The organism is Amycolatopsis eburnea (genome assembly GCF_003937945.1).
GTDB lineage: Bacteria > Actinomycetota > Actinomycetes > Mycobacteriales > Pseudonocardiaceae > Amycolatopsis > Amycolatopsis eburnea.
In genome coordinates this window covers 56,472-114,142 of the sequence record NZ_RSEC01000048.1, presented here as the reverse complement: position 1 = coordinate 114,142, position 57,671 = coordinate 56,472, and the positions used below count along the sequence as shown (strand labels likewise).

Genomic DNA, 57,671 nt, shown 5'->3' with positions numbered 1-57,671 from the left:
ATCGTGACCTCCTCGCCCGGGTCGGGGATGCCATCAAGGCGTGCGTGGTGCCACACGCCATCTACGACCGGGTGGATCATGAGGGGATCGATGTAGATCACCGCGGCTGTCATAACGCTCGGCCCCACGTGAAGTCGGCCAGCGTGTCGGCTGCGGCTGCATTCCTGAGTGCCTGACGCTGAAGGGATTTTGCGGTACCGGAGTACCTGTCGAGCAGTGCCCTGTCGGTGAGGTACGCGGTGCAATGGACGTTCTTGAACGCAACCGCCATCGGAGTGCGTCGGTCCTCGAAGAGAGTGAAAGCGTGCGCCGGGCTCGGATTGTTCGCTGTCGTCGGGACGATCCGGACGGTGACGTGGTGCAGACTCGCGACGCTTCGAAGGCTTCGGATCTGTGCGTCTGCGTCAGGTTCGTTGCCTGCAGAACGTAAGGCGTCCTCGCCGATGAGGAATAGGTAGTGGCGAGAGCCGTCAAGTACCGCTTCCCGGCGAACGGTTCGTTCAAGTGGTCCGAGTTCGGGACAGGCAGGCTCTTCGTCGGTGCCGGGTTCACGATCAAAGTGTTGCGGAAGTCGCAGGAGATCAGGAAGGCAGAAAGGAGACCATTCCACGATCCGGTCGGACATTTGCTCGTACGTCCACATCAGACTGAAGGACCGCATATCATCGGTCGCGACGAGGTTGTCGTCGTAGACGTGCTTGGCCGACTCCATGAACTTCTCGTACTCGACGCCGCTGATCCCGAGGAAGCCGAGGATGTGGGAGACGTCGGAAGGGTGCGCGATGCGTTTGCCGAGCTCCAAACCGGACAAGCGCGCCGGCGACATTCTGAGCCTATAGGCGAGATGGCGCAACCCGATCTTTCGCCGTTCACGTGCCTCGCGAAGGCCGGAGCTGACGAGCAACACAGCAGGCCGGCGGATGGATGGCAATGACATGATCGATCTCTCTGGTGGTGGTCGTTCTGCCAGTTGCGTGCGGGAGCGTCGGCTCGTTATCGCCAGCGCGCGGGCAGGGGGCGCGGTGTGCCGAACTTCGGCCAGAAGACGTCCAGCACCAGCGTGGCCGCTTGATGGTCCGTTTCGGTCAGCTGCTCGCCGGGTTTGCGCGGTCGACCGAGCTGCTGGAAAGCGGCTTCCAAGGAACCGGCGCCATCCGGTTGGGACACCGCGGGCAACCAACTCCAACCCGAAGGGGCAACCTGGCGCCCGGGCGAAGCGCCTGGGCCGTCGGGCATCTTGTTGTCACGAAGTACTACCGCTGTCGCTTGCATGGGTGTCAGCGTGCAGCGGAAGGTTGCGGCCGCAAACGACGTCGGCGTATGAGTTTTAGCAGGTAGAAGTCGCGTGGTGCCGGATTCCATACATCAGGAGGATGGAATCCGGCGCCATGTTGTGTGCGATCGAATACACTGCGTGTCAGGTGGTGGGAGGAGGGAGACCGACGTGCAGACGCCGACGAGAAGGTGCGAGAAATGCGGTGCGCGCCTGGCTCGTGATCGCGTGAGCAACCACTGCGGACCATGCATCCGCCTGTTGATCGCGCACGAGGCGCCACCCCAGCCGGACACCTTCTGGGCCGCCGACAGCATCCGCGCGGCGCTGAAGGACCGCCATTTCGGCAGGCTCTTTGCCGCCTACCGTAAAGAATCCAACCCGCACGTGTCGCAGGCTGCGCTCGGCCGCTGGCTTGGCCTGACGCAGGCGCAAGTCAGCCGACTGGAAGCGCCGGACGCCCGCCCTCCGAGCAACCTGGTGAACCTCGAACGCTGGGCGAAGGCTCTGCAAGTCCCTCCAGCACTGCTGTGGTTCAGCGTTTCTCATACTGTCAACGAGTTGGCGGGCTCAGGCGACGACAGTAGCGTCGGCCGCGTGCAAAGGCGACAGTTCTTCAGGACCGCAGGTGTCGGTGCCACGGCCATCGGCGCATCACTGCTCGGCGCCGGGCCGGCCGTCGCGGCAAGCCCGCCGAAGCCACGCAGTACGGACGTCGAGATCGTGCGCGACATGACAGCAACGTTCCGGCGCCTGGACAACCGCTTCGGAGGCGGACACAGCCGCGCGACGACGACGATCACGAACTACCTGACATCGACTGTCGCGCCGATGCTGAAGGACACGACCCGAAAAGCCGCGGCACGAGAAGAGCTGCTTGGCGCGGCCGCCGAGTTGCACCAGGTTGCCGGCTGGATCGCGTTCGACGTCGGCAACGCTACGGAGGGGCAACGGCGCCTCCGCGATGCGTTGAAACTGTCCCAGGACGCGGGTGACGATGCGCTCGAAGCCGAGATGCTGGCAGCCATGAGCCATCACGCCGCATTCAACGGTGCCCCCGAGGTTGCCGTCGACATGGCGCTCGCCGCACGGCGTACGTCGAAGAGGTCGGGTCTGGCAGCATTGCAGGCGGAGGCCGCCGTGCTCGAAGCGCATGGCCACGCGCTGCAGGCGAACCCCTCGGCTTGCTTCGCGGCCCTGAGCGAAGCCGAGCGCGCCTTCGAACGCTTCTCACCCGGATCGGGGCCGGCGTGGCTCAACTACTTCGACAGCGCGTATCTGTCGGCGAAGTTCGCTCACGTATTCCGCGACCTCGGTTCCGCCGCCGAAGCCGAGCAGTTCGCTCGCCGGGCGCTCGGGATGGACGACGGATACGAGCGGGGAAGGCTGTTCAACACCGCGCTGCTCGCGTCGACGCTGGCCGACCAAGGGCGCGTCGACGAAGCGTGCGTGGAGGCCACCGCCGCGGTGCGCATGAGCGAGCAGGTCCGATCGATCCGAGGCGGTGCCTACCTCGCCGACGTCGGCCGTCGGCTCAGCCCCTACCGCGGCGATCGGCGGGTGCGCGCGCTCTACGCGCAGATGGACGCCGCCGGCGTGCCCACCCCGGTTCAGCGGTAGAACGCGAGGACGTGAAGCAGCGCAACCTGCGAAGCCGCGCCGACGATCTCACCCTTGGTGATGCGCTCACGGACCGTGTCGAGCGGTATCCAGGCGACCCGCTCAGCCTCGTTGATGTCTTCGGGCTCACCGACGTACTCCGCTCCGCGCGCCACGAAGAGGAGGTTCTCGGCGTCGGCGCTCCCGACGGTGGGCTGCATCGACCCCAGCGGCTCGACGTTCAACGGCCGCCAGCCGGTCTCCTCCTCGACCTCGCGGACAGCAGTCGCCGCGGCGTCCTCACCAGGGTCGACGTAGCCGCCGGGGAGTTCCCAGACCCACCGGTCGATGATGAACCGGTGCCGCCACATCATGAGGACGCGGTCTTGGTCGTCAAGGACCGCCATTATCGCGGCCTTAGGCAGGCGGAGCACGTACTGCTCGAACTTCACGCCGTCGGGTAACTCGACTGAGGCGATGCTCAACCGCAGACGGCGGGTGTCGTCGACGACCCGCTCGCCGTGGATCTTCCAGCGCGTCTGCTCTTGCCCATGGGGTTCGATGGCCACGTCACGAGATGCTACGACGTCGTCCGCGGGGCGCGCGCGCTGTCGGACGAGGATCACCCTCAGTGCGCCCGCCCGTAGGGAGATCAGCGCGAAGTCTTTCGCTTGGTCGTCGGTGTCACTCGCGCAGGCCCTGCGAAAGCGCGAGGAGTTCCTTCAGGTCTGCGTCCATGCCAGGATCCGCCGGAAGAGCAACGACGTGTACGCCAGCCCGCAGCTCGCCATCGGTGCTTCGAAGAAGGCCCTCACGTAGCCGTTCCGCGGACAACGTCGAAGCGCCGTTAGCGGCCCCGTCCGGTTCGAGATAGGGGCTCAAGCAGACCAAGCCATCCCTGCATTCGATGGCTCGCCGGTAGAAGTGCAACCGCATGTGGCGCACGCGGAACGCTTCGCGCGCTTGCGATGTCGTCGGCAGCAACGTGATGTCCGGAAAGGCCTCGCGCAACGCAGCCCACAACGGCCTCAGCTGGCGGTAGTGCTTGCGATCCAAGAACCACAATCGAAGCTTCACGATCCCGGCGCGAACACCGGGGTATGCGACCCCGAAGAAGAAGATGGAGATGCCCAGAGCCAGGAAGGGAGTAGTCCAGAAGCCAGTCCCAGGAACTATGTCCCGCCGAAACACCAGTCGGCCGGTGGTCGAAGCGATCCGAGGTAGATGCGTTCCCAGGCAGCAGATGACAAGGCCCGCGCCCGCGACGCGCAAACTGAGCCGCACCCGTGACTGACCTTGGTCTCCAGCTCGCCAGGTCAGTGCGGCGCCGCGCGCCGTAGCGTAGGCCATGTATGCGTTGCCGATCAGGTAGAAGAGAAGTTGCATCGTCGTCGAACCAGCTGCCTCGTAGCTGAAGCTGCCGGAGCTCTTGTCGGCGAGGAAGAAGGTGGCTGCCAGGCCGCAGCTGGCGACCAACGCGATCGCAATCTCGATCGTGCCCTGCGACGCACCGCCACGAGAATCCACTATGGACTCCAGCAAGACGATCAGCAGGGCGAAGAAGAACGTCAGCACGACGTTCTGGAACAGCTTCGGCAGCTGACGCGAGGCTGCCGACAGCGCGGAGCTGGGATCTGCCGCGAGCTGCGCGGTCAACGCGAGGAAGACGAGAAAGGTGCATGCGGTGATCACCCGAAGGCCGCGGTCGACCGGAACGCGGATCAGCTGGGAGATCTTCCATCCGGAGGCCCCCGCGGCCGCACCCCACATCGCGAGGTTGGGCAGGCTCATCACAGCCAGCCCTGGTGGTCGTCGAAGGCCCCGTGCAGTCGTCGGCCGGCCTTGCTCGTCTGGACAGGCGAGAACTTCAGGGCTTCCAGCAAGGTCGCCCATTCCTTGATGACCGTGGCCACCATCTCGGCCTCGCGTTCCGCGACGAGGCTGTAGCCGTCGCGACGCAGGGCATCCCTGACGACTTCGGCCGGGATGTCGGGGAACAGGGCGGCAAGGCCGGTCGCGCCGCCTTCCGTGCTGTGGCCACTGATCATGTGCCCGACCTCATGCAGGATGATGTGGTCCTGGTGCGCGGTAGTGGTGTGCTGCTGGTAAAGGATCCGGTCGGCGTCAGCGAAGGCAATCCAGAGCCCGAAAGCCCCTGGCACCGGCAGCGGATACGGCACGAGCTCTATCGGCCGCCCACGGTGCTCGGCCAGCTTCAAGCACAGGTCGTGGACGTCGAGCGGCGTGTCGACGTCCAGATCTCGGAGAAGCCTCTTCACCCCTCGGCGCAGATGCAGATCGTTGCGCCAAGTGCCTTCGCGGAGGCTACGACGCGAGCGCAACTCGGTCGAGGATTCTTGTGATCGCCGCCGCGGTCGCCTTCGGATGGCTGACCAACCCGTTGTGGCCGCCGGGCAGCTCGGCGAACGGGACGCCCAGTTCACCGGCGAGTTGCTCGGCGCAGCGGTACTCCCATTGACCTCGCGAAAGGTCACCGCCGGTGAGAACGATGTTCGTCGACTTCGCGGAGTCGGCGAGGTCATCGGCGACCAGGGAGGAACTCCGGACAGCGGGGAAGTCGTGTCCGAAGAATCGCTGGAGGTTCGCCATCACGTCACCTGCCGGCGGTGCCGGCCGGGCGCCGTCCTCCATCGACTCGCGCGCGCCCGTGAGCGAACCCATCTGGCGGATCGCGGCTCGGACGTCCTCCTGGGCCGTCGCTGCGACCTGGTCCAACGCGGTCTCTCGTGCGGGGTCGAGGACCACCGCGCTCATCGGCGGCTCGTGAGCCACCAGCGTCGCCACGCGATGTGGCTCCGAGGCGACCAGATGGAGTCCGATCAGCGCTCCGATGCTGGCACCGACGACGTGCGCGGGCTCCGAGGTGGACGCCGCCAGCACGGCGCCGGCATCGGCGGCGTGACGGCGCATCGTGACGGGACCCGGGTCGGAAGTGGTACTCCGGGACAGACCACGCCGGTCGTAGGAGACAACACAGAAGCGGTCGGCCAGCGCGGCTGCGAGCTGTTCAGTCGCTCCTGCCTCGCCGATGCCACCCTGGATGAGTAATACGGGCGTGCCCTGCCCTCGAGATTCGACGTAGAGGAGCGCGCCATCGCACTCGACCTCGAGCTGCTCTACCTGCATCGGCAATCCCCGCTCTCATCGGCGGGAGACTTTGTCGTGCTGCAAGCGGTGGCTGCGCTGAAGAGCGAAGCTGTCACGACGGTCCTCCCAGCCCGTTGGTGATCAACTGTGGTCGATGGTGGCAGATCGGCTCTGCGTGCTTGGGCCCTTCCGAGGCAACTCACTCGGACGTGTGATCGCTGGTTGTTTCCCGGCTGGCCTGGAAGTCGATGAACGCGCGCACGTTGGACAGGGCGTCGGGCGAAAGGGTGCTAGCTCGAAGCGCGACGTCGCGAACTCCATGAGCCGACAGCTTGGCGAGGAGCGCGTACTGCTCTTGGAGTTTGCGCGCCCGCCGGCTGTTGCCGAAGTACTCGAGGTCGACTCCGAAATAGGTCGCAAGTTCCTGTACGAGCCTGAGCTTTGGTTCGTTGGCACCGTTGATCAGGTTGTAGAGCTGGCTCTTGGAGATGCCGACGTCTTCGGCCACCTCGGCTACCGAGTACGACCGGCCGTTCGGATGCTTCTTGACGTTGATCAGCCGTTCGAGCAGCCTGCCGAATGGCTCGGTCTCGTCCAGGTCCGGATCTTCGGCCTCGGACACCTTGCCCCCTTCGATCGAGATTCCAACTTATTGGAATTTTGATCTCGATACGTCCGGAATATTTGACTCCGCATCCAGCTTTTCGTACTGTCCGTGTTGATCATTCCAACATATCGGGCAGCATGGCCTTCGGGAACCGCTCGAGACTGCTGTCGCTCGATCGGGTCCCCGCCCCAGGTAGACGCCCAACCGGTGCGTCTGTTGCGCGGGGAGGCGCCATGAGGAAGATCGACAGCTTCGCGGCAGCGGTGCATCGCCAGAGGAGGCAGTGCGGGCTTTCCCTCGGCGAGGTAGCTGCGAAGGCGGGGTACAGCGCGAGCTACCTCTCGAAGCTGCTTCACGGCCAGCGTCCGCTGCTGCAAGCCGTCGTCCACGACCTCGATACGGCGCTGGCGGCCGATGGTGAGCTGGACAAGATCGCTGCCGAGCAGCGTGGCGACGCGCGTCCGGTCGTGCGCCCCCTCCAGCTGCCGCCGGCCGCAGCCGAACTCGTCGGCCGCGACGAGCAGCTGCAGGCGATGGACCACGCGCTGGTGATGCAGGGGCGCCCAGGTGCGACGGTCACCATCGTGATCGAAGGCGGGTTCTGGACCGGCAAGACCGCCCTCGCCGTGCATTGGGCGGGCCGTGTGCAGGCCCGCTTTCCCGGCGGATGCCTGTTCGCGGACCTTCGGGGCCTCGCGCCCGGCGCACCGGCCGACCCAGCCGAAGTCCTGGACGGATTCCTCCTGGCTCTCGGCGTCAACTCCGCTGAACTCGGTACCGCCACCCTGCAGGCCAGGATCGCGCGCTATCGGTCGCTGCTTGCCGACCGGCCCGCGATCGTGATCCTCGACAACGTGGCCGACTACGGGCAGGCGGAATGGCTGCTCCCCGGCGCGGGCAGCGTCGTGCTGGTGACCAGCCGTGAACGCCAGTCCGGCCTGGTGGCGCGCACCGGCGGTACGGTCATCGACCTCCCGCCGCTCGCGCCCGAGGAAGCGATCAGCCTGCTCGGCCATCGTGTCGGAGAGGCACGCGTGCGAGCAGATGCGACGGCCGCCGAGCTCGTGGTCGACCGCTGCGGCTGCTTGCCGATGACGGTTCTCATCGCGGCCGAGCACCTCCAGCGCCACCGTGACACGTCGCTGACCGGCCTGGCTGAGCGTCTCGACTCCGAAAAGACGCGCCTTGACCTGTTTACGTCCAGCGACCCGGCGGTGAACATCCACGGCGTCGTCGACGTCTCGTACCTGGCCTTGCCACCGATGGTGCGGCGGGTGTTCCGCTACCTCGGCGTCGGCCCGGCAAACAACGTCACGGTCGAGTCCGCCGCGGTGCTGGCCGATCTGGACGTCGAGCGCACTCGTGGCGCACTTCGCCAGCTCGCCGAAGCGCATCTGCTGGAGCAGCTGCCCGACTGCCGCTACCGGCTCAGCTCGCTGCTGCGGGCGTACGCCCACCAGCGTGCTTTGGTCGAAGAACCGCTTGCCAAGGTCGAGCGCGCTCATGACCGCGCACTGCGCTGGTACGCCGCGACGGCCTGGGAGGCGAACAACACGCTCATCCCCAGCTGGGCGGACAGCGGCATCACTCCGCAGAACGTCACCGAGATCGAACCGATGTCGTTTCGGGCTGCCGGCTTCGACGCGGCCATGGCCTGGTGCGAACAAGAGGTCGCGACCGCACTGCAGGTGGCGCGAAACTCCCGGACCTACGGGGCCAAGGACGTCTTGTGGCTTCTGCCCACCGCGTTCCTCCCGTACTTCGTGCTCACCCGCAACTGGAACGCCTGGCTGGTCGCCGCCCATGACGGACTTGCCGCGGCACGGGCGGCCGGCAGCGACGCCGGCGTCGCCCGGAGCCTGGAAGCTCTCGGCTGGGTCGAACACGAGCTGGGTCGTAGCGACGACGGCATCGCTCACCTCGAAGAGGCACTTCACCGGCATGAACAGCTCGGTGACGATCGATCCCGAGCCTGGACCGCGTACGGGCTCGGACTGGCGTACACCGCCTCCGGCCGGGTCGCAGACGCGCGGCAACTGCACGAACTCGCGGACCGCCTGTTCGCAGCTTCGGGCGTCAAGATCGGAGTCGCGGTGAACCGGGCTGCCTTGGCCGAGGTCTGCGATTTGGCAGGCGAGCCGGACAGGGCGATGGGGTACGCCCTCGACGCGCTGAACCGCGCGCAGATGTTCACGTCGAAAGCCGTTCTCGGCATGGCCCATCAACGGATCGGCACCCTGCTCGCTCGGCATGGCCACCACCGGATGGCGCTGAAGCACTTCGACGACGCGCTGGCCGTGCGCGGCCGGAGCTGGCAACGCTGGGGCGCCGCCGAGACGCTGACCTCGCGCGCCGATGTTCTCCGCGAACTCGGCGAGGTCGAGCAGGCGCGAGAGGCGTACCTCCGGAGCCTGGAAGTCCTCGAGGCCATCCGTGACGGGCGGGCATCGGAGGTCCGTGCTCGGCTAGCCTCCATGGAGGCCACGAGCGCTGGCTGGCTACAGAGGACGTCGGCTACCGTCTGAGACCCGCCCACAACCCCCGGGATCGGCGTAATCTCGATCCTTGTGAGGCGTGCGAGGGTGGGGGTTCTTGCCGTGGTGTGCGTGGCGGGATTGGCCGCGTGCGCACCTGGAGATTCGCAGACGGACGAGACCGCGCAGCGAATCGCCGACGCGATCGACTCACCGCCGCAGACCTCGGCGGCGAACTACGCACGGAAGGCCATCGAGGCCGCGCACGGCAGTTCGGAAGCCTTCGCCGTGGTCGAGATGCGCGACAGCTCCTCCGACGATCTGGACGCGGTGACAGCGCATCTCGTTTTCCGCGTGTTCCACCCCGGAACGCAGGACGAGTTCTTCCCTCAGGATCCGGTGACGGCCTGTTACAAGGTGGGCTTCAACTTCCGTGGCCTCGTCGAGGCGCCACGTCGAACGGATTGCCCCGCCAACGCGGCACCGCTGAATCCGCCGCCGATCCCGGTTTGGGAAGTGCCTGAAGGCTTCGATCAGGCGTTGCAATCGGTCTTGACCGGCCTGCCGGCATCCGTGACCGACCAAGGGGTATCAGGTGCGCTGTCGCGCTCGATGCCGTCTGTGCCGCTCGACCCTGAGACGCAAACCCCCGGACGGCCTCCCATGCAAGACGTTGCTGTGCACGGTAACGATATCGGAGTCGCGTATCGGGCGGGCGACCGATCCACCGGCGGCATCGACTGCCTTCTGGGGTCGCGGATCGGCGGCTCGACGCTGGTTTGGCGTCCATCGTGGGCACAGGTTCAGCCGGGCGAACTTACTTGCACGGCAGAGACCGCGTTGGGCCGACAAGGTGTCACCCCTCCGCATTGAAGCGTCCTTGTTGGCAACGGTTGGCGTCTTGACTCGATCGGTACAAATTCGGCACTGAATGAGCACAACGCTGGGTTGATGGAGCAGTTCCATCGACACGACTCCAGGTCCACAGTGGATTTATCAGAGCGAAACGAATCACGTTGGCTCTCCTTGAATCCCTGGAGGAACGATGAGTTCGTGGTCCTTGCGCGCCAAAGCCGTCCGAGCCATGTGCGTCCCGTTCGCAGCGCTGACCATATGCGTCGCAGCCGCGTCTCCGGCCGGCGCAACGACCGAGGTCCAGCTTCGTGAGAGCTGTGGTTACCTCGGCTGGGGCGAGTACCGGCATTGCGACGGCGGCACCGGCTCGCGGGTCGACCTGGACGTCGAAGACGTCTGGGGCAACATCTACCGCTACTGCGTCGGGCCCGGCACGACCGACCTCCAACCGGTGATCCGGTGGAGGGTCACAGGTGCGTGGTGGAACGGCGGCGTCGGGTGCTATCCGGGCTTCGAAGGCCCGGCGTAACTTGAGGACGGCTCTCGGTCCTCGGCCAGTCGACGCGGCGGGCGTTCGTGCCCCCTCTGCTAACGCCCGCCGCGTCGGCGAAATCAGGAAGCGACCACGAGCGTCACCGCCATCGCCGCGACGAGACACGGCCCGAACGGAACGGTCCGGTTCGCCCGGAGGTGAGGTACGAGCAGGAGCGCCGGCGCGATGAGCGACGCCAAGACGACCGCACCGGCCACCTCGGTCCAGCCGGACCACCCGGTCACCAGGCCGACGACGGCCGCGAGGCCGACGTCTCCGGAACCGACACCGCCTTCGACCAGAACCGCGAGCAGCAGGTAGAAGCCCGCTGCCGCGAGCAGCGCCCACAGGGCACGGAGCCCGGGAGCCGGATCAGAACGCGCCGCGCACAGGAACGCGAGACCGAGCGCGGTGCCCGCCAGCTGGGGCACGACGACGATTCGAGGTAGCCGATGTTCGAGCCAGTCGATGATCGACAACGGAATTCCGAGTGCCAGAACGAAAACGTAGATCGGCAACTCGCCCCGGGTGCCGACGCGCCAGACGAGGACCGCGAGTACCGGTGCGGTGACGAGCGCGCCAAACCACCACGACGAAGCGATTCGTGCCGGTCGGTCGGAGAGCCGCTTGGTGATCAGGCTTCCGGCGGCACCGAGGCCGAATCCTGTCACCGCGCCGATGATGGCCGGCCAGCCGTTCACAGCCGTACCGCCGGACTGTCGTTGCTTCCTCTCCCCACAAAGCAATGCTGGCCAGCTCCTGGGACGAGCGCATTGCTTGTCCTACCAACGAGTGAACTTCCACGGAGGTGGTCTTCAGCGCGGGACGGTCAGCTGATCATTCCAACGGGAGGGGAAGTCATGAATCTGCGTCACGGTGCTGTCGGTGTCTCTTTGGTCCTGCTGCTCGGGGCCTGCAGTTCCACCAGGCCCGGCGAGCCGCCGGTGTCCTCGACTGCCACGGCGACGAGGAGCGTGCTGCCGCAGCCGGTGGACGAAGCGAAGGAGCGCGCGGTCGCGGCGTACCTCGGCATGTGGAGCGACATGGCCGACGCCGCCGTGACCTCGGACTGGCGATCGCCGAAGCTCGCGTCGAACGCGACGGCCGACGCCCTGTCGAGGATCTCCCGCGGCCTCTACGCCGACCACTACAACGGACTCGTCACAAAAGGAAAACCGGTCAACCATCCGACGGTCGAATCCGTCGAGCCCGCGGCTGCGCCGACCACGGTCAATGTCGTCGACTGCGGCGACGACAGCCAATGGCTCAAGTACCGCGCCGATACCGGCCAGCAGGCCGACGACGGGCCGAGCGGACGTCGCCACATCGAGGCGAAAGTCAAGAAGGCCGTGGATGGCTCCTGGAAGGTCGTCGACTTCGCGATCCAGGACGTGGGGACATGCTGACGCGTGCTCCGGCCGTCGGCGGAGTGATTGCCGTCCTACTGCTGAGTTCGGCGGTCAGTGCGTCGGCGGGTGGCTGGGGTTCTGTCGACTGCGCCCAGGAGTCGTCGCCCTACTGCGAACTCGGAGCCGGAAAGACCGGAAAGACGCCGGGCGGCGTCGACCGGGTGCCGGACGAGCCGAGCCGGAAAGGCGGCGGTGGAAAGGCCACTCCGTCGCCCGGTGACCGGATCGTCGGCGGTAACTCGCCCGCGGCGAACTGCTCGTACGTCGGGAGCACCTTCCAGCCTCCGGCGAACGGCGTCCAGACGGTGGCGTTCCGCAGAGCTGTGCCGCTGGTCGTTCTCGCGTCCGCGCCGCTTCCACGCGCGAGCAACCTCGTCGCGCAGCAGGGTGGGGCATGGTACGTCTACCGGTGTTCCAGCGCCGGTTTCCGAGATGGCCTCTACCGAGCGCCGATCTGGCTCCCCGACGGGGCGACTCCTGCTGGAGCAACCTTGCCCTCTCCGCAGGAGCTGGCCGAGCAGGCTCGAACTCAGCTGCGCTTGCCGTCTCCGCATATCGAGGCCAGCCCGGCCGGCGACAAACTGGTGAGCCTGCCGACCTGGCTTTGGCTCGACCGCGGCAGCTGGGGAACGCAACAGGCGACGGCCGCCGTACCTGGTGTATCGGTGACGGCGGTGGCGGCACCGAAGTCCGTCTCCTGGTCGACGGGCGACGGCGACACCGTAAACTGCTCCGGCCCGGGAACGCCGTTCACACCCGGCGGTGACGCCTCGGCAGCGTCCCCTGATTGCGGTCACACCTACCGGCGGTCATCGGCGACAGCGCCAGCCCAGCAGTTCCCGATCAGGGCGACGGTCCACTGGACGGTGACGTGGTCCGGAGCAGGGGCTAGCGGCACGTTCCCCGACTTGACCACTTCAGCGTCGGCAGCGTTCCGGGTCGCCGAAATCCAGGCGCTCGGCACCGCACCCCGCTAAGCGACCGAATCGGCGGTCGACAGCCGGTTCGCACATCCATAACTCCGCTTCGAGCTGTGCGCCAGCTGCCACGAGGTGCACGGCGCGGTCGAACCATGCCTGGGAGGCATCTCGTGACTAGCATCCGTACCGGTGACCACGACAGGGGAACCGAAGCCGACCCCGTGTCGTGGCTAGGGAAGAAGGGCCGACTGACCGCGGTGCCGGCTGGGCGGCGGACACGACGTCGCCTGCCGCACCTGCTCGTCGGCGTCCTGCTCGTGCTCGCGTGCGTCGGCGGCGCACTGTGGTGGACCACCAGCGCGCAGGGCCGGGTTTCGGTGCTGGCAGTCGCCCGGCCGCTGAGCGTCGGGCACATCCTCGAGCGGGCAGACGTTCGCGAGGTCGAACTCGCGGTCGCCGACACGATCGTCACCGTGCCGGCGGAGCGGGCGACCGCCGTGCTCGGCCGGCCGATGGCGACGAGCCTCGGCCCGGGGGCGCTGCTCACCCCAGGCAGCGTCGGCCCGGCCGCGGTCCCCGGCGCCGGGCACGCGATCGTGGCGGTCGCGCTGAAGCCAGGGCAGTTCCCGCTCGAGGTCGCGGCTGGGTCACCCACCCTCGTCGTGGTCACGACGCCGTCGTCGCCCGGTTCGTCATCCCTGCCGGAGAGCGGGCAGACGTGGCCGGCCACCGTGACCGCACTGGTCAGGGCGGAGTCCGATCAGACCACGGTGATCTCGCTCCAGCTGGTGGGCGACGCCGCGCTTGCGCTGGCCAGGGTGCCGGCCGGCCAGGTGTCGCTGGTCATGCTCGCGGGTGGTGAGCGTTGATGTTGATCGCTCTCGCCAGCGTCAAGGGCTCGCCGGGCGTCACCACATTTGCCCTCGCCCTCGCCACAAACTGGTCTGCAGGCGTCCGTCGCGTGGTCGTCGAATGCGATCCCGCTGGCGGTGACCTCGCGCAGCGGTTCGGCCTGGTCGCATCACCCGGGCTGCTCAGCCTCGCGGCGGTGGCGCGCCAGCCGGTGGATCCCGACGTCGTCTGGAGCCACATCCAGCCGCTTCCCGGCGGCCTGCATGTCATGCCCGGGCCGCCGGGAGGCCAGCAGGCGAGAGCCGCGCTGAGCACCCTGACCTCGCCGTCCTCACCGCTCTACGGCGCCGCGCGCCGGCCGACGGAGGCGATGTTCGCTGACTGCGGGCGCCTGGACCCGGGTTCGCCCGCCGAAGCGGTGATCCGTCACGCGGACGTTCTGCTGCTGATCTCCGGCACCTACAGCGACGAGCTCGCCCACCTCGCCACGCGCGTTCACGAACTGGGCCACACAGCGGCCCGGGCGTGCCTGGTGCTCACCGGCCACGGCCACCCGACTCACTCCGTCGAGCGCGAGCTGGGCGTCCCGGTCATGGCGAGGATTCCCCACGACCCGAGCGGGGCCGCGCGCTACACCGGGCGACCAGCCTCCGGTCGACGGCGAACGGGCGGGCTCATCCAGGTCGCGAACGACGTCGCCCAGGCCCTGCTCGCTGAGTCCCCACGCGCGCCGATCCCGGACCTCGTCCAGCAGGTGCCAGGTGTCCCTGCCCAACCCACGGCGGCGTCCGGAGTCCGTGTTCTGCCACCAGCCCCGCACATCAGCCGACCCCAAACCAGTGCTCCGGGAAAGGACGTCCGATCATGACCGTCCTCGACGAACACCGCCGACCCGACCACCACACAGTCTCCAGCCCCGAAGCGCGTTTGCGGCAGTTCCTCCGGCGCACGCTCGCCGACGACCTGCCGACCCGCGCAGACGCCGCCACGTCGACAACCGCGGCGCAGCGTCGCGAGGTGGCCCGCGAGCTTCTTCGCGGCGCAGGCGCCGCCCACAGCGAGGCCGAGCTGCAGGCGGGCCGGGTCCTGCTATCTCCGGATGCCGAGGCGCACGTCGTCGAGGCCGTCCTGGATGAGGTCTTCGGGTTGGGCGGTTTGCAGTCGCTGCTGGACGACCCCGCGATCGAGACGATCAACGTCAACAGCTTCAACCGCGTCTTCGTCCAGTACGCCGACGGCACCCGCGCTCAGGTCGCGCCGGTCGCCGTGTCGAACGACGAGCTGACCGACCTCGTCCGCACCCTCGCCGCGCGGGCGTCCTCGGAGGAACGCCGCTTCGACCGCGGCTCGCCCGCCCTCAACCTCCAGCTGCCCGGCGGCGAGCGCCTGTTCGCGGTGCTCGGGCTCACCGCCGGCGGGGTCACGGCGTGCTCGATCCGCCGCCACGGCTACCTCACCACCAGCCTCGCCCAGCTGCGCCGCCGCGGCACCCTCGACGCCGGCCTCGAACGCTTCCTGCGCGCGCTGGTGCGTGCCCGCAAGAACGTCCTGATTACAGGCGGCGCCGGTTTCGGCAAGACCACGTTGCTGCGGGCGATGGCGGCCGAGATGGACCCGCTGGAGCGGATCGTCACCATCGAGGATGCCTTCGAACTTGGCCTCGGGCTCGACCCGCGGCTGCACGCCGACGTGACCGCGCTGCAAGCCCGCCAGGCCAACGTGGAAGGCGCCGGGGCGATCAGCCAAGCCGAGCTGGTCCGCTGGGGCCTGCGGATGTCCCCGGACCGCGTGATCGTCGGCGAGATCCGCGGGCCCGAAGTCATCCCGATGTGCAACGCGATGTCCCAGGGCAACGACGGCTCGATGGCGACGCTGCACGCGAGCAGCTCGAAGATCGCCTTCACTCGGCTGGCGTCCTACGCCGCGCAAGGCGTCGAGCGGTTGTCGCTGGAGGCGACCGCGCTGCTGGTGGCATCGAGCGTGCACTTCGTCGTGCACCTGGCGAAGGCCGGCGACCGCACGACCCGGGTCGTGTCCTCGATCCGCGAGGTCGTCGACGCCGACGGCGGAACCATCGTCTCCAACGAGGTTTACCGTCCCGGCTCCGACCTGCGGGCTCGCCCGGTCGCCGGCGCGCTGCGCGTGGACACGCTCGACGACCTCGTCGACGCGGGCTTTGACCCGGACCTGCTGACGGCGCCCGAGGGGTGGTGGGCGAGGTGACCAGCACCCTCATCGGCTGTGTCACCGGGCTGGGTACCGCCGCGGGCGTGCTGCTCGTCATCGTGGGCTTCGAGCGGCCGCAGCTGCCTGTCCATCCGAGGGCCTCGCGGCGAGCGCCATGGCGAGCTGGTCGAAGCTCCGCGCTCCGGCTGGGCATGGCGCTCGGCCTCGGCCTGCTGGCTGGCGCGGCGACCGGCTGGCTCGCTGGGGGAGCGCTTGCCTCGGCCGCGGCGTGGTTCTTGCCCGCGTTGGTCGGGCCCGATCGCGCGCACGTCCGCCGGGTGGCGCGGATCGAAGCCGTGGCGTCATGGACGGAGATGCTGCGCGACACCCTCTCCGCCGCGGCCGGACTCGAGCAGGCGATCCTCGCGACCGCACCGCTCGCACCTGTGGCGGTCCGCGAGGACGTCAGCAGGCTCGCGGCCAGGTTACGCAGCGGCCATCGGCTCGCCCCGGCCTTGCGGCGTCTGGCCGAGGACCTGGCCGACCCGACCGCAGATCTGGTCATCGCATCGCTGGTCCTGGCAGCCGAACACCAAGCTCGCCAGCTCGGCGACCTGCTCGGCTCGCTGGCGGAGAGCGCGCGGGCGCAGGCGGCGATGCGGATGCGTGTGGAAACCAGCCGCGCCCGCACCCGAACGTCGGTGCGGGTTGTCGTCGCCACCACGATCGCCTTCGCCGTCGGCGTCGTCGTGCTCAACCGCGACTACCTCACCGCCTACGACAGCCTGCTCGGCCAGGCCGTCCTGCTCGTCATCGGCGGCCTCTTCAGCAGCGGGTTCGCGTGGCTGACCCGGATCGCCGCCGGCCGCCCCGCGGCCCGGGTGCTGTCCCTGGATGACCCGACCGAGCCGGAACCGGCCGCCGCGGCGGCGTCTCGGGGTGGTGAGCACGCATGATCGCCGCAATGCTCTTCGGCCTCGGAGCCGGTCTTGGTCTCTGGCTGATGCTGACCTGGGCGATCCCACCCGAGGCCACGCTGGGAAGCCGCTTAGCCGAGCCCAAAGCCACCACCCCGATCTCCACGGTCACCGACGTGCCCTGGGCCGTCGCCGCGGCCAGGCCATTCATACCCGGGTTGCGTGCCCTTGGGTTGCCGGGCGACCGGCAGGCTCGGGATCTGCGCGTCGTGGGTCGCGACACTGATACCCAGCTCGCCGTGAAGGCGCTGCTGGCCTGCATCGGTCTGCTGTCGCCGCTGCTGCTGCAAGGCCTGCTCGCCCTCGTCGGCGCGCCCCTCAGCCTCGAGGTGCCGCTGGTCCTCGCGCTCGTACTCGCGGCGGCCGGATTCATCGCTCCCGACCTCGAGGTCCGCGCCAAGGCCGCACGCGCACGTGCAGAGTTCCGCGCCGCGCTGTCGGCGTTCCTGGACCTCGTCTGGATCACCCTCGCCGGCGGCGCCGGCGTCGAAGCGGCGGTACTGGCGGCCGCGGACGTCGGGCGCGGCGGTGCCTTCGGCCAGCTGCGCCGCGCCCTCGACGCCGCCCAGTTGACCCGCACCGCACCGTGGGCGACCCTGCGCCGGCTCGGGGAAGAACTCGACATCTCTGAACTCGCCGAACTCGCCGCGTCCATTTCATTGGCCGGCACCGAAGGCGCCAGAGTCAGAACCTCGTTGGCCGCGAAAGCTGCGGCGCTGCGCACCCACTTGGTCGCTGACGCCGAGGCCGACGCGCAAGCTGCAACCGAACGCATGGCGCTGCCGGTCACCCTGCTGTTCCTCGGCTTTCTCGGATTCATCGCCTATCCGGCCGTCACCCAGGTCCTCAACGGCCTCTGAAAGTCCAAAGGAGACGCATCATGCTGACTTACTGCCGAACACTCTGGAACCTCACCACTGCTCGCATCCTGCTGCTACGCAAGGACAACGACCGTGGCGAGATCACGACGACCGTCATCGTGACCGCACTCATGGCGGTGCTGGCCATCGCCCTGATCGCGATCATCGCCGCCAAACTGACCGCGAAAGCCAACAGCATCGACCTCGGCCTCGGCGGCTGACATGCCCGCGAATCCGGTCGTTGCGACAGCTTGGCGCGTTCGGCGCGCCCTGTCGGGAGAGCGCGGCGCGGTTACCGCCGAGTTGGTGATCGCGACACCACTGCTCCTGCTGGCGCTGTTGGCGATCATCCAGTTCGCCCTCTGGTCGCACGCGGTCCACGTCGCTCAAGCTGCCGCCGCCGAAGCGCTCGCCGCGGCCCGTGTCCAGAACGGCACTGCCGCGGCAGGCCACGCCGCCGGCCAGCAGCTGCTCGACCAACTTGCGCAGGGGCCGCTGCGGTCCTCGCAGATAGACGTCGAGCGCACCGCGACCTCGGCTTCGGCCAGCGTGCAGGGCGAGGTCATTGCGGTACTGCCCGGTATGCACCTGCACGTGCACGCTGAATCCGCAGGAGAAGTCGAAAGATTCGTTCCGGACGCCTGAACGGAGGGAGGGAAACCATGTCACTGCTGGAAAAACCCGATGCGGTTACCGTCGGCGACTTCGCTGACGGGCACGACGTCATGCTGTGGAACCCCGCTCTCACAACGAGACGTTGGCGCGGATTGGTCAAGCGTGCTTTCTTCACGAGGTTCTTCTCGACTCGCTCGGTGGCAGGGCTTCTGATCCTGGCGTTGGTAGTGGGTACGGGCGCCGCGGAAACCCTCGGCGGTGCGCTGGCGGTCGTCTGCGCCATCGCGCTGCTGCTGGGCGGCCTTTGCGACGCGGGCATCACCGCGGCGTTCCTCGCGACCGATCACCAACATGGACATCATTGCCTTCTGGAACGGTGTCCCGGTGAGTTTTTCCTCCGAACTGCGGACTTCCTCCACCTCGGCCCGGCGGCGTACCGCACTGCCGGACTCCTGATCGACCTCACCGGCGAGCTGCACGCCACGGCGACACGCGATTGGATCGACCCCGGTCTGCCCGGCCGAGCCCACCAAGCGGTGTGGGACGCGTTGACCCGCTTGATCGGGACAGCGCCTGCTCGCCGACACGCCGCACGGCTCGTCGCGATGCCGAGCGAAGCCGAACTCGCAGCCACGACCGCCACGGCGATCGCCGAGTTCGACGGTCTGCTCGGCGAGCTGCTGTTCCACCTCCAGGGCTGCGTCACGCTGACCCGAGAGTGGGAAGCCAAGCTTCGGCACGCTGAGCTCGTCGAGCGCACAAGCGCCGTCGAGGCCGAGCTGCACGCCGCCTCGATCGGGCTGATGGTCGAGGTCGCCGAGGAGCTGCCGAAGGCCGTCTTCGCTTACGTCACCGCAGCCCGCGACCTGACCGGCGCCGGCCGGTTCCCGTGGGAACTGCCTGCCGCGGAGCCGGTTCCATGACCGCGGCACAGCCTCGCCGAAGCCTCGGCTGGTTGCGCGCAGAGCGCGGGTCGGTGACCGTCGAGGCGGTCCTGCTCGCGCCGGTTCTGGTGATGCTGCTGGTGTTCGTCGCCGTGGTCGTTCACCGCGGCGTCGACGCCCGGCTGCGGCTCGACGACGCCGCACACCAGGCCGCGCGCGCCGCAAGCCTGCAACGCACTCCGGCTGCGGCCGTCGCCGCGGCACAAGCGACCGTCACCTCCGCGCTGGTCCACGCCGGACTGGTCTGCGGCGACGCGACGGTCAGCACGACGACTTCGGCGAGCCCGGGCAGCACGGTCGTCGTCAGCGTCCGCTGCACCGTCGACTTCGGCCAGGCCCTGATCCTCGGCGTCCCCGGCAGCCGGACGCTCAGCGCCGAGGCCAGCGAGGTCGTCGATACCTACCGATCCCAGCCGACTGCCGGAGGCGCGTGATGGACACCCGCAGCGCTGCCTGGTGGCGAGCCGAGGACGGCCAGGTTTCGGCGTTCGTCGTCGTGCTGATGCTCGGGCTCCTGGTCTTGGCCGGCCTTGGGCTCGACGGCGGCCTCGCTCTCGCGGCGAAGGTCCGAGCCACCGGTCAGGCCGAGTCCGCGGCCCGCGCCGGCGCGCAAGCGATCGATCTCGCCGCCTACCGGGCCACCGGCGCGGTCCGGCTAGTCCCTGAAGAAGCCGACGATCTCGCCCGGCGATACCTCGCCAGCGTCGGCGCCACCGGCACCGTGACGGCCACCGCCGACGCCGTGACCGTGACCGTGACGATCAGCCAGCGCACCCAGCTGCTGTCGCTCATTGGCATCCCGTCGATCGACGCCCACGGCAGCGGCGCGGCCCATCCCCAGCGCGGCGTCACCGAGCTGGAGCCCTGACCAACGAAGGAGGAACACGATGATCACGACCGACGAGATCGAGAGGCGCGTCGAGAAGGTCGACGCGGAGAAGAGCGCGAGGAGGACTGCGGCGGCGCGCGAGGTCGGTGAGCTTGCGCATCGTCGTACCACACTCGTCGAGCAGCTGGCGGACGTCGAGCGCCGTCTCGGGGCTGTTATCGCGGCCGCCGCGGACGTGATCGGTACCGACGAGCTGGCCGAGTTCACCGACGTTCCGGCTGCCGACCTCACCAGCTGGTTGACAGCCGGCAAGCCTCGCGCCCGGCGCGGTCGGCCGCCCGGTAGCCGCCGCACGAAGCCGGAAATCCAGTCTGGAACTTCGCCGGCGCCTGCACCGGCGGAAGGGCGACCCGGGTCGCCGCCAGCCGGTGTGCGGCCCTCGGTTGGCCAGGGCGAGCGACGCTGAGCTGTGCCTACAGAACGGCAGACCGGACGGTGGCGACCTCGTCGTGCTCTCGTGCTTGGCGTAGGGCGGCTGCTGCAGGCTGGTGTGGCGCTCGCGCTGCTGGCCGGGTTGTGTGCCGGGCTGCCGTGGGCGCTGGTGCGGTTTGTCGGCTGGCCTCTCCCAGATCACCTGCCCACCATGGCCGAGCTCGGTGAGGTGCTGACGGCTCGGCTGTCAACAAGTCTGCTGCTTGACGTGCTCGCGTGCGGTGCGTGGCTGCTGTGGGCTGCATTCCTCGTTGAGCTCGCCCGGTGCGCGCGCGACCTCGTCCTCACCGCCGGCCGGCCGGACTCGACCTGGCACGGCAGCCCACTCCGCCGGGTCGCGGCAGTGCTCATCACCGCTGTTGTCGTGTCGTTCGTCAGCCGCACCGCCCTCGCCGCCTCCAGCGGAAGCAGCATGATGCAAACCGGTATGAGCTCGTCGGTCACTACGCCATCGAACGTCGATGGCCGCCCTGAGGACATCGAGCTTGTACGTCCGCCCCACGACGGTGTCCACGATTCGCTGTACCGGATCGCGCAACGCCGCCTCGGTGACGGCAACCGCTGGCCGGAGATCTGGCGCCTGAACGCCGAGAGCTCCCAATCCGGCGGCCGCCCTCTGACTTCACCCAGCCTGATCCACCCGGGCGATCGGATCCGCCTACCGCCGACGCCCAGGCCCGTTGCCCCCGAACCGCAGCGCCAGCCGCCACCAACGAAGCCCGCAGCTGCCTCCCCGCCGAGCCCGGCGGTACCTCCCGCCGCTGCTTCGCACCCCGGCTCGTCGTGGGAGCCCGGCGTTTACGTCGGCCTCGGGCTGGCGGGCGCGATCAGCGCGGCGCTGCTGGTCGCCCGACGGCGTCACCGTGCCGGCTATCGGCCCGGTAGCGGCCGGCGCGGCGACGACCTGCCCGTCGCCCCGATCGTCTACCAGCTACACCTGGCACACCAGCACGCCCAAACCGGACTCGACGAGTTCGATGTCGCCGACGCAGAAGCGGCCGGTGACCTTCCCGAGCCGGAAACGCGGCTCGAGCTGGGTGAGGCCGCAGACGAGGCGGCCGCGAAACTGGCGTTGGACCTCGCAGCCACGCACGGCCTCGGTCTCATCGGCCCCGGCAGCCACGCCGCGGCCCGCGCGCTCCTGCTCACGACCGTGACCTCCACCGGCCACTCCGAGGTCGTCGCGCCCGCCGCGGACCTGCGTGGCCTGCTCGGCCTCCCGGAGCCAGGCGCCGAACTACCGGCCTGCGTCCACGCTGTCGACGACCTCGCCGCCGCGCTCGCACGCCTCGACAGCCCGGAGCCGCCTGAGAACCTGCGGCGAATCCTGCTGGCCGATGCGCCGGCGGGCGAACCCGATCGCACCCGGCTGCGGCACGCCCTCGCCGACGGTGCGAGCACAACCGTGCTGCTGCTCGGCCAGTGGCATCCGGGTGTCACGGTCTATGTGGACGCCGCGGGCGCTATCACCGCAACGTCACCCGGTCCGGGTGAGGCGCTGCGCGGCCGGCGAGCCTTCTCCCTCGCCGAATCCGCGACCCGCGAGCTGTTCGCTCTCTTCGACGCTGCACACGGCGCTCAGGACGAGCACCTCGAACCTGCTCTCGAGCCCACACACGGGTTGGAGATCGCAGACCCGCCGTGTCTTGGTCAAGCAGAGGCGCAGGCAGAGCCGGTCACGGAACTGACCGTCGACACCGAGCACGACGCGGCCACGCCGCTGGTGCTGTCGGTGTTCGGGCAGCCGACGTTGTCGTGGCGACCGGACGTCACGTGCCCCGACCACAAGGTCGAAATCACCGGCCGGCTGTCAGCGCGGCTGTGGGAGCTGCTGCTCTACCTCGCCCTGCACCCGCACGGAGTTCCGCGCGCCGCGATCATCGACACCGTGTGGGCCAGCCGCCCAGCACAGGACCCGGCCGCGGTGCTGCGCACCGTCTTGTCCCGCCTCCGCAGCGCCCTCCACAAAGCCACGTCCCCGGACATCGGCGACCTCGTGGTCGCGCAGCACGGCAGGTATCGGCTCGAGCCGGCCGTCGTCGAGGTCGACTACTGGTCCTTCGCTGACGCGGTCGCTCGCCGCCGCACCACGACCGACGACGGGCAGCGCGCGATAGCCAACGCCGCGATCGTCGCCAGCTACGGCGGCGAGCTGGCGGCCGGCGTCGAGGCCGAGTGGCTCACCGCGCTTCGGGAAGGAATACGCCGCGACGCCCTCGACGCCGTCGCCGCCCTCGCCCGCGACCGGGTTCACAGCGATCCCGAGTCCACGCTGGAGTTGCTCGAATCGGCGCGAGACTTCGACCCGCACAACGAGCTGCTCTACCGGGACATCATGCGACTCGAACACAACCTCGGCCGGCACGACGCGATAACCAGAACGCTTCGCCTGCTGGAAGCGCGCCTAGCCGAGATAGACGAAACACCGACTCCGGCGACGATTGAGCTCGCCGAGCGCCTCCGAGGACTCCACGTCGGCATAGCCGATCCGGAAAGCAAAAGGCATACCCGGTACGGTGAAAATACCTCGGCGCAGAAATAGTTGATCAGCCGCGACGGATGTTAGTGTCGACCTACTGATCACGTCGCGCAGAAAAAGCCTCCTGGTGTTCTCGTTCGAAGTTGCTGTCATTGGTGGCGTAGCCATTGCCGTCGTACTGCGCGGAATATGGACGAGCACGGCGCTGCGCCGCTGCCCTGCGATGCCGTTTCACGGACGCCCGTCCAGTTGGGATGCGGACCTTTGCCTGCCCGCCGGCCGCCGGGGGTTCCCGTGCACCCACCGATCGCCCTGGCGCTCCATGGGCCGTCTAAGGCGGATCCTCGGTGAGCGCGCATATGTGCAGGTCAAACCCTCCACGCGGGGATCCGCGAGTAACCCAGACTCGCTTGACGACAAGCAGGTAAGAACATCGGGCCCGCATCGTCGGTCACGGCTCCTCTGCGCACTCTCCCGCCCATCAGGCCTGACGGTCATCTCACCTCGTATTCCTGGCTGTTGTCCACCCTTATTTTATTGCAGAAGAAACCCATATTTGCTTCCTTGTCTTGCGGCTCCTGCTGGCCGTTTCTCGTTCGCTGACCTGCGCAAACGTCTCGGAGAATTGTCCGCGGTTCTTTTGTGGGCCGAAGTTCGTCACCCGAATGGGGTGGCGAAAAGTATTGTGCGGCGCCGGTTGTCGAGCTACTTTTGATGTGTCACCGGAATTGGAAAGCAAATCCTGGAATCGCCCGATGTGGACCGCGACAACTACCAATCACCCGCCACGTCTGAAAGGGACACCGCGATGACCACGCCCACACCGCCCGCCACGGGACCGACCACCCCGGCGGGTGCGACAGCGACCCGGCTCCGCAACGGCGAACTTCGTGCGATGGTCGCCAAAGTCCTCGCCGACGACCCCGCTACCGCTCACACCCCGGGCAGCATCGCGAGCGCCCTGAACCGGTCATCGGGCGCGGTCGGGAACGCGTGCCGCGCGTTGACGGACCGGGGGCAAGCCGAAGTCGTCACGGTGGCGCCGGTGACCTATCGGGCGACCGCGACCACGGCATCCGCTGCCGCGCCCGCCGTCACCCCAGGCTCGCCACCTGCACCCCGCCCGCGACGGCCGAAACGCGCCAGCACAGCGCCCGCCGCGGCCGCGCCCACACCGGCCACATCCACAGCAGGAAGCACCCCAACGCGACCGGCGCGCAAGGTCACCGGGCCGGTGAAACGTCCGAACGGCACGGATTACCACCCCCGGCTCCTGTCCGGCATGCCCGATGTGACCGCGCTGCAGCGGCTGCGCGACGCCGGGGTCGCCGCCCTGCTGTACGGCCCGCCCGGCACCGGGAAGACCTCGGTGGTGGAGGCGGCGTTCAACGACTGCCTCACGGTTCAGGGCGACGGCGACACCGTGGTCGCCGACCTCGTGGGCGACTACACCAAAACTCCCGACGGCGATTTCGTGTTCGTCCACGGTCCGCTGGTTCGCGCGATGCGCGCCGGGGTGCCGCTGTTCATCGACGACGCGACCCTGATCCCGCCGACCGTGCTCGCCGTGGTTTACCCCGCGATGGACGGCCGCCGCGAAATTATCGTCAAGGCTAACGGCGGCGAAGTCGTCAAGGCCGAGCCGGGGTTCTACGTCGTGGCCGGGCACAACCCCGGCGTGCACGGGGCCATCCTCACCGACGCGCTGTCCTCTCGGTTCTCCGTGCACATCCAGGTCTCCAGCGACTACGCGCTCGCCGAACAGCTCGGGGTCGACAAGAAGGCCGTGCGGGTGGCGCGCAACCTCGCCACCCGGCAGGAAAAAGGCGAGATCGGGTGGGCCCCGCAGCTGCGCGAGCTGCTGGCGTTCAAGAAGCTCGCCGACGCGTGGGACCTCGACGCCGCCGCCGGAAACCTGGTCGGGATCGCACCGGAAGAGGATCGCGCCACCGTCGCCGCCGTGGTGCGCGACGTCTTCGGCAAGACCGTCGCCCCACTCGCCCTCGGTGCCCGCATCGCCACCAAACCCTGAGCCAGCCACGCCCCGCGAACCGTCGCGAAAGGACCCGTGCCATGAGCGCCCACTTCACCGCCGACCCGACCGCCACCGGTGCCGCCGTGTTCCCCGCGCGCCCGGAATGGCTGACCCTGTCCGCCGCGTTCGCCGACGAGGTCCCCGTGATCGCTGACCGCGACGACCTCGTCGTCAGCGTCGCCCCCGGCGCGGGCGGCGGGGCACCCGCCTGCTTCTACCCGCACCGCGCGCTGATCGAAGTCGACGGCGACCACCTCGGCGTTGACCCCGTGACCGTGGATCCCGCCAACCTGTCCGACCGCGCCCGCTACGCCCCGGCCTGGGGTGCTCTCACCCACGAGTGCGGACACGCCAAACACACCGCGTGGGAACCGCCGGACGACGCCCCGCCCGCCGTGGTCGCCGCTGCGATGCTGCTGGAAGAGCCCCGGATGGAAGCGGCGCACATCCGCCGCCGCCCGGACGACCGGCACTGGCTCCGGGCGTGCGTCAAGGGCATCGTCGCCACCGACCTCCACCTGTACGCCGACCCCGCGACGGCACCGAAGATGACTCCGGCCGACGCCGCGCACACCGCCGCGCTCCTGCTGGGCCGGGCCGACGGCGGCGTACTGAGCCACGCCGAGGTCTACCCCGTGGCCCGGGTCGTCGAGGGCGTGCTCGGCAAGGAGGTCCTCGGCAAGCTGCGGGCGGTGTGGCGGCAGGCGCTGCTGATTGCCGACGACGCGGGCGAGGAGATGCTCGACCTCGGGCGGCAGTGGTGCGAGATCCTCGGCGCCGATCCCGCGAGTTCGGACTCGACCTCGCCGCCGGCCTCGCCCACCACCTCGGACCCGTCGGGAAGCTCGCCCGGTCCCGGTGCGCCTGCATCCCCGTCGCCGCTGGCGGATGCCATCGCCGCGGTGCTGGGCGAGGTCGCGACGAAAGTCGCCGCCGAGAAGGCACCCGAAGACCCGGCCACCGTGGCCGCCGCAGCGAAAGAAAGCGAAGACTTCGCCGAGAAGGAAGCGGCGACAGCGGCGCGGCAGGTGTTCAAGACCGGCGGCTCCCGAAGCGGCAACACCAGGACGACGGCAACCCGGCCGCCCACACCGGAGGAGTGCGCGGCCGCGCGGGTCCTCGCGCGGGCGCTGGACACCGCCGGAACCCGGGAACGGGTCGCCGTGCGCTCCACCTCGCAGGTGCCGCCGGGACGGCTGCGGATGCGCGGAGTGCGTGCGGCCGAGGCCCAGCATGCGGCCGGGGCCGTGGTGACCGCCGAGCCGTTCACTCGCACCATCCGCACACCGGTCACCGTGCCGCCGCTGCGGGTCGGGATCGCGTGCGACGTGTCCGGCTCGATGGGCTGGGCGCGCGCTCACGTGGCCTCGGCGGCCTGGATCCTGGCCAACGCCGCCCGGCACACCAGGGTGCCCGCCGACACCGCGAGCGTGATCTTCGGGAACCACGTGCGTCCGCTGACTCACCCGGGCAAGCCGCCCGCCGAGGTCACCGAGTTCCGCTCCAACGATGACTACGAGGACATTCCCCGCGCGCTCGACGCCCTCGACGGCGCCCTCGGTTTGTCCCGTCCCGGCGCGGCCCGGCTGGTGGTCATCGTGTCCGACGGGAAGTACTGCCATGACCCCCGCCGCGACGGTCAGAAGAAGCTCGACCGGCTGCGCGCGTCCGGGTGCGCAGTGCTGTGGCTGACCACCAGCGACACCGACACCCCACTCAACGGGGCCACCGTCCACGTCCTGACCGACCCCACCACGGCCGCCCGCGCCATCGGCCACGCCGCCACCACGGCACTGCGCGCGACCGCTCGCAGGTAGGCGCGTCGGGCACTGCACCTCTGTACCTCCATACCCCCGAACAACTACGGAAGGCGAACCGACATGGCTACCCGCGAAGAGCGAATCATCGGCGCAGTACTCGATTTGACATGCGAGCTGGATGGGTCGTGGGGCCTCGTGACCTATGTACGCAACTACGGCTACATGACCAGCTTGTACGGCCGCATGGTGCTGATCGGCCCAGCAGGAGATGCCCTTCGCGTTGATCCGGTGAGGAACCGACGGCCGTGGGCGTACACCATCCAACCCGTCTTGCCGTCTGACGAGGACGAATTCGCAACCGGATGGATCGAGCCTGCCGGGTACGTCCACCACCCTCGTTTGAAGTACCCGCCGGGCTGGTTCATGCCCAGGGATTATCGCCCCCGTCCGTTGGTGGTGGAGACTCGCACGCCGATCAAGGAAGTGGCCGACCGCCTCGAAGAGGATGTGCTGCCCTCTTACCGATACTGGGCCGACCGCATCCGGGCACGCAACGCCCGACGCCATGAGCGACTGGCGCAAGAACGCGCGGCAGCGCTCGACCTGGCGCAAGAATTCGGCGGGCCAGTGCGTCTCGTGTCCGGGCCGCCGAGCGTCACCTCGTGTCGACTCGACGACGGGCAATCGCGCATCCAGCTGGACACCCGTTCGCCGTACGTGGAGATGTCGTTCTTCGTCCCTTGTGATCGCGCTGCCGTGATCGCGCCGGAGTTGGCTCGGCTGCTGGGTTTCGCCTCGACCACGGCGACCTGAAAGTTACTTCGAAGGAACAGCGCAAGCCCACACTAGAAGTGAAGGAGATCATGATGAATGCCTCGATGACCGAACGCGATGAAGCCACCGGCGCTACCACCACCAGTTACCACCACACCCGCGTCGTCGAGTTCGCCGGACGCACGCTCCGAGCGCGCGTCGAGCGCGACTACTACCTCAACCAGAGCTTCGCTGTCGCGGAGGTGCTCAGCGACCAGATGACGTGGACAAGCCTCGCCGCCGATGCTTCCAGCAACTGGTGGCACGACACGCCGCGACCGAGCGCAGACGTCCACGCTGCCACCGCTCTCGGCCCGCTGACCGAGCGTCTTCTCAGTAGGGCCGCCGAAATCCTCGCCGCCCCGCCGACCACACAGACCATTTCACCCCATGTCCACGGCGCGATCAGCGCGCTGCTGGCCACGACTTACGGCTTCGACGGGGAGAAGTGCATCGACCCGGACGACGTCGTGTGGGCGTACCGCCACGGCGGCGCACTGCACATTCTCGAGCACCCTGACGGCAGCGTCACCTTCACCAAGGCCCACCGAGACGACTGTCCGTTCATCGCCACCACTGGCGAGCACGACTGCGACAACGAGTGCGTCTTTCCCCATCCGGCCGATGTGAGCCAGAAGGCGAAACAGTGACCTCATTGCCGGGTTCCAGAACCCAGTAGGGGCGGATCGCCGCGATGGCGATCCGCCCCTGCCGAATGTGCTGCGGTCAGCTGGAAGTGAAGCGCTTCGGCGCTTCGCAAGTTTTTGTTGCCAGGCCGTTGGTGACGAGCTTCTCCAGGGCGTTGTTCACTGCGCCGCTGGACCGGACGAGCTCCGCGCCGATCTTGGCGGGGCCGAATTCCTCGCCGGGATGCGCCTGCAGGAATCCCAGCACCATGTCGTAGAGCGCGCCTTTGGGCAGCCGTTCCTTCTTCGGTGCGTCCGCCGTTGCGGCTTCTGACGTTGCCGGGGCGCAGGCGGTGCCGACGTCGGAGTCGGGCACGGGCGAGGGATCGCCTTCTCGCGCGTCGTTTTCAGCGGTCAGTTCCTCCGTACGCTGATCTGTCGTGTCGGCCGCCGCTTCTTCGGTCGTGGCAACTTCGGTGGCCTTGTCGTTCTGGTCGTCGTCGCGCAGCGTCCAGGTGACGGGGACCGACTGGTCTTTGCCTGCGGTCCGGGTCACCAGTCCCTCGGCAGCCCAGCGGGAGAGGAGCTTCGACGCCGTGGAGCGTCCGACTCCGGCCGCGCTGGCCAGGGCCGCGGTAGTCGCGCCGGGATTGGCTTCCAGCGCGCGCCGTACCTTCGGTTCCGCGGTTTCCGGCTGGGCGTCGGTCGCTGAGGTGTTCTTGGTTTCGGGCATGACAAGCTCCGTTTCGGGAGAAGCGGTGGATGGTCATGCCCCGGCCGGGGCGTTCGCCCGCCGGTGCGCGTCCGGTGGTTCGGGCTACATGTCCATAGACGCTCCGTGCACCGCTTCATGTCAAGCGTTTGTCCAAACAAGACACATGTATCGCCCGGAAGTGCTTGACTGTGTCAGTTTCAGTGCTGCCTGGTCGGTCTGGTTGCGCCGATGTAGTCGTCACCAGGGTGGCGATACGGCTCCACCTTCACGGCTTGTCCGAAGTCGGGGGCGTCGATCATGTTGCCGCCGCCGATGTACAGACCGACGTGGCGCACGCGTCCAGCGGTCGCGTAGAAGACGAGGTCGCCGGGCAGAAGCGGCGCGCCGGCGGGCATGCGCGGTCCGGCGGCGTACTGCTCGCGCGAGGTCCGCGGCAACGCGATGCCGGCAGCGCCGTAGGAGGCTCGGGTCAGGCCAGAGCAGTCGAAGCCGGTGTCACCGTTCTCGGGGCCGTTGCCGCCCCAGACGTACGGCAGCCCGCGTTGCCCGCAGGCGTAGTTGATGGCGGTGAGCGCGGCGGACGTCGGCGCGGTGATGGTTCCGCAGTCCCCGCCCCCGGTGTGCTCGCAGGTCACTCCCGCGACCGCGGCCACGATGGCTTCGGCGTCCGACTGGTGCTGGCCGTAGGCGTCTGGTGTCCCGGAGTGCTGGACGGCCTGGGCGGCGTCGTTGAGGCTCATCTGCTGCCACCCGGGGACGGCCTGCAGATGCCGGTAGAACTGCGTCGCCGCGTAGGTGGGGTCCATGATCTGCTGGGGCGTGCCCCAGCGTTGGGACGGGCGTTGCTGGAAGAGGCCGAGGCTGTCCCGGTCGCCGTGGTCGAGGTTGCGCAGCGTGGATTCCTGGATGGCGACGGCGATCGCGATGACCCACCCGGGCTCGGGGACCTGCAGCTGCTTGCCGACCGAGGTGATGATCGCCGCGTTGGCGAGCTGGTCGACCCCGTAGCCGGGCACGCCGCCGGAGGTTGCGCCGCTGGGTGTGCAGGTTGTGCTTCCGGCGCCGGTGAGCGAGGTGACGACGGCTTGCGGCACGGCGCCGAGCAGCACCGGGAGCATCGCGAGCACGGCGGCGACGCCGACCGCGATCTTCGATCCCATGACGAACTCCTCGCGTGATCAGGCCTCGAGCCGGCGAGAGCGGCTCGGTGTGGCGTCCGGCGGCACCGGAGACGGCGGCGGCAGCCGGTAGGCGACGGCTTGGCCGGACGCCGGGCCGGTCGCGTCGTCGAGGCCGGAGGACGCTGTCGGCGCGAGGGCCGGCCAGGCATGCGGCAGCTCGCTGAGCGCGTGCCGCGGCGAAGTAGCCCGGTTCGATGACCTCGCGTTGAGCGGGAGCCAGACCTCGTCGGCAGGGCTCGGGCACACCGCGCTCGGCTCGAGGAGGTCAGCGGCTGCCGTGGCGACGGGGACGTCGGCGCTCTGGTCGAGGTCGGCGTGGATACGGGCGAGTGCGGTGCGGGCGCCTGCTTCGCGGCGGCTGGTCGGCAGCCAGAAGAGGACCGGGGTGGCGATGCCGGTGGAGTCGGCGAGCCGGGCGTAGGCGAGCAGCTTGCGGGCGAGCTTGGTCAGCGACTCGCTGCCGGTGTCGTACTCGAGGAAGAACTCCAGCTCGCCGCCGATGCCGGCCCAGCGGCCGTAAGCGTCGGGGATGACGAGGTCGCCGAAATGGCGGGCGCAGCGGGCCTCCGACCACCAGGCCGTGACCCCCTCACCATCTCGAACAGGGTCACGACGTCGGCTGCGTGCGATCAGGGAAGTGAAGAAGTCACCGACGCCGACGGTGTGGGCGAGACGCTGGTTGTGGGCGATCGCCATCGCGCGGTCGTGCCGGTAGCCAAGGTCCTTGACCTCCAAGCCGTGCTCGGCGGCCAGCACAGCGGCACCGGCGGGCCCGAGGACGTAGTGCATCGGCGCCGAGCCGAACTGGCGGAATGGCTGGAAGCGGCTGACCGCCCGCCAGAGATACAGCTCGCGCAGACGCTGACGGGTCGAGCGACCGGAGGGGAACGCGGCGTCCTGGATCTGGGCCGAGGTCAGGACGCGGTGCTCGAAGAGCAGGGCCAGCAGCCATTTGTCTCGGGCGGTGAGGCGGGCCGCGAGCGCCGCCTGGTGCTCGACGGAACTGGCCGCACGGGCGGCCACCCGGCCGGGGAGATGCTGCCGCAGCTGGTGCTGGCGTGTCGTCATGGTGATCAAGAGGACCTCCGAACTGGACGTCAGAGCCGGGCGCGACGCGGGTCGGTCTTGCGATCTCGCGTCGGCCGGCTCGGCGGAGCGGTGGCGCCGGCGGGCCTCGACGGCGAAGGCCCGCTTTTGCGGAGGGCAGCGCGGATCTCCTTGGCGCGGCCGGGAACGGCAGGGCGCATCGGGGTGGTGGTCATGGTGAACGGCTCGGTCTCGGCGCCGTGGGCGACGAGCCGGGCGGCGACGTGGTAGACGCCGAGATGGGCGAGGTCGTGTTCGGACAGCCGCGGCGCGGTGTGGCGGGCGAGTTCGCGGGCGTCCTCGGGGGAAGCGTTGAAGAAAATCTTCGACCGGGCATTGGTCGAGATGCCTTCCTTGAGCTCGCGGGGCAGCTGGCCGAGGTGCTGATGCGCGAGCGTCATCGCTAGCCGGAAGCCGCGGGCCTCGGCGAGCATGTCCTCGATCGGGTAGGGCAGGTTGAGGAAGTTGTGGCACTCGTCGATGACCAAAGAGGCGTCCGGCCGTTCGCGCTGGGGGACGCGGGCGCGGCCGGTGGTGGCCTGCCAGGTCCGGGCCACGACCAGGGACCCGACGAGCCGGGTCGTCTCGTCCCCGAGCGAGCCTTTCGGGATCCGGACCAGGCAGATCCCGCCCTCGTTGAGCACCTCGTTCAGGTCGACCGTGGAGCGGCCACCGGCGATGGCGTCTTTGACGAACGGGCGCAGCAGGAAGGCCCGGAGCTTGTTCATCAGCGGGGAGATGACCTGGCTGCGGCTGGAGTCGGTGAGCTCGTCGTACCACTCCCAGAACCCGGCCAGCACCGGGTCGGACAATCCCGCGGTGATCCGTGCTCGGAAGGCTTCGCTGGTCAGCAGCTTGGGCAGGTCGGCGAGGGTGGGCACGCCGTCCTGGGCGCGGAGGGTGAGGCAGGCGGCGCGCATGAGGTCGTCGGTGCGCGGGCCCCAGAACGCGGAGTAGACGCGGCGGAAAATGGAGACGAGGTTGTCGACCTCGCGGTCGGTCTCGCCGCCTTCGAGGGGGTTGAGGCAGGGCGGGCGTTGGCGGGAGTCGGCGTCGAAGAGCACGACCCGGTCCGCGGCCTGGGCTGGTAGTCGGGAGAGGACGTCGGTGACGAGGTCGCCCTTGGGGTCGATGAGCACGACGCCGCGGCCGGCGTCGGCGTCGTCGAGGATCAGGTTGCCCAGCAGCGTCGACTTCCCGGACCCGGTGGCGCCGAGGACGTGCAGGTGGTGGCGGGCGTCGGGCACGCGTAGCCCGATGGGGCGGGCGTGGCCGGTGTCGGCGACGCCGAGCGGTTTGACCTCGGGGCCGGGGACGGCGATGCCCGGTGGCGGGGCGACGGCTTTCGCGCCGGCGCGCTCGATGCCGGGGATCTCGGCGTCGACCGGCAGGTGTGCGATCGCGGCCAGCTCCGGGACGGACATCAGGTCGCCCCGGTCGAGACGGCGAATGCCGAGCATTCGAGCTGGGTGGTGAAGTCGGACTCGGTGGAAGTGGTTGTGCTCGGTGTAGGCGGCGAAGCTCGCGGCGAGCGCGTGAGCGCGCCCACGGGCGGTGTCCCGGGTCCGTCGGACCTCGGCCTCGGTGGCGTCGGCCGGAAGGTGGGTGGTGACGGCGTACCGGACGACGACCTCGTACTGCGAGCCGCGCTGCTTGCCGACGATCGCCCGGTTCTGCGCGGAATACTCCAGCGACAGCTGCGGATCCTGGCTGATTCGCCGGGTGTCACGTGTCCGGCCGGCACGAGTTGCCGACGCGCCCGGCGTGAGGAGGTCGAGCACGCGGCCGCCGAGACGGGCGGAGGTGCCGGCGTGCACCCGCCGGGCGGCACGCCGAGCCCGGCCCACCCGGCGGCCGGTCACTGGCCGGGCAAGGACCTGCACACTCGCGGCGTCCGAGCCCGACCGGCGCGCCGAGCAAGCCGCGGATCGGGTCGGCGTCGAACCCGGTCCGGATCGGCAACGCCTCCGGCCTCGCGAGCCGCAGCTGACCGCCGACGGTGATGGCGCGCAGACCAGCCTTCGGCTCCGGCAACGGCGGGTCGGCCACGACCGCGCGGGTGTGGGCGCCGGGCCAAGCGGCTTCGACCGCCCGCTCGACGAGACCCGGCGGTATCACGCCGGGGACCCACAGCCGCAGGTTGACGCCGTGCTCAGAGAACCGGTACTCCCAGGCAAGGTGCGGCTGTCCGGCAAACCACCGCCGCCAGCCCGGCCGCAGCAGACCGACGAGGTTGGACCACAGCAGGACACCGCCGGCGGGATCGACGGTGGGTGGCGCGAGCACGGTGACGCACCGCGAGTCAGCGAGTAGCGCAGCGTGACAACGCTGCCTCCACCAGCAGCGAATCGCTACGAGCCCGGCGAGCCCTACGGCGAGAAGCGGGATGACGATCGGCGTCCACGCGAGGAGCGGTTCGAGTGCCGCGAGTAACAATCTGCCTTCGGTGCTCGGGTCTCGAACGTAGTCTCCGATCCAGCTGAATGGCACGAAGCGGTTCATGAACACGGTCCTGTCTCGATCCGGTGTTGCCTGAAACAGGCGGAATCAGCTTGACGATCGGGATACAAAAGAGGAGGAAGCTGGAAAGGAGGACGCGCAGCCGTGCTCAAGCAAGAAAGCCGCATCTTGAAGGGGAAGGCTGTCGCTTCGCTGACCTGTGCCGTCGAAGCCTTCAACTCGCCGCACGACCTCGGTCGCGTAACCCGTGTGCTTCTCCATCTGCAGCACGGCTTCGAGATGCTGCTGAAGGCAGCACTCGTCCACACAGGCGAGAAGAACGTCTTTGATCGCGAGAGCGGACGCTCGATCGGCATCGACAAATGCATTCGCCTGTCGACCGGCAACGACATCATCAAGCTCGCCGACGCTGATGCGGGCACGATCCGCGCAATCGATGCCATGCGTGACGACGAGCAGCACTGGTTCAACGTCGTGTCCGAGCAGCTCCTCTACCTGCACGTTCGAGCTGGCGTGACGCTGTTCGACGATCTCCTGCAGCGCGTCTTCTCCGAGAACCTGGCCACACACCTGCCCGCGAGGGTCCTGCCGGTGTCCGTCGACCCCCCGCGCGATCTGGCGATCGTGCTCGACGAGGAGTTCAGCCAGATCAAGGCTTTGCTTCAGCCGGGACGGCGGGCGGGGCACGAAGCGCGCGCACGAATTCGGACGCTGCTGGCGATGGAAGCCCACGTTGAACCGGATACGAGCGTTTCGCACAAGGATGTCGAGCGGGTAGAACGAGGGATTCGAGGCGGTGAAACCCGCGGCGACGTCTTCCCCAAGCTCGAAGAGGTGGCAACGGCGGTTGACGGTGCAGGACTGACACTCACCGTGCACTTCACCAAGAAGCAGGGCGCGCCGGTGCGGTTCGTCACCGATGAAAGTGTGCCGGCTGCGGGAATTCGTGAAGTCGACCTGCTCAAGAAGTACCACCGCTCGCCGACAGCACTGGCCGCGGCGCTGGGCCTCACGCCCGTCCGCAGCACAGCATTGCGTCGGCACCTCGGTCTCGACGAGGATGGCCCGTACAGCCACCTCTTCGAGCTGGGTGCAGTCAAGCAACGCAGGTATTCCGACAACGCATTCACCGCGATGCGGACCGCGATCAACGAGATCGATATGGACGCTATGTGGGAAGCCCACAAGCCAAGCGGACGGGCGAAGGCTCGTACGCGCTGCACCGTTCCAGGCTGCCGTGCAGGTGGACCGTATCCGCCTGGTCATGAGCCGTCGTCCAGTTCGATATAAGCGCTGGAACCAGCCGGTTCAGCGCCGTCATGATCGGCAGCGGCGAAGGATGCGAGTTCAGCCGGGTCCGTGGTGACGAGGATGTTCTCTGTCGGTGACGCGAGCGCCTGGAAGGCGACCCACTCGGTGCCGGAGCCGAGCAGGCCTTGACCGCGGTCGGCGGTGAGCAGGAACTGGCGCTGCCCTTCGGAGAGGTTGAAGGTGGCCGCGATCTGGTCGATCGCCTGCGGGGACTGGCGCAGCAGCACGCTGGTCGCGGAGTTGGCCACGATCGCGCGGCCGAGCTCGCTGCGCAGGAAGTCCTCGATGTCCTGGCTGGCGACGGTGAGCCCGGCCCAGTGCTTGCGGAATGTCTTTGCCATCCGGTGCAGGAACTTCGCCCCCTCCGGGGACTGCATCAGCAGCCACGCCTCGTCGACGACCACCAGCCGCCGGCGCCGGTCGGCCGGGTTGGACACCCGCCGCCAGACCGCGTCGAGGGTCAGCAGGGTGCCGATTGCCTTGAGCTCGTCGGGCAGGTCCCGCATGGAGAACACGACGAGGTGGCCGTCGGGGGTGGTGGTCGTGGGGCCGGAGAACAGGTCGGCGAAGGCGCCGTCGACGAACGGGTGCAGCCGAGCGGCGAGGTCCGCGGCGACGGCATCGCCGGCAGCTGCGAGGACGTCGCGCAGGTCCCGCATCAACGGGGCTGGTCGGGTCCAGGTGCTGGGGTCGGTGGTGATGCCGGCGGTGGCGTAGGTGGTGATGAGGGCGGTGTCGAGGACGGCGCGTTCGCCGGCGGTCAGCTCGGCGCCGAGGCACACGGCGAGCACGGTGTGCAGGAACAGGGCGCGGCGGTTCAGGGCGTCCTGCGGCGCGGTGCGCCGTCCGGTGGCGGTGGTGTGGATGGGCAGGTCGAAGGGGTTGAGCCGGACGCCGCCGGCGCCGAGGTGGACGTAGGCGCCGCCGACCTGGTCGGCGAGGCGGGCGTATTCGTCTTCGGGGTCGATGACGAATGCCTGGATGTCCCTGTACAGGCTGCGCAGGGTTTCGAGTTTGACCATGTAGGACTTGCCGGAGCCGGATCGGCCGAGGACGACAGAGTTGTGGTTGTCGCAGGCGAAGCGGTCCCAGTGGACCAGGCCTTGGGAGCCGACGTTGTAGCCGTAGAGCACGCCACTGGGCGAGGTCGACGTCGGATCCACGGCAGGCAGGTCCGGTGATGTGAAAGGAAACGCCGCGGACGCGGCGGCAGTGTCGAACGTCCGTTTCAGACCGAGGGAGTCCAGCCCGAGCGGCAGCGTGGTGACCCAGCCTTGCAGCGACCGGTAGGTGGCGGGTTTTGCGTCCAGCAGCAGGGACGCGCACAGCGACCGCAGGGCCGACACCTCCTCGGCGAGCGCTTGCTCGTCGGGGGCGTGGATGGTCAGGTAGAGGCCGAACTTGAACAGCCGGCCTTCGCCGCGGGCGATCCGGCGGGAGAGGTCGGCGGCGTCGTCGGCTGCGGCGTCGAGGTCGGGGTCGTCGAGCTGGTCGTGGCGGGCGTGGTGGCGTCGGGAGGACTCGAGGCGAGCGCGCTGTTTCTTCAGGCCGTTGGCGGCGGTGACCGGGTCGACGGGCTGGATGTGGACGGAGACGTCGAGGCGGGCGGGGTAGGTCAGCAGCGGGGCGAGCCAGCCGGGGTAGACCTCCTGCGGGTAGCCGGTGACGCCGAAGGAGGCGACCCATTCGTTGCCGACCTCGAGATGCCGTGCGCCGATCGACAGCGAGTCCGGCGTGAACGTCGCCGCTGCCGAGCCGGGTTGCCGGGTGCGGGTCATCGTGTTCACCGTCCTTCGTAGTCGTCGTAGAGGTCGGTGATAGGGGCGGCGGTCACGATGTCGCCGGCACCGGCCAGCGCGGCCGAGGGCGGGAGGAAGGTGTCGGGATTGCACGCCGCAGCCAGCACTCCGGTCGCGGTCGCGGCGTCCAGCGCGGTGACGACGATCCCGGCCGCGGTCAGTAGCTCGACCGCCTCATTGAGCCGCCGGACAAGACGCTGCTCGGCTGCCTGCCGCGCCGGCCCGTCAGCCGCGGGTGCCGCGGATCGGCGCCGGAGGAGTCCCAGCGTCGAGCTGACGCTGTCGACAACGGCTGGACGCGTCGGTTCGCGGAGAACGAGCAGCACTTGGCGTCGCAGTAAGTCGGCGTGCTGGCCGAGCTGGGCGAGGTAGTCCGCGTGGTCGAGCGCGGCGGCTTCCAGTGCTGGGTGGGGGAGTCCGCGGGCGCGGTCGCGCAGCTGGGCGATCTGCGGGGCGAGGTCGAGTCGTTCGGCGCGCACGAGGAACTGCACGGGCGCGGTCAGCGAGTGCAGGTAGCGCGCGAACGAGCTGACGAGCGCTTCCTGTTCGGCGGGCGTGCGCAGCGAGAAGTTGACCGTCGAGCACGCGGCGATCACGGCGAGACCGTCGTCGCCGAGGTCGACGACGCCGGCATTCACCCCGTCGTCGACCCCGCGTGCGGGCAGCTCCAGCGGCGTCGGCGCCACGTCGTCCTCCTCGGACTCGGCGGCCAGCCAGGCCGGCACCGGCCCGATCCCCTCCGGCGCGGAGACCCGGCGGCGCGGGGCGCAGCGCTGACGGACCGCGGCCACCAGCAGCCGGTCGAGCGGGACTCCGTCCCGGCGGCCGAGCGCGACCACCGTGATTGCGAGCCCGACGGGGACCGCGACGAGCAGGAACAGCGGCAGCGGCAGGACGCTGCGGGTGGCGCCGTAGAGGGCGTAGAGCAGCAGGCCGGTGACGCCGAGGATCGTCAGCTGCCGCGCGGTGAGCGGGCCGAGCACGCGATCGGGGCGGTCGACGTCGGCGGGAATGCGCACAGGACGGGACATGACCTCGCTACCTCACTTCTTCGGACGACGCCGCGGCGGCAGATTCAGCGGCAGGGGCAGCTGGTTCCCGGTGCGCCTGCGCACTGGTGCCGGTGCTGCTGGCGATTCGGGTTTCGGCTGGCGGCGGAGACCGAGGGGGAGCGGGTACTGCCCGGACGCGAGTGACCGGTTCCCGCCGAAGGCATCGGGCGCAGGACGACGGTGGGCGCGGGCCGCACGGTTGATCTGACCGGAGGGCGTGATCAGGCCGGGCCCGGTCTGCGGTACGCGGTTGGTCCTGCCGGGATCGCTGAGCTCGTCGGCGAGGCTGCGTCGCGCGGGCCGCGGTGTTTGCGGCGGGAGGTGGATCGGCAGCATGCCCGCGCTCGGCGCGATCAGCGCGTTCGGCAGCTTCGCCGGCGGGCGCGCGTTGCGGCTGATCCGCCCGTCCGGCGTCAGCAGGCCCGGCTGCCGCGCTGGCCGAGCGGTGGGCGTGGGCGCGGCGAGGTCGTCGGCGAGCGTGCGTCGCGGGGTCCGGTCTGGGTCGCGGCGCACGGTGATCGGCAACCCGAGCTGGTCGGCGGGCAGCGCGTTCGGCAGGTCCTTCAGCGGCAGCGCGCGCGGGTTGGTCCGGACCGTCGAGTCACCGGTGCGCGTCGTGAACAACGACAGCTGACCCGGCCCCGGCGTTCCGTCGAGCGCGCCGACGCGAGGGAGTTCGTCCCACCCTCGGCGCGGGTTTAGGCGCGAGCTGGTGGAGCGGCGCAGTTTCATCGGCAGCATGAACTGTCCGGACCGTGTCGCCGGCGGATCCGGCGGCGCGCTCGGTCCGCTGACGCGAGCCCGTGAGGTGGCGCGGCCGGCTGCTGCGCCGGAGAGCAGGCCCATCGTCTTGTAGGCGATGACGCCGCGCGCGATCCGGCCGAGCAGGGAGGGGCGGCCGGAGCGGAGCGGGGCGAGGAACCAGAACGGGATTTTGATGAGCACGTACATCAGCGCGATGCACAGCAGCAGGTTCATCAGCGACGACAGCGACGGCCCGAAGATGGTGAACCCGCCGGGTGCGAAGAACACCCGCACGGTGACCACGAGCGTCAACGATTGACCGACCTGGATGAGCAGCACGCCGCCGGAGCCTTTCCACCAGAGGTAGGCGATGCCTTCGGTGTGGGGGAGGGCGTGGAACATCAGCGCGATCGGCGCGGCGGCGACCAGCAGGATCGTCACCGTCACCCGCACGACGAAGACCACCAGCAGGACCAGCAGCATGGCCACCACGACCAGCCCGAGGATCCCGAGGAAGATGCCGCCGCCGTGCAGGGAGCCCTGCACCATCGTGATCAAGCTGCGCGTCATCTGCGCCTGATCGGCACCTTCGCCGAGCACGGCGGCCGAGAGCGCGTTGGCGACCTGGATTCCCTTGGTCATCAAGAACAGCGACAGCGTCCCGGCGAGAAAACCCACGACGAGTCGCGGAGCGAGTTCCTTGACGGTGTAGCGGGCCTGCAGCGTCTGGTAGCCCATGATGATCAGCCCGGCCAGCAGCACGAGGATCACGTAGGCGGTGAGCAGGATGTGCCACGAGCCGACCCACACGGCGCCGAGGCCGGGCAGCTGATCCGGCTCCGGGGTGGTGAGCAGCGTCTTGCCGAGCAGGTCCAGCAGCGGGTTCATCCCCGCGGCGACGACCGCGGCGAGCAGTGCGCTGGCGGCGACGACCATGCAGCCGGTGAGGTCGGTCAGGCCGCATTCCGCGGCGTCGCCGCCGGCGCCGTCCGGCACCGAGGCCGACGGTGGCGTGCTCGGCACGAGCGTGGACGGCTGCGGGATGCAGTTCGGGCCCTGACACGGCGAGCTGGTGGCCGGCGCGCAGCTGGGATCCAATGAGCCCGGGAAGCACGACGGCGGAGTAGGCAGCGCGGTGATCGGCGGCACTGGGCTCGCCGGAATCGACGGGGCCGAGCTCGTGCTCGGAAGATGGCAGGCCGGTTCCGCAGAACCTGGCTCGCACCCCGGGTTGGGCGGCAGCGGCAACGGCGGCTGTGCCGAAGCGAGCTGGTCGGCGCCGGTGTGTCGTGGGCCGGCGGCGGCTGCGGACGCGACGCCGCCGAGCACGGCCACGAGTAATGCTGCCAAGGCGACGAGCCAGAACGAGCGGCGGCGACGCGACCGAACTGCGTGTCCCGGTGTGACCATGCGGCGTGAGGTGCGGGCGGGCATCGTCTACACCCCGCCGACGATCGTCTTGAGGATCTCGACGACGAGCGGCGCGAGGGCGGCGAGACCAAACCCGATCCCGGCGGCCTTGAACGCGCCCTTCGCCTTTTCAATCTCGCCGGGGTCGTTGGACGCCATCAGGTAGCGGAGCCCGCCGATGGTCAGGAACACGAGCGCGACGCCGGCGAGAATGCCCATGATCCACGAGCGGATATTCGACAGGACCTGATCGACGGACTGGGCGAGCGCGACGTACTGCACGGTCTCCGCGTGCGCCGCGGAACCCCCGAGCAGCAGCGCGGCGATGGCCAGCGTGCAGCCGAGAACGATGACCGGGCGACGAGGCGATCGCGCCGGAGAGATCGGAGCTATCGGCACAGAATCGAGCTGGCGGTAGCCCGTCGTGTGAGCTGAAACTCGGACTGTCGCGGGGTGGTTGTGCCGGTTCGGTGGCCGGCGGGTGGGTGTGCGGTGACCGGGGCGGTGGGTGATCAGTCGCATGAGGACGCCTCCTGAACGGCGCCCGGTTCCGACGTGGACCGGGATGGGCGAGGGCGGGCGGGCACTCGCGTCCCGCGGTCACCAACTCCGGATTTCGGCGGCCGGGGAGACACCGGACGCCGCGTCTTCTCGGGGCCGCGGGCGACAGTGCGCCGCCTCTTCGGACGCGTTGCCGCGTCGCTGTCGCTCAGGGCGCTCAGGTATGCGGCGAGCTTGCGTTCGGCGCGGTGCCGGGCCTGCTGCGTCGCCTTGTATGTCTGGCCGCGGGCCTGCGCCGCCTCGGCCAGCGACAGCTCGCCGAAACGCGTGTCGCCGATCAGCGCGGCGTCGGTGGCGGTCAGGACACCGGCGTCGACGGCGGTGAGCAGAACGAAATCGGGGTGTCCGCCGGCGTGCTCCGGCCCGGGCGCGCGTGCGCCGGGGTCGGCGACCGGGGCCGCGGCGTCGAGCGCCTCCCGCAGGGCGCGGTGGCCGGCGCGGTAGGCGGCCCAACGCAGCCGGACGAGGATGGCCGGCCGGGTGAGGTCGACGTCGACCAAGGCTTCGAGGAAGCCGGTCAGCACCGCGGCGTGGATGTCGTGGACCTCGCCGCGGAACCGGTTGGTCAGCGTGGCCGCGACTGGTATCAGCACCGGCAGTGCCAGCCCGACGCACGCGACCGTCCACGTGCCACCCTCAGCACGCGACCTCGTCACGAGTGCTGTCCACACCGCGTCCCGGGTCTGCTGTGGACATCCTTTCGTGACGGTCAGCCGTCCGACTTCGTCCAGCGGTACCAGCCGTGGCGGTAGCCCGGAGATTTGGCGGCCGTCGAGGGCGACCGGGTGTGGTCCGGTGACCAGCCAGGCGAAGGCGGTGCGGGCGGTGTCGAACACGCCGGGCTCGCCACGCGGACGCGTCGTCGGACTGGTTGCGGGGTGTTTTGGTGACGAGGGCTGGTGCATGGCGGCACTCCTGAGCGAGCGGAAGGTGACGTCGTCAGGAAGCCCGCCGGGGCGCCTCAAAACCGCTTCAAGCCCAGGTCAGAGGCGTGACAATGTCGCTTTAAAGCCGTTTCACGCCTGCACCGCGATCTCGAAATCGCAGAAGCGGTCTGGCAGCCGACCAGCTCGGACTTCGCTCGCGAAGGTTCGGCCGCCGGACGGAAGACGCGGACTCGGCGTGATGGTGTCTCTTGCGGACCTCGTTGCCGGAGTTAGTCGGCGACCGCGCAGAAAGCCACCCGACTCGATCGGTCGGTGGCCCGCCCTGGAGGTTCCGCTTGTGACTCGACGCCCGCCGTCTTCGGCCAACCGGCCGTCCCATCGAGACGACTCGACCCGCCCGCAACGCACCCGGCCCGTCAACGGCATCCCGTACCCGGGCGCTCCGGATCCCGTCGGCTCGAGCGCTCGCACTCGCCGCTCCCCGAAGCGATCGGCCACCAGCCGCGAACTCGCGCCGATTCCGCCGACGGTGTGGACAGCCGGGCCCTACCCGATCGACCCGGCAGCCGCCTGGCCGGTGCAGATCATCGAAACCATCACGACCAGCTTCTCGGCACCCGGCGCTCAGGTCCTGCTCGCACCATGGCCGACCGCTGAGGAGGCCCCGAGCCGCGCCACCGGCGCTGGCGAACTGGACGCAGCGCTCGACGCTATGCACACGCTTGGGCGCCACCCGGCGATCACGAAGCTCGAACTGCTGACCGCAATCGAGGTGCCCATCAGCGGCGAGGCGGCGTCGGCGTGGTTGCCGGCCGACGACCGAGTCGACTTGGTCATCACGTCGCTACCGCCGGAACGCGGAACTGACGGCTCGGTCGAGGCGGTGGCAATAGCAGCAGCGCGGGCGCTCGCGTTCGGCGGCATCCTCGCGGTCTATACCCACAGCGACTGGTCGAGCGGCCGCCTCACCGACCCGTCAGGCCCGATGATCGCCGCCGCGCAAAACGCCGACCTGCTCTACCTCCAGCACATCGTCACCCTCCACACTCCGATCCGGAACGGTCGCCTACAGACGCCGACCGCGACGGATCGAACTGCCCTCGCGCTCGGCGGCCGAGAACTCGCCGCGCCGATGACGCACGCGCGGGCGCACGGCGACGTCCTCGTCTTCGCACAGGCCCACGCCGACGCCGCGCAGCCGGAAGACCTCCGATGACCAGCCGACCGAAAGGCACGGGCACCGCCATGACCACCACACCGCCGAACATCACGTCGTCAACGGCCAATGAGCCGACCATGCCGCTGTCCCGGGCGTTCATCGACGCCCTCGACACCACCCCGCCCGCCGACGCGCCGACGGACTTCGGTGAGCTGCCGGTGTCGGTGTGGGCGACCGCGCAGACCTCGCCGGCCGCGCAGCGCAAAGGCCGGTACGTGCCGGAGTCGACCGCCCACCCGGCCAAGATGCTGCCTGCCGTCGCCGCGCACGCCATCGAGCACTACACGAAGCCGGGCGAGGTGGTGCTGGACCCGATGTGCGGAATCGGCACCACGCTGGTCGAGGCGATCGACCTCGGCCGTCGCGCTGTCGGCGTCGAGTATGAGCCGCACTGGGCAAGCATCGCCCGCGCGAACCTGCGCCTCGCTCGCAAGCGCGGTCACGACCACGACGGCCAGGTCGTCCGCGGCGACGCCCGCCAGCTTGAGACTCTGCTGCCCGCCGAGTACGCCGGCCAGGTCGCGCTGGTGGTGACGTCACCGCCGTACGGTCCGTCGGTGCACGGCCAGGTCTCGACTGGCAGCGAAACGGAGGACGGCAAAGTCCGCAAGCACCACTACCGCTACGGCAACGCACTCGACCGCGGCAACCTCGCCAACATCGGCCACCACCGCCTGCTGGCCGGATTCACCCGCATCCTCACCGCGTGCGCGCGCGTCCTGCGCCCAGGTGGCTACGTCGCTATCACGGTCCGGCCGTGGCGCGAGCACGCCGAGCTGATCGACCTGCCCTCCCAGGTCATCTCCTGCGGTGTCGCAGCCGGGTTGGTGCCAGTTGAGCGGTGCGTCGCACTGTTAGCCCGGGTTGCGGAGAACGAGTTGGTCGCGCGCGGCAGCTTCTTCCAACGCGACTTCATCCGCAAACAGCGCGACGCCGGGCTGCCGCTCCACTTGATCACGCACGAAGACGTGATCGTCCTCCAGGCGACCGGCCCGGCGTAGCTCCGCCGCTCGCCGGTCTCGTACCTACTGACGAAGGACTGTGGCTCGTCCAGCCGCTCGGCGGCCTGTACGTGCGTCGACCCAGCGTCCAGGCGCAGCTCCAGACATCACTCGCTCTACGGAGCAACTGTCGATGACATCGACGCTGTTGAGGACCCGGCTTGGCTGACCCGGGTATGGCCAGCTCAGTTCCGGTTAGAAGAACTGATCGGGAGGAGCGAACTAGGAATCCAGCATCGGAAGCACGGGATCCAGCGATGCCTCGGGCCACTCCTGCGGTGCCGGGCCGAACGCGCGCCTGGCGGCCCGGACGGACAAAGCGGCCATGGTGGCGTTGGCACCGCCGCCGATCGCCGCGCCGATACCGAACGGGACCACCCGGCCGAGTACTATGATCCCGTGCTTAGCGCCGTACTTGGTGACAAAGTTCTTGCCGAGGACCTTGTTGACCTTGAGCAGCGTGGCCGCAGGCACTTTGTCGACGAGCTGACGGGCCCAGTGCTTACCGGTGCGCTCGGCGATTTTGCCGATAGTTGTGGAACCGGACTCGCCGAGCAGAATCCCCATGACGAGCGTGCGGCGGCGTTCGATCTCGTCCGGCTGGACTCCATGGACCTCGGCGAGGGAGAGCACGAACAGGGTGCTCAGTTCGAGCGAGGAGAAGAACTCGCCCGCCGACAACGCCAGCGCGATCCCGGTGCCGACAGCAGGCGCGGCCGCGGTGGCCCCGACTGCGGCCCCCGTTGATGCCAGGGCGCTGACGTACATCTTCTCCAGGGTGCGGACGACCTCCGCCGGTGTCGCCTCTGGGTTGCGCTGGCGCGCCCGCACGATGTTCTTGCCGACCAGCGGTGCCTGCGCGCCGATGGCCTTGTCCAGCAGGCTGAGTATCGGCTGGCCTCGTCCGACCGACGCCGGGACCGGTCTTTCGAGGGCGTCAGAGACCACGTCGCGCTCCTTGATTCGTCGCGTTTCGCCCAGTTTCGCACCTGGGCGGCCACGACCGTTCGCAGAGGTGCCCTCCGCGTGACGGCCACTCGTCGGAGTGAACATCGCGTCTGCGTCGTTCCCGCGGGGCGACACTGATCATCTGAGGCCGGCGGCGAGCGCGAGTCAGACTGCCGCGCGGATCGGAGGCGGCCGTGACCAGCAGCGTTGAGCACGATCCGTGGGCTGCCCTGGACGCGTTGTGGAGCAAGGGAGCGGTGAAGCCAGTTGATGCGACCGTGGATGCCACTGCGTTCTACGGCCGATGCTCCACGGAGGACAACCAGGATCCGCAGACCTCGCGAGGCTGGCAGCTGGGCAACGCCCGGCGGTTCATCGAACCGCGGGGCGGAAGGATCGTTGCTGAGTACTTCGACGTCGGCGAGTCCCGCTCGGTGCCGTGGCACCTGCGGCCGGCCGCCGCGCAGCTCCTACTTGACCTCAAAGACCGTGGCCGCGGGTGGGCAGCTGTGGTGGTCGGCGAAGGGACACGGTGCTGGTTCGGCAACCAGTTCTCTCTGACCGCGCCGAGACTGGCGGCCTACGGCGTTGACCTGTGGGTGCCCGAGCTGGGTGGGCGGTACGAGGCACGGAACCCATCGCACGCGATGCTGATGAGTCTGCTCGGCGGGATGAGCGAGTCCGAGCGTCGGCACGTCCAGCTGCGGGTACGCGCGGCGATGGACGCACAGGTCCGCAACGAAGGCCGGCATCAGGGCGGCCGCGCCCCCTACGGCTACGTCGTCGTCGACGGCGGCCCGCACCCGCATCCGCGCAAAGCCGCCGAAGGGCTCCGGCTCCGGGTACTGCAGCTCGACCCGGACGCAGCGGCGGTAGTGGCGCGAGTCTTCGCTGAATACCTGGAGAGCTGCACGGACCGCGAGATCGCGATAGCCCTGAACCGCGACGGGATCCCGTGTCCATCTGCTCGGTGTCCGGTACAGAACCGACACCGACGGGGCGACGGTTGGCAGGCCAGCACCGTTCGCGCAATCCTCGAGAACCCCCGCTACACCGGCTACGCCGTGTTCGGCCGCTGGACCAAGCACGATGTCCTGCTCGATCCCGATGACGTGGCCGCCGGCCATGCCGTTCGATTCCGGCGAGCCGATCCAGGCGATGTCGTGCGCTCGGAGCGACCCGCACACCCAGGCATCGTCTCGGTAGCAGACTTCACCCAAGTTCAACTGCTGCGCCGCGCCAAGGCTCGCGGCGGCAGCATGATCGAACGCGCCGCGCGCCGTACGGTGCACCAGTATCGCTTCCGGGGGCTGATCCGCTGCGCGCTCTGTGGCCGCAAAATGGGGGGTTCCGTCAACGGCGGTCGCATTTACTATCGCTGCCTCGCTCGGACGCTGCCGACCCGAGCGAGGCTGGCCGACCATCCAGCCACGGTCTACCTCCGTGAGGATGCCGTCTTGCAGCGGGTTGATCAGTGGATTGCGACGAACCAGCTGGCTGGCCTACCACGCGCAGGGCAACGCGAGGGCACCGCGGGGACAGCCGACGTGTACTGTGCTCTCGGGCTTGCCCTTCGGTTCGAGCCCATCTCGGCAACGCTGACGGCGACCGTTAGTTCGCAGCACGCAGCTCGGAAGGCGCCGGTTGCTGAAACTCGGCGTGCGTGGACGAACGTCCACTGAAGCCGTCTGGCTCTGGTCTCGGGAGCTCTCGCCACTCGCCGTGGCGTACTTCTGCTGGATGCCGAACTGCTGGATCTGGACCAGATCGACGCTATTCATGAGGAGGTCGTGCTGGTACTTGCCGAACTGCGATTTCGCCCAGTCAGCGTAGGCGCGGCGGATCGAGGCGTTGCTGTAGTCGCGGTAGACCAGCTCGAGCGCGGCGTACGGCACCGGATTGGCCTGGTCAGGGAGGCTGTTGGCGGCGCCGATCGCCAAGTTCTCGAAGTCGATGAAGATGGCAACCTGTTCGGCGTTGCCAGGCCCGGTGGCAGCGGTCATGTCCGCGCTCCGTTCGTCGAAGGCGGCTAGGTCGTGCGTCCGGTCGCGTGCATCCAGAGGACGACGTCGACGCAGCGCAGCAAGCTGATGTCCTGGATGCCGCCGGCATGGTCGCGCAGCTTGGCGATGGCCTCGGCTCGTCGTGAGTCGGCCTGGAACCAGGTCCACAGGCAAGCCCAGACGCTTCCGGGCGCCTCGAGTACGGCTTTGACCTGGCTGTCGTAGACCGGCAGCAGACAGGGGCGCTTCCGAGCCAGCAGCTTGTTGGCCGTGACCCACCGGTCCTTGCCGCCGCAGCGCTTGAACAGCCACCACAACCTGCTGGTTGGCGAACCGGGCGCGTACGTGGTCCAGGGCGCCTCGTACATCGCGAGGTTGGCAGGAATCTGCTCGAGCAGTTCGGTGATCTCGGCCGTGTAGGTGATCGTCGTGTCGATGGCGACGTTCGCTAGGTCCGTGATACCTAGGAAGTTGAGCGCCAGGACGTCGGCTTCGGTAACGGTGTCGGCGATGCCCGGCCGGTCGCCGCCGCCGGCGAACCGTTCGAACCAGCGGCCCGTGTAGCGAGGCCGGGCGGCGTCCTCGTTGAAGTACCGCGTGAGCGCGTCGACCGCAGCTGTCCGGCCGTTACCAAGCACGTGAAGGTCCAGCAGCTCGTGCTGGGACGCGTAGTTACTAGCAACGGGCAATTCGCTGGCATCGACCCGCACGGCACCCCTTCCCTCAGCGTCAGTGCCTGGACCTGACGTCGCTTCGGAAGTTGACCGTGTTACGTGTTCCCGCCTGCCACTGCGATCACCGGAGACGCGGGTCGAGGGAGTCCCGCCTCGGCTGGAAGGTGGCGAGATCGCCTCGCCGCGAAGCCGGAGCCAACCGCAGCGAGCGTGAAGACGGCTCCCAGCACCGACGCCCAGCCGGCGTCCATCGAGATGGCCAGGTAGACCTGCATTCCGGCGACGACGGCGTACGTCACGGTGAGTGCCCGCCATGTGGCCTTGAGTTGCATCAGGCACCTTCCAGTTGCGGCGATACAGGTAAGTCGCCAAGAACGGCGGGGCGGTTACGTGGGTCGTCCGTCCTTCGGCGCCGTCTGGTTGCCAGCACCGTCGCCCGCCGCGAGGAATCGGTAGCAGCCTGTTATGCGCCCTCGCTTCCAGACAGAAGATCGAGTGGGATCACGTCACCATGTTGGCGACGGAGGTAATCCAGCGCGTGTTCGAGCGATGGGTCGTGATCCAGGCCGTTCCTGAAGTACGACAAGCGGTGCTTTGCATCCTCAATGATCTCATTCCAAGTTCGCACCCACACCCGAACCGAGGTATCACGTCGATCGGGCAGATCGGGCTCGTGAACGAGGCCGCGGGGACGATGTCGTTGCGATGTTTCCTGCTGTACATCGTCGTCCATCTCGGCGGTTACCAACCAAAAGTCCCAGACCGCTGCCGTGTTCGCGAAGCGCGCGTCCTGGTATACCGCCTTGGCATAGTCCTTGATCTGCTTAAGCTCAGCCCAGGTTGCAACGATGTCAGGCGCCTTCAGCTCGATAACTAGGTGCCGGTTGCGGTCGTGCTCGGTTGCCGCGGCCGACAAGAGCAGATCCACTCGGCCGACCTTGCCGTCGAGCTTGCGCACGGCCGTCTTGTTGTCCCGGGTGCGACCGAGGATATGTAGGTGCCGATCAAGCACTGCGGTCAACGACCGTTCGCTGATCATCATGTTGTACTGCTCGCCGAAGACCCAGAGCTCCCGCTCGAGCATGCGGTGGAGGTGCTCACGCTCACGGGTCAGCTTGCTGGCTTCCGGATCGAACACCAGGTGCTCGAGCGCTGCGATGAAGTCCAAGCGGTCCGTGACGCTGGCTGATGCGCGGATCACCCGAGACAGGCTTGTGCGCTCCAATAGCCGGTCGAGCTGCTCGCGTTCGTCGTTCGGGAGCCCAAGGATCTCGTCCAGCGCTCGTGTTAGTTCGCCTGGCCGGTGCTGCAGAGAGTCACGGAGCAGGCCGAGGGTGAGTTTCTGTTTACGCGCCTCGCGCGGGATGTGCCGGCGAATCGCCGTGGCCACGACGTCGAACGCGGCACGTTCGGCCTTGTCGACGTCGGAAGTGGCATCACCCTCGTAGGGGTAGGTCTGCTTCTCTTTCCACTCGACGACGAGCTTTCGGCGTTGGGCCGCCCGACGAGCCTCGAAGTGATCATCAAGTTGGCCTCGCGCAGCTGCCAGGAGGGCGCCGACCAGCGTTTCGTCGCTGTCCCCCAGGAGCCACTCGTGCCGGTGTTCGGCCATCGGCGGCCACATGACGTACGCCGAGTAGGTGAAGTCGGACGCGATCGACATAGGCAGTTCGTCTACCGGGACACCGGCGCCGTCGCACAGGTGGAGTGACCGCTCCTTGCCGTCGCGCCACTCGATGATTCGCATCGACGCGGCGTGGGGCGCGCCGCCGTGCTCGAAGCTCAGTTCGTACTCAGCCTCGTTATCGATGTTGTCTTGCGGCCGCACCGGGATGCCGTCAAAGGTAACTGCGACATCCTGATGGGCGATCAGGTAGGGAGCCAGAGCCGCGGCGATGGTAGCGGGCACAACTTCGGCGGATAGCTGGTTGAGGTACGACGACTGCTTGCCAGATGCCTCGAACCGGGTGCCGGTCGGCTCGCTCGTGGGCAGGGGGTCCGAAAGATCGAATGTGCTCCGATCGGTATAGCTGGCGGAGATCACGCTCTGCATGCGCTGACCTGCAGTGTTATCCGCGGCAGTGATCCAGCGCACTTGCGCTCCAAGCGCGAAGGCTCGGAGCCTGCCCTGGCCAGAGGCGCCGTGAAGCGGTCGTCCCTCTCCTTGAGATCGCCGCGCCAGTGGCTTCCACGAGCCGCCGATGCGTCCAAAGTCCCGAGCACACTCCTCGGGCTTGATGCCATGCCCATCGTCCTCCACGACGACGCCGATCACGGCCTCCATGTCGTCGCGCTGGAGAGTGACGTTGACGTGGTGCGCGTCGGCATCCAGGCCGTTCCAGATCAACTCGAGCACGGCCTTGACTGGCTGGCTCTCGTATGCGAGCTGCCGTACATGATCGGAAGCTGCCTCAAGCTGGATCGTGCTCACTCTTGAAGGATCTCACGGACCGAGCCTGATCGAAATCCGCAAGAGGCAGCATCAGGCGCCTACCGCCCAGCTGGTGCCCTTGGTGTGAGGTGTGAGGTGGGACGTGGGATGAGGACCCTCTTTAGCGCCGACCACGTCCAACATATTGCAGGTTCCCCTGGATTAGTGGAAGACAATTGCTCATGCAATGACCCATGGGAACGACGCCCAGCTCTCGGACACCGCTTGGATGCGCTGTCGCAGCTACTTTATGCGGTTCCAAAGCGTGTGATTCTTGAGGGCGACGAGGACTCGCTTCTCGAGCGACCGTGCGGCAGTGCCATCGGACGTCACTGTCCAGCAGATGTGCAGGTCAGCACGCTCGAACGCGAGTATGCCCCAGCGTGCTGCGCGCCGTGCGCAGCCCTGCTCGGCCTCCTTGAGCCGGTCGCGTAGCCATGCAGGATCAGCGAGCGCCCGGTCGAAGACTGCTTCGCCGAGTCCGCTGGCCAGTGCCTTGCCGCGAGCGTAGATGGTCATACGTCCGCGAATGCCCTGACCGCGCCGCTCGCCGGCCATACCGACGTAGACGAGTTCTCCTGCGACACCTTCCCGCGCCAGATAGACCCCTGGAAGGCGAGGTGCAGTCTCGCGCGCCGACGTAAATGGCACCCACGGCGACCAGGTCGCGAATTCCTCGATGACATCGAGTGCAGGCATCGTCATATGGACCGTCTTTCGTGGAGACGCGTGTTGACGCTGTCCGACGTGTTGAGCGGGCACCTCGGGAACTTCTGCCGAACGTAGCGCTCAGAAGGCGCAACATGCTAGCTCTTGGTGATGGGGACAGACGCATACGGCCTCGGTCGGCTCGAACGACTCGCGAACCCTCGCGACATCTGGAAGCACGAGGCCGGCGACTTCACTCCCTGGCTAGCCGCGAACATCGATGTGCTCAGTGATGCGATCGGCCTACCCCTCACCGTCGTGGGCCAGGAGGTGTTGGTTGGCGACTTCCGTGTCGACATCCATGCGACCGACCCGGACGGCAAGAACGTCATTATCGAGAACCAGCTTGAGCTGAGTGACCACTCGCACCTCGGCCAGCTGCTCGTCTACGCCAGCGGACTTGGAGCGTCGACCGCCATCTGGATCACGACGCGCCTACGGGAGGAGCACCGGAGCGCCCTCATCTGGCTCAACGAGCGCACCGACGCCGACGTCCGGGCCTTCGGGATCGAAGTCAGCGTCGTCCACATCGGCGATTCACCGCGCGCGCCCGTGCTGGATGTCGTTGTCGAGCCTAACGACTGGGCAAAGGCGGCGAAAGAGACGTCCAAGGCGGTGGCCTCGCCTAAGAACCAGCAGCGTATGGCCTTCTTCGAGGACGTCTTCGACCTGATGGCGACGACCTACCCGGCGATTCGTGCGCCAAAGCTGCAAGCAGCCAGTTGGTGCAGCTTCGCCTCTGGACCATTCGGTTACTACGGCTTGAGCTTCACCAAACAAGGCTATCGTGTCGAGATCCATCTTGACACCGGCAGTGAGTCGTCGACCAAGCAAATATTCGACGAGCTCGCGGCCAACCGTGAGTCGATGGAGCAGCTGGTCGGGTACGAGCTGAACTGGGACCGGCTTGACGAGAACCGCAGCAGCCGCATCGCGACCTACCTGGCCGGATTCGAGCTCGAAACAGCTGGCGAAGACGTCAGGCAGCAGGCAGTCAAGTGGAGCGTCGAGCGGGCAACCGCACTACACCAGCACTTCGATGGCCGCCTCCGTAGCCTCGCCAAGGCCGCGAAGGACGCCGAGCAGTACGTCGAGGAGCTGAACGGAGACGTCCAATGACGAGGTCTGGGACGATCGCGGAACGCATCCTTGAGACCCTCCGAATCAGTGGGCGGCCGTGGGATGACGATGAGCTCGCTCAGCGGCTCGGTGTTGCCCAGCGACAGACCGTCAACCAGATCTGCCGGCGGCTTGCCGCCGATGGGCGGCTTCAGCGATATACCGGAGGGTCCGGAAAGCTGGTCAACGCTCTTTGGGTGCCGCAGCCAGATGCTCGAGTCGCATACGCGCCGGCTACGGCCGAGCTCGTTCTTGGCGACTCGATCGAGGTTCCGCCGGGTTCGAGCGTTGAACAGCGAGCCGCGGAAGCGCTGATGATCGCCTCCGTGGCGCGCGAGCTCGGGTTGAAGCTGACGCCGCGTCCGATCGCGACACAGGGTGGCGTCCGGGTCGAGATCGACGGTGTCGACGACGCCTGCACCGTACTGGTTGAGGCATGGGCGCATCAAGGCCCGCCGAAGTCCGCGCAGCGGCACAAGGTGCTGGCTGACGCTTTCAAGCTCAGCTGGTTTGCGTCGACGCTCCCGGTGCGGCCGAGGCTGATTTTGTGCTTCTCCGATGAGGCCGCCGCCAAGCCCTTCCGGAGCGGTCGAGCTTGGGCGGCTGCCGCACTGCGCGACCAGCGCATCGAGGTCTTCGTCGCCGAGCTGCCGGAGCAAGTGCGCGCCGACATTCTCGAGGCACAGCGTCGTCAGTACCGTTGATCTTCTGAGAACTAATCATTTCGCCGTGACAACTGCGGTATCATGGAATTTACAATCAACTGCAACCGCGCGGCATCTGTACCATTGGTGGTAACAGACCAGCAAACATGTACGTCGGCACGTTGCATTGCGAGCAGACCCCAATCAGCTGCTGGCCGAGGATTTCTACGCTGGACTTCCTTCAGTCGCTCAGTCAGCCACACCGGGTCGGCGAGGGCACGGTCGAGTATCGCTTCGCCGAGCCCGGTGGCAAACGCTTTACTTCTCATGTGTAAGTCAAGTCGCCCGCGGAGTCCCTGACCGCCGCGTTGCCCAGCTGTACCGACATAGATGACCGGACCGTCAAGACCCTCCGAAGCGATGTACACGCCCGGCTGCGTGGGGGCTACCTTGCTGGCGACAGCTAGTGGGACCCAGGCAGACCACCCTGACAGCTCCCACACCGGCTCCGGGATGTACGCGTTCACCGATCTAGTCTTCACCACGGCTCACTCGGCTGTGAGAAGACCATGACAGTGACACAGTGCTACACTGCCGGGACGCTGAGTGTGCAACTGTCGGCGTGTGGCCTCGTGACTGCCAGATGAAGCGCTGCTGTGGATGCTCGCGTGACGAGTAGCTAGGATCGAGCGGGAGCTGACGGCGACTGGAAGCGGGAGTGATGACGGCGCAACACGCAGGTGGTTCGGTCAGCTGTCGCCGAAGTATGCGTGTATCTAGGCAGATGGCTCCTGTGAAGCTGCTGCTGTCGTGCCACTGAACATCAGATGCTGCAATGCGATCCCGATAGTGAAACAAGGATACGATGCCGACTCCTGGAATGAACGAGCTTACTTTCGTTGCCCGTCTTGGAGCGGTTACGGCCCTGCGAGCAGACCATAGGAAGCAAGCAGGAAAACCTTCGGTCATCGCCCGTGGTGACGTCGAAGAACGGCAAGTCGATTCTCAGGGGCGTGTTCGCCGATGCGACATTCGTCTCAGTAGTCCGACTGGGCGTAAGTTGGCTAGCGGCGAAATGAAGCGTCCTGAGCATGCCGAAGGTCGCGACCCGCGCAATCCGAATCTAGTCGATGATGCGCGGCGTAAGGCGCTCGCGCGGGGCCTTCCTTACTATTTTACGTGCAATATGGCGGAAGTCGTCCTATTTTCCGTATCTGCCCACCCGAGGGCTGACGACCGTGAAGAGGTATCGTATCAGTTGGCCCCGATCTCGCATTCGCGTGAGGTCGAGCCATACTGGGACCAGATAGCTGAAAATTGGAACAAATTTCTTGATGACCTCGAGGCCCGTCTTTCTGCGGTCAAGCGGACTCGACCCAGTGTTACCAACGCTGATGTCATATCGCTACGTGACAGCATTTATGAAGTAGCGGACGAAGCTATTGATCGCGCCGTTTCACACCTCTCCGATTTGCCGGATAAGCTTGATGAGATTCGTGACGAGGTCGCAAATACCTTTGGTCTTAGCACTGCCCTTAGGCCCGAGTATCCTGCGCAGTTCAGGAGTGAACTTCTACAGATTCTTCGGTTCGGAATATTCGTTGCAGCCCAGAAGATCATCCTCTACCGAGTTCTTGAAGATGCTGGACCAAGGCATCGTGAGTCGTTCACGCTAGACAGTCTTGAAGTACCGAAACGCTCGAGCGATCCGCTCGCAGTGCGGGAGGCGCTGGCTAGAGCATCTGCGCATGCAATTGCGCGTTCGGGTGACTATGAGACCGCTTTTCTTCCCAATCCTGTAATTGATACCGTATTTATTTCGCCGGAAGGCGCGGAAGAGATCCAGAACTGTCAGGTAGGAGAGGTCTGGAACAGGCTTGTCTCCAGGGTTTACGACGCCTCTTGGGTTGCGATTTCTCAAAACTTGGTTGGGCTACTGTATGAGGTAATTGTCGATGATGAGTTTCGTCACGAGTTGGGTCAGTTTTACACCCGCGAAGACGTCGTCGATATCTTGGTCGCCTTTTCTGTCCGGAGCTCTACGGATGTCGTAATCGACCCATCTGCAGGCGGCGGCAGCTTTCTCAGGGCGGCTTACTATCGTAAGCGTGATCTTGGCGCCAACCATGACGAAGCGCTCTCTGACACATGGGGGGCAGAGATCACAGCGTTCGCGGCGGAGCTTAGTACGATATCACTGGCCACTGCCGATACATCTGAGCCGGCTGCGTATCCCAGGGTGATGTTGAAAGACTTCTTTGATGTGCGCCCCGGAAAATCCACAGACCTAGAGATACCTGGCGTTCCTGGCAAACTCGCAATACCGGCGGAATTTGATGCCGTGATTGGGAATCCGCCATACATTTCGTACCGGCGTCAAACCAATCAAGAGCGTATGATAAGTGCGCTCGTGCGCATGCCTCAGGAGATCAAGCTTCCCAAGTTCTCCGGCAAAAGCGACGCCTACGCGTGGTTCATCGTGTATGCCACCGGATTTCTGAGGGAGGGTGGTCGGCTCGGCTTCGTGGTCTCGTCGGCTGTTCTGTTTTCCGACTATGGCATTCCATTGATCCGCTTTATGAGTAAGCACTACAGGATTCGCGCGGTTGTCGATTCGATGGTTGAGCGCTGGTTTCCAGACGCGGACACCAATACGGTTCTCCTGATGTTGGAACGGTGCAGCGATGAAGATGCTCGAATCAATAATGAAATCCGATTCGTGCGACTTCGCAAACCGTTGGTTCAACTGCTTGACGAGCCGAGTAGCCGCCAGCGGCGCCAGTCGGTTGAGGATTTAGTTGACACCATTCTTGGTTCTTTGCACGGCGAGGCAGACCCTCGTTTGGTCGTCAATGTCGTGCGACAGGGCGAAGATGGTGGCATGAGCTTTATTCCATCGGATGCGTATGATGGCGTGGACGCGGAGGAGGAAGAGTGACTGGAAATGTATCCTCCAGACTGGCAGCGCTTGAAACGCGCCACGCGTATCGACGAGTAGGTCGGACGTCGGTTCGATGGGGACAGCTTCTGCGCGAAAAGCCTGACGTTAGAACTTTGCTTGACCGTGCTCAAGCTTCCGGAATGCTCGTGCCCTTGCATTCAGTTTCACGTGTCAAGGGTGGGGTTGTAACAAGGGCAAATGCTTACTTTATTGTGCGTGAGCTGCCGTTCGATCAGGTGCCACGACGGTTCAACTTGACGCGGAATGACTGGCATCAGGTGCGGGTCGTAATGGACGGGAAGTCAACTCCTTTCCGAATTGAGTTGGAGTATCTTCATCCTCTGGTCAAGGGACCGGAAATGCTGAGGTCTCCCTATGAAATCGAGGAGTCGGATCAGAGACTGTTTGTCGTCAATGAAAGTGTTGACGAGCTTCGTTTGAAGCGAGCGAACGGTGCGTTGGCGTATCTTCGGCGAGGCGAGACCGTTTCGTACAATGTGTCAGAGGATTCCCTCAAGGGAGGGATTCCTGCAAAACGGTCAAATATCCGGATTCGGAAGCCATACTGGTACAGCCTTGGAATTCCACCTTCCGCTCCTCGCCGTATTGTTGTGCCTGAGCACATTGGTCGGCGTTACATTGCGTCCGTCTTGGAGCAAGAAGAGGCGGTGGTGATTGACAAATTATACTTGGTTGATCCAGTAAATGTCGAGTACGTCGACGTGCTGCTGATGAGCCTGAACTCAGCGCTGACTTGGTATCAGTTGGAGCTTCGCGGCAGGACGCAGCTCGGTCAGGGCGTGCTTGAGGTTAAGATTCCAGATTGGGAAGGGTTGCTTGTCTTAAACCCCGAAAAGATTCATGGTGATCAGCTGTCCGAGCTTTCGGCTGCTTTCGCACCTATAAGCACGGAGCAGTCTATAGATAGTCTCGAGTCGCTCGCCGACGCCGCTCGAGTGACCTTTGAAGAGATTGTCATGAAACTGATTGGCTCGAGCAAGCCGTCTCGAGATCGGTTGACTATTGAACGTGCCTTGCGGGCGGCTGCAGCCGAACGATCCGAGCGGCGCGAGTCTGTGTCCGAAGAGAAGATTGCGCGCACGAAGACTATCAGGGGTGGAGCAAACGTCGATGCCTACGCCGCCCGTATTGCCGCTCGCATAAGTCCATTCCCTGATCCGCGCCGGTTTGTTCCCACTGGCGCCATGGCGGCAACCATCTTGGTTGATGGGCCTCTTGATGGACAAATTACAGTTGGCGATGACTTGTTCACTAGCACGCAGGTTTTTAGCGGCAAGAGGGTCGTTGCTACGGCGGACGATCCCAGTGGTGCAGTCTTCATTCGCGGTGCCTTGCTGCAGGATCCTGACCTGAAGGAGATTTCTGTCCCGGTTGGTAATGTTATTGAAAATGTCATTGATGAATGGCGTCGGGAATGCCGCGATTGGCATATTAAATTTGAACAAGCCGCGGAGGAGGTCATGAAGGCGATCACTGATATTCGTCTTCGTGGAGAGATTGTTGAGCGAGCGTTGACTCTTCTTCATGCACATTAGCTATGGGTGAGGTGGTGTTTTGCTGGGACTACCTGTGTAAGTGATCGGCTTGACATTTGGAGTTCGTGTTGGCTGATCGATTTGTTTAGCCATTCTATATTGTCTAAGGTTGCTACAGGGTCAGGCTGGCTCTTACTGTGCCCGCCCTTGGGTATCCCGTATCGGTACACCGCGTTCCAAGAGGCGCGCTTTGACCGTATTGGCTGTCGTGTCTAGTTGGTGCCGATTCAGGTGAGCCACCAGCCGGCCGCATAGAGGTGCGCTGCCTTATCGACCTGCTCCGCGGTCAATCGTCCTCGGACTTGTACGCCGGTGCGGTGCAAGATGCCACTTAACGGTCTTCCGATTGATCATGAATCGCTCGGCGGGGTTGTACACGGGGCGGCGGCCTCGTAGGACTCGATCAGCAGGTCGACCGGCCGATCGCTAAGCTGCCTTGCGCGTTGCCGCTTAGGCTGGTCGGGTGGGGATGACTGTATCGGGCAACCGCCGGACCAGCGCTTCAAGTGCCCTGACCTGCACGCTCGTGTCGTAGTGGGTTTCCCGGAGGTCCACTTCTTAAGTTTTCACGCGTAGACGCGCCAGCGAGCGTCTTCGGTACAGGTCTTGGAGTCGGCTACTGCCTTGTCCCATCGGGCTTGCAGACCTTCAAGGAGGCGTTGCTCGACTGCAGCGGCGACGTGTGAGTAGGTCTCTTGGACTTTGTCTTGGAGGACGTGGCCGAGGCGGAGGGCTTGGGCGATTTCGGGGATGCCGTCGTCGATCATCCAGGTTTTGTGGCTGTGGCGGAGGCCGTGGAAGGTGAGGCCTGGCTTTACTGGTTGGAGGCGGATGGCCGGGTTGGCGATGTGGAGGTTGCCGTCGGCGGCGGGGCGGAAGGCGCGGCGGGAGAAGTTGCTGCGTCGGTGCCATTCGAGGTTCGGGGTGACGAAGACCTGCTGGTGGTTGTGGGTAGTCAGGTGCCAGCGCAACAACCGGACGAGGAACGGGGGCAGG

The 57,671-nt window shown here is 67.4% G+C and carries 52 protein-coding genes and 2 pseudogenes (2 of these 54 cut by a window edge); 30 read left to right on the top strand and 24 right to left on the bottom strand.

The genetic code is table 11. From position 1 onward, the window contains the following. Window positions 1-101: the start of a hypothetical protein gene (locus EIY87_RS22035; RefSeq protein ID WP_225439982.1), read on the bottom strand. 148 nt of this gene lie to the left of the window's left edge; the window shows 101 of its 249 coding nt (coding positions 1-101); the start codon lies at window positions 99-101; its stop codon lies beyond the left edge, outside the window. 8 nt (window positions 102-109) lie between these two features. Continuing rightward, window positions 110-937 (bottom strand): Scr1 family TA system antitoxin-like transcriptional regulator, encoded by an 828-nt coding sequence (locus tag EIY87_RS22030; RefSeq protein WP_125311200.1) that lies wholly within the window; start codon window positions 935-937, stop codon window positions 110-112. 507 nt (window positions 938-1,444) lie between these two features. Between EIY87_RS22030 and EIY87_RS22025 the strand changes: the two genes are divergently transcribed. Beyond that, window positions 1,445-2,893 carry a helix-turn-helix domain-containing protein gene (locus EIY87_RS22025; RefSeq protein WP_225439981.1) on the top strand — a complete coding sequence of 483 codons (1,449 nt, stop codon included), beginning with the start codon at window positions 1,445-1,447 and terminating at the stop codon, window positions 2,891-2,893. On the opposite strand, the gene EIY87_RS22020 is transcribed toward EIY87_RS22025, so the two are convergent. The 5 genes from EIY87_RS22020 to EIY87_RS22000 form a co-directional block, all read right to left on the bottom strand. Further along, window positions 2,884-3,441 carry an NUDIX hydrolase gene (locus EIY87_RS22020; RefSeq protein WP_125311198.1) on the bottom strand — a complete coding sequence of 186 codons (558 nt, stop codon included), beginning with the start codon at window positions 3,439-3,441 and terminating at the stop codon, window positions 2,884-2,886. The genes EIY87_RS22025 and EIY87_RS22020 overlap by 10 nt on opposite strands. Before the next feature lie 115 nt (window positions 3,442-3,556). Continuing rightward, window positions 3,557-4,663: an MAB_1171c family putative transporter gene (locus EIY87_RS22015; RefSeq protein ID WP_125311196.1), complete on the bottom strand. Its 1,107-nt coding sequence runs from the start codon at window positions 4,661-4,663 to the stop codon at window positions 3,557-3,559. Beyond that, complete coding sequence (locus tag EIY87_RS22010; RefSeq protein WP_225439980.1) at window positions 4,663-5,151, bottom strand: hypothetical protein; 489 nt, start codon at window positions 5,149-5,151, stop codon at window positions 4,663-4,665. The genes EIY87_RS22015 and EIY87_RS22010 overlap by 1 nt, the downstream gene beginning before the upstream one ends. A gap of 46 nt (window positions 5,152-5,197) precedes the next feature. Further along, complete coding sequence (locus tag EIY87_RS22005) at window positions 5,198-6,019, bottom strand: alpha/beta fold hydrolase (protein WP_125311192.1); 822 nt, start codon at window positions 6,017-6,019, stop codon at window positions 5,198-5,200. 160 nt (window positions 6,020-6,179) lie between these two features. Next, window positions 6,180-6,602 carry a helix-turn-helix domain-containing protein gene (locus EIY87_RS22000; protein ID WP_125311190.1) on the bottom strand — a complete coding sequence of 141 codons (423 nt, stop codon included), beginning with the start codon at window positions 6,600-6,602 and terminating at the stop codon, window positions 6,180-6,182. A 218-nt stretch (window positions 6,603-6,820) separates the two neighbouring features. Here EIY87_RS22000 and EIY87_RS21995 point away from each other — a divergent pair, with 218 nt between their 5' ends. The 3 genes from EIY87_RS21995 to EIY87_RS21985 all read left to right on the top strand — a co-directional run bounded on the left by EIY87_RS21995 (window position 6,821) and on the right by EIY87_RS21985 (window position 10,445). Further along, the gene (locus tag EIY87_RS21995; protein WP_125311188.1) at window positions 6,821-9,112 is read left to right on the top strand and encodes a tetratricopeptide repeat protein; all 2,292 of its coding nucleotides are present in this window, start codon (window positions 6,821-6,823) and stop codon (window positions 9,110-9,112) included. Between the two features lie 81 nt (window positions 9,113-9,193). After that, window positions 9,194-9,934, top strand: coding sequence for a hypothetical protein (locus EIY87_RS21990; RefSeq protein WP_225439979.1), 741 nt, complete (start codon window positions 9,194-9,196; stop codon window positions 9,932-9,934). Between the two features lie 172 nt (window positions 9,935-10,106). Then, a complete protein-coding gene (locus EIY87_RS21985) occupies window positions 10,107-10,445 on the top strand; it encodes a DUF6355 family natural product biosynthesis protein (RefSeq protein ID WP_125311184.1) in 339 nt (112 codons plus the stop codon). A gap of 83 nt (window positions 10,446-10,528) precedes the next feature. Here the strand turns inward: EIY87_RS21985 and EIY87_RS21980 are convergent, their stop codons facing one another. Then, a complete protein-coding gene (locus EIY87_RS21980; protein WP_125311182.1) occupies window positions 10,529-11,149 on the bottom strand; it encodes a prepilin peptidase in 621 nt (206 codons plus the stop codon). Between the two features lie 159 nt (window positions 11,150-11,308). Here EIY87_RS21980 and EIY87_RS21975 point away from each other — a divergent pair, with 159 nt between their 5' ends. The 18 genes from EIY87_RS21975 (at window position 11,309) to EIY87_RS21890 (ending at window position 28,249) form a co-directional block, all read left to right on the top strand. After that, window positions 11,309-11,854: a hypothetical protein gene (locus EIY87_RS21975; protein WP_125311180.1), complete on the top strand. Its 546-nt coding sequence runs from the start codon at window positions 11,309-11,311 to the stop codon at window positions 11,852-11,854. Further along, window positions 11,848-12,834 carry a hypothetical protein gene (locus EIY87_RS21970; protein WP_225439978.1) on the top strand — a complete coding sequence of 329 codons (987 nt, stop codon included), beginning with the start codon at window positions 11,848-11,850 and terminating at the stop codon, window positions 12,832-12,834. The genes EIY87_RS21975 and EIY87_RS21970 overlap by 7 nt, the downstream gene beginning before the upstream one ends. Window positions 12,835-12,947: 113 nt before the next feature. Further along, window positions 12,948-13,646, top strand: a complete 699-nt coding sequence (locus EIY87_RS21965; RefSeq protein ID WP_225439977.1) for an SAF domain-containing protein — start codon at window positions 12,948-12,950, stop codon at window positions 13,644-13,646. Beyond that, window positions 13,646-14,497, top strand: a complete 852-nt coding sequence (locus EIY87_RS21960; protein WP_125311178.1) for a carbon monoxide dehydrogenase maturation protein — start codon at window positions 13,646-13,648, stop codon at window positions 14,495-14,497. Before EIY87_RS21965 ends, EIY87_RS21960 begins: the two co-directional genes overlap by 1 nt. After that, window positions 14,494-15,852, top strand: coding sequence for a CpaF family protein (locus EIY87_RS21955; RefSeq protein WP_125311176.1), 1,359 nt, complete (start codon window positions 14,494-14,496; stop codon window positions 15,850-15,852). The genes EIY87_RS21960 and EIY87_RS21955 overlap by 4 nt, the downstream gene beginning before the upstream one ends. Then, window positions 15,840-16,751 (top strand): type II secretion system F family protein, encoded by a 912-nt coding sequence (locus tag EIY87_RS21950; RefSeq protein WP_125311174.1) that lies wholly within the window; start codon window positions 15,840-15,842, stop codon window positions 16,749-16,751. Before EIY87_RS21955 ends, EIY87_RS21950 begins: the two co-directional genes overlap by 13 nt. Further along, complete coding sequence (locus EIY87_RS21945; protein WP_125311172.1) at window positions 16,748-17,632, top strand: type II secretion system F family protein; 885 nt, start codon at window positions 16,748-16,750, stop codon at window positions 17,630-17,632. The genes EIY87_RS21950 and EIY87_RS21945 overlap by 4 nt, the downstream gene beginning before the upstream one ends. A 20-nt stretch (window positions 17,633-17,652) precedes the next feature. Continuing rightward, a complete protein-coding gene (locus EIY87_RS21940) occupies window positions 17,653-17,853 on the top strand; it encodes a hypothetical protein (protein WP_125311170.1) in 201 nt (66 codons plus the stop codon). A 1-nt stretch (window position 17,854) separates the two neighbouring features. Then, window positions 17,855-18,277: a TadE/TadG family type IV pilus assembly protein gene (locus EIY87_RS21935; protein WP_125311168.1), complete on the top strand. Its 423-nt coding sequence runs from the start codon at window positions 17,855-17,857 to the stop codon at window positions 18,275-18,277. 17 nt (window positions 18,278-18,294) lie between these two features. Next, window positions 18,295-19,170: a hypothetical protein gene (locus tag EIY87_RS21930; RefSeq protein WP_125311166.1), complete on the top strand. Its 876-nt coding sequence runs from the start codon at window positions 18,295-18,297 to the stop codon at window positions 19,168-19,170. Beyond that, window positions 19,167-19,625, top strand: coding sequence for a TadE/TadG family type IV pilus assembly protein (locus tag EIY87_RS21925; protein WP_125311164.1), 459 nt, complete (start codon window positions 19,167-19,169; stop codon window positions 19,623-19,625). Before EIY87_RS21930 ends, EIY87_RS21925 begins: the two co-directional genes overlap by 4 nt. After that, the gene (locus EIY87_RS21920; protein ID WP_125311162.1) at window positions 19,625-20,059 is read left to right on the top strand and encodes a pilus assembly protein TadG-related protein; all 435 of its coding nucleotides are present in this window, start codon (window positions 19,625-19,627) and stop codon (window positions 20,057-20,059) included. The genes EIY87_RS21925 and EIY87_RS21920 overlap by 1 nt, the downstream gene beginning before the upstream one ends. Window positions 20,060-20,078: 19 nt before the next feature. Continuing rightward, a complete protein-coding gene (locus EIY87_RS21915; RefSeq protein ID WP_125311160.1) occupies window positions 20,079-20,486 on the top strand; it encodes a hypothetical protein in 408 nt (135 codons plus the stop codon). Between the two features lie 84 nt (window positions 20,487-20,570). Continuing rightward, a complete protein-coding gene (locus tag EIY87_RS21910) occupies window positions 20,571-23,054 on the top strand; it encodes a BTAD domain-containing putative transcriptional regulator (protein ID WP_225439976.1) in 2,484 nt (827 codons plus the stop codon). A 1,171-nt stretch (window positions 23,055-24,225) separates the two neighbouring features. Then, window positions 24,226-25,023, top strand: a complete 798-nt coding sequence (locus EIY87_RS21905) for an AAA family ATPase (RefSeq protein WP_318531896.1) — start codon at window positions 24,226-24,228, stop codon at window positions 25,021-25,023. A gap of 41 nt (window positions 25,024-25,064) precedes the next feature. Continuing rightward, complete coding sequence (locus tag EIY87_RS21900; RefSeq protein ID WP_125311154.1) at window positions 25,065-26,843, top strand: VWA domain-containing protein; 1,779 nt, start codon at window positions 25,065-25,067, stop codon at window positions 26,841-26,843. Window positions 26,844-26,906: 63 nt separating this feature from the next. Further along, window positions 26,907-27,599, top strand: a complete 693-nt coding sequence (locus EIY87_RS21895) for a hypothetical protein (protein WP_125311152.1) — start codon at window positions 26,907-26,909, stop codon at window positions 27,597-27,599. A 38-nt stretch (window positions 27,600-27,637) separates the two neighbouring features. Continuing rightward, window positions 27,638-28,249: a hypothetical protein gene (locus EIY87_RS21890; RefSeq protein ID WP_225439975.1), complete on the top strand. Its 612-nt coding sequence runs from the start codon at window positions 27,638-27,640 to the stop codon at window positions 28,247-28,249. Between the two features lie 76 nt (window positions 28,250-28,325). Here the strand turns inward: EIY87_RS21890 and EIY87_RS21885 are convergent, their stop codons facing one another. The 4 genes and pseudogenes from EIY87_RS21885 to EIY87_RS21870 all read right to left on the bottom strand — a co-directional run bounded on the left by EIY87_RS21885 (window position 28,326) and on the right by EIY87_RS21870 (window position 33,709). Beyond that, window positions 28,326-28,958 (bottom strand): MarR family transcriptional regulator, encoded by a 633-nt coding sequence (locus EIY87_RS21885; protein WP_125311150.1) that lies wholly within the window; start codon window positions 28,956-28,958, stop codon window positions 28,326-28,328. A 179-nt stretch (window positions 28,959-29,137) separates the two neighbouring features. Next, the gene (locus tag EIY87_RS21880; RefSeq protein WP_125311148.1) at window positions 29,138-30,100 is read right to left on the bottom strand and encodes a C40 family peptidase; all 963 of its coding nucleotides are present in this window, start codon (window positions 30,098-30,100) and stop codon (window positions 29,138-29,140) included. Between the two features lie 18 nt (window positions 30,101-30,118). Further along, entirely contained in the window at window positions 30,119-31,198 is a 1,080-nt protein-coding gene (locus EIY87_RS21875) for a replication-relaxation family protein (RefSeq protein ID WP_125311146.1), read from the bottom strand. A gap of 20 nt (window positions 31,199-31,218) precedes the next feature. Beyond that, window positions 31,219-33,709, bottom strand: a pseudogene (locus EIY87_RS21870) (type IV secretory system conjugative DNA transfer family protein). 102 nt (window positions 33,710-33,811) lie between these two features. On the opposite strand from EIY87_RS21870, the gene EIY87_RS21865 reads away from it, so the two are divergent. Next, on the top strand, window positions 33,812-34,957 hold the full coding sequence (locus EIY87_RS21865; protein ID WP_191984213.1) for a DUF3644 domain-containing protein: 1,146 nt from the start codon (window positions 33,812-33,814) through the stop codon (window positions 34,955-34,957). Here EIY87_RS21865 and EIY87_RS21860 read toward each other — a convergent pair. The 5 genes from EIY87_RS21860 to EIY87_RS21840 all read right to left on the bottom strand — a co-directional run bounded on the left by EIY87_RS21860 (window position 34,930) and on the right by EIY87_RS21840 (window position 41,380). Continuing rightward, on the bottom strand, window positions 34,930-36,756 hold the full coding sequence (locus tag EIY87_RS21860) for a VirB4 family type IV secretion system protein (RefSeq protein WP_225439974.1): 1,827 nt from the start codon (window positions 36,754-36,756) through the stop codon (window positions 34,930-34,932). The genes EIY87_RS21865 and EIY87_RS21860 overlap by 28 nt on opposite strands. A 5-nt stretch (window positions 36,757-36,761) precedes the next feature. Then, the gene (locus tag EIY87_RS21855; RefSeq protein ID WP_125311144.1) at window positions 36,762-37,808 is read right to left on the bottom strand and encodes a PrgI family protein; all 1,047 of its coding nucleotides are present in this window, start codon (window positions 37,806-37,808) and stop codon (window positions 36,762-36,764) included. A gap of 12 nt (window positions 37,809-37,820) precedes the next feature. Continuing rightward, on the bottom strand, window positions 37,821-40,007 hold the full coding sequence (locus tag EIY87_RS21850; protein WP_225439973.1) for a hypothetical protein: 2,187 nt from the start codon (window positions 40,005-40,007) through the stop codon (window positions 37,821-37,823). Between the two features lie 3 nt (window positions 40,008-40,010). Continuing rightward, window positions 40,011-40,334: a pilin gene (locus EIY87_RS21845; RefSeq protein WP_125311740.1), complete on the bottom strand. Its 324-nt coding sequence runs from the start codon at window positions 40,332-40,334 to the stop codon at window positions 40,011-40,013. A gap of 161 nt (window positions 40,335-40,495) precedes the next feature. After that, the gene (locus EIY87_RS21840) at window positions 40,496-41,380 is read right to left on the bottom strand and encodes a sigma-70 family RNA polymerase sigma factor (RefSeq protein WP_125311142.1); all 885 of its coding nucleotides are present in this window, start codon (window positions 41,378-41,380) and stop codon (window positions 40,496-40,498) included. A 628-nt stretch (window positions 41,381-42,008) separates the two neighbouring features. Here EIY87_RS21840 and EIY87_RS21835 point away from each other — a divergent pair. Both EIY87_RS21835 and EIY87_RS21830 read left to right on the top strand, forming a co-directional pair. After that, window positions 42,009-42,647 (top strand): hypothetical protein, encoded by a 639-nt coding sequence (locus EIY87_RS21835; RefSeq protein WP_125311140.1) that lies wholly within the window; start codon window positions 42,009-42,011, stop codon window positions 42,645-42,647. Between the two features lie 80 nt (window positions 42,648-42,727). Next, the gene (locus EIY87_RS21830) at window positions 42,728-43,651 is read left to right on the top strand and encodes a TRM11 family SAM-dependent methyltransferase (protein ID WP_404800084.1); all 924 of its coding nucleotides are present in this window, start codon (window positions 42,728-42,730) and stop codon (window positions 43,649-43,651) included. Window positions 43,652-43,873: 222 nt separating this feature from the next. Here EIY87_RS21830 and EIY87_RS21820 read toward each other — a convergent pair whose 3' ends face one another. Further along, a complete protein-coding gene (locus EIY87_RS21820) occupies window positions 43,874-44,599 on the bottom strand; it encodes a hypothetical protein (RefSeq protein WP_125311136.1) in 726 nt (241 codons plus the stop codon). Window positions 44,600-44,793: 194 nt separating this feature from the next. Between EIY87_RS21820 and EIY87_RS21815 the strand changes: the two genes are divergently transcribed. Next, entirely contained in the window at window positions 44,794-46,281 is a 1,488-nt protein-coding gene (locus EIY87_RS21815) for a recombinase family protein (RefSeq protein ID WP_125311134.1), read from the top strand. 93 nt (window positions 46,282-46,374) lie between these two features. On the opposite strand, the pseudogene EIY87_RS49260 reads toward EIY87_RS21815, so the two are convergent. The 5 genes and pseudogenes from EIY87_RS49260 to EIY87_RS21790 all read right to left on the bottom strand — a co-directional run. Continuing rightward, window positions 46,375-46,602 (bottom strand): annotated as a pseudogene (locus EIY87_RS49260) (hypothetical protein); the annotation flags it as partial. 26 nt (window positions 46,603-46,628) lie between these two features. Then, window positions 46,629-47,312 (bottom strand): DUF6308 family protein, encoded by a 684-nt coding sequence (locus EIY87_RS21805; RefSeq protein WP_125311130.1) that lies wholly within the window; start codon window positions 47,310-47,312, stop codon window positions 46,629-46,631. 59 nt (window positions 47,313-47,371) lie between these two features. After that, a complete protein-coding gene (locus EIY87_RS21800) occupies window positions 47,372-47,608 on the bottom strand; it encodes a hypothetical protein (protein WP_125311128.1) in 237 nt (78 codons plus the stop codon). A gap of 131 nt (window positions 47,609-47,739) precedes the next feature. After that, window positions 47,740-49,707 carry an ATP-binding protein gene (locus EIY87_RS21795; protein WP_125311126.1) on the bottom strand — a complete coding sequence of 656 codons (1,968 nt, stop codon included), beginning with the start codon at window positions 49,705-49,707 and terminating at the stop codon, window positions 47,740-47,742. A gap of 243 nt (window positions 49,708-49,950) precedes the next feature. Further along, window positions 49,951-50,412 (bottom strand): hypothetical protein, encoded by a 462-nt coding sequence (locus EIY87_RS21790; protein ID WP_191984212.1) that lies wholly within the window; start codon window positions 50,410-50,412, stop codon window positions 49,951-49,953. 114 nt (window positions 50,413-50,526) lie between these two features. Here EIY87_RS21790 and EIY87_RS21785 point away from each other — a divergent pair, with 114 nt between their 5' ends. From EIY87_RS21785 to EIY87_RS21770, 4 genes are all read left to right on the top strand, one after another. Continuing rightward, window positions 50,527-51,534: a DUF4268 domain-containing protein gene (locus EIY87_RS21785; protein WP_125311124.1), complete on the top strand. Its 1,008-nt coding sequence runs from the start codon at window positions 50,527-50,529 to the stop codon at window positions 51,532-51,534. Further along, window positions 51,531-52,238: a hypothetical protein gene (locus tag EIY87_RS21780; protein ID WP_125311122.1), complete on the top strand. Its 708-nt coding sequence runs from the start codon at window positions 51,531-51,533 to the stop codon at window positions 52,236-52,238. The genes EIY87_RS21785 and EIY87_RS21780 overlap by 4 nt, the downstream gene beginning before the upstream one ends. Before the next feature lie 1,015 nt (window positions 52,239-53,253). Continuing rightward, window positions 53,254-55,116: an HsdM family class I SAM-dependent methyltransferase gene (locus EIY87_RS21775; protein WP_158641325.1), complete on the top strand. Its 1,863-nt coding sequence runs from the start codon at window positions 53,254-53,256 to the stop codon at window positions 55,114-55,116. Window positions 55,117-55,259: 143 nt separating this feature from the next. Beyond that, complete coding sequence (locus EIY87_RS21770; RefSeq protein ID WP_125311118.1) at window positions 55,260-56,675, top strand: hypothetical protein; 1,416 nt, start codon at window positions 55,260-55,262, stop codon at window positions 56,673-56,675. Window positions 56,676-57,241: 566 nt separating this feature from the next. On the opposite strand, the gene EIY87_RS21760 is transcribed toward EIY87_RS21770, so the two are convergent. Beyond that, window positions 57,242-57,671: the end of a tyrosine-type recombinase/integrase gene (locus tag EIY87_RS21760; protein ID WP_125311116.1), read on the bottom strand. The gene runs 767 nt beyond the window's last position; the window shows 430 of its 1,197 coding nt (coding positions 768-1,197); its start codon lies beyond the right edge, outside the window — the gene reads right to left on this strand; its stop codon occupies window positions 57,242-57,244.

Coding starts and splice junctions, on each gene's coding strand:
- EIY87_RS22030 (WP_125311200.1), bottom strand. CDS start 937: ATGTCATTGCCATCCATCCGCCGGCCTGCTGTGTTGCTCGTCAGCTCC.
- EIY87_RS22015 (WP_125311196.1), bottom strand. CDS start 4,663: ATGAGCCTGCCCAACCTCGCGATGTGGGGTGCGGCCGCGGGGGCCTCC.
- EIY87_RS22005 (WP_125311192.1), bottom strand. CDS start 6,019: ATGCAGGTAGAGCAGCTCGAGGTCGAGTGCGATGGCGCGCTCCTCTAC.
- EIY87_RS21995 (WP_125311188.1), top strand. CDS start 6,821: ATGAGGAAGATCGACAGCTTCGCGGCAGCGGTGCATCGCCAGAGGAGG.
- EIY87_RS21985 (WP_125311184.1), top strand. CDS start 10,107: ATGAGTTCGTGGTCCTTGCGCGCCAAAGCCGTCCGAGCCATGTGCGTC.
- EIY87_RS21975 (WP_125311180.1), top strand. CDS start 11,309: ATGAATCTGCGTCACGGTGCTGTCGGTGTCTCTTTGGTCCTGCTGCTC.
- EIY87_RS21970 (WP_225439978.1), top strand. CDS start 11,848: ATGCTGACGCGTGCTCCGGCCGTCGGCGGAGTGATTGCCGTCCTACTG.
- EIY87_RS21960 (WP_125311178.1), top strand. CDS start 13,646: ATGTTGATCGCTCTCGCCAGCGTCAAGGGCTCGCCGGGCGTCACCACA.
- EIY87_RS21955 (WP_125311176.1), top strand. CDS start 14,494: ATGACCGTCCTCGACGAACACCGCCGACCCGACCACCACACAGTCTCC.
- EIY87_RS21945 (WP_125311172.1), top strand. CDS start 16,748: ATGATCGCCGCAATGCTCTTCGGCCTCGGAGCCGGTCTTGGTCTCTGG.
- EIY87_RS21940 (WP_125311170.1), top strand. CDS start 17,653: ATGCTGACTTACTGCCGAACACTCTGGAACCTCACCACTGCTCGCATC.
- EIY87_RS21935 (WP_125311168.1), top strand. CDS start 17,855: ATGCCCGCGAATCCGGTCGTTGCGACAGCTTGGCGCGTTCGGCGCGCC.
- EIY87_RS21930 (WP_125311166.1), top strand. CDS start 18,295: ATGTCACTGCTGGAAAAACCCGATGCGGTTACCGTCGGCGACTTCGCT.
- EIY87_RS21925 (WP_125311164.1), top strand. CDS start 19,167: ATGACCGCGGCACAGCCTCGCCGAAGCCTCGGCTGGTTGCGCGCAGAG.
- EIY87_RS21920 (WP_125311162.1), top strand. CDS start 19,625: ATGGACACCCGCAGCGCTGCCTGGTGGCGAGCCGAGGACGGCCAGGTT.
- EIY87_RS21915 (WP_125311160.1), top strand. CDS start 20,079: ATGATCACGACCGACGAGATCGAGAGGCGCGTCGAGAAGGTCGACGCG.
- EIY87_RS21900 (WP_125311154.1), top strand. CDS start 25,065: ATGAGCGCCCACTTCACCGCCGACCCGACCGCCACCGGTGCCGCCGTG.
- EIY87_RS21895 (WP_125311152.1), top strand. CDS start 26,907: ATGGCTACCCGCGAAGAGCGAATCATCGGCGCAGTACTCGATTTGACA.
- EIY87_RS21885 (WP_125311150.1), bottom strand. CDS start 28,958: ATGCCCGAAACCAAGAACACCTCAGCGACCGACGCCCAGCCGGAAACC.
- EIY87_RS21880 (WP_125311148.1), bottom strand. CDS start 30,100: ATGGGATCGAAGATCGCGGTCGGCGTCGCCGCCGTGCTCGCGATGCTC.
- EIY87_RS21860 (WP_225439974.1), bottom strand. CDS start 36,756: ATGACCCGCACCCGGCAACCCGGCTCGGCAGCGGCGACGTTCACGCCG.
- EIY87_RS21855 (WP_125311144.1), bottom strand. CDS start 37,808: ATGTCCCGTCCTGTGCGCATTCCCGCCGACGTCGACCGCCCCGATCGC.
- EIY87_RS21850 (WP_225439973.1), bottom strand. CDS start 40,007: ATGCCCGCCCGCACCTCACGCCGCATGGTCACACCGGGACACGCAGTT.
- EIY87_RS21830 (WP_404800084.1), top strand. CDS start 42,728: ATGCCGCTGTCCCGGGCGTTCATCGACGCCCTCGACACCACCCCGCCC.
- EIY87_RS21800 (WP_125311128.1), bottom strand. CDS start 47,608: ATGCAACTCAAGGCCACATGGCGGGCACTCACCGTGACGTACGCCGTC.
- EIY87_RS21790 (WP_191984212.1), bottom strand. CDS start 50,412: ATGACGATGCCTGCACTCGATGTCATCGAGGAATTCGCGACCTGGTCG.
- EIY87_RS21785 (WP_125311124.1), top strand. CDS start 50,527: ATGGGGACAGACGCATACGGCCTCGGTCGGCTCGAACGACTCGCGAAC.
- EIY87_RS21780 (WP_125311122.1), top strand. CDS start 51,531: ATGACGAGGTCTGGGACGATCGCGGAACGCATCCTTGAGACCCTCCGA.
- EIY87_RS21775 (WP_158641325.1), top strand. CDS start 53,254: ATGAAGCGTCCTGAGCATGCCGAAGGTCGCGACCCGCGCAATCCGAAT.
- EIY87_RS21770 (WP_125311118.1), top strand. CDS start 55,260: ATGCTCGTGCCCTTGCATTCAGTTTCACGTGTCAAGGGTGGGGTTGTA.